The organism is bacterium, from assembly GCA_035307765.1.
GTDB lineage: Bacteria > Sysuimicrobiota > Sysuimicrobiia > Sysuimicrobiales > Segetimicrobiaceae > Segetimicrobium.
The window spans coordinates 1-42,237 of sequence record DATGHU010000003.1 but is presented as its reverse complement, the minus strand read 5'-3'; the positions used below and the strand labels follow the sequence as shown (position 1 = coordinate 42,237).

The 42,237-nt window shown below is 65.7% G+C and carries 41 protein-coding genes; 18 read left to right on the top strand and 23 right to left on the bottom strand.

Annotated elements, in window-relative coordinates:
- Positions 1-662 precede the first annotated feature (662 nt).
- Positions 663-2,918, top strand: coding sequence for a DEAD/DEAH box helicase (locus VKV57_00370; protein HLW58359.1), 2,256 nt, complete (start codon positions 663-665; stop codon positions 2,916-2,918).
- Positions 2,919-2,949: 31 nt separating this feature from the next.
- A complete protein-coding gene (locus VKV57_00365; protein ID HLW58358.1) occupies positions 2,950-4,119 on the top strand; it encodes a ribonuclease H-like domain-containing protein in 1,170 nt (389 codons plus the stop codon).
- Between the two features lie 46 nt (positions 4,120-4,165).
- Here VKV57_00365 and VKV57_00360 read toward each other — a convergent pair whose 3' ends face one another.
- The 14 genes from VKV57_00360 to VKV57_00295 all read right to left on the bottom strand — a co-directional run bounded on the left by VKV57_00360 (position 4,166) and on the right by VKV57_00295 (position 18,357).
- Complete coding sequence (locus VKV57_00360) at positions 4,166-4,699, bottom strand: hypothetical protein (GenBank protein ID HLW58357.1); 534 nt, start codon at positions 4,697-4,699, stop codon at positions 4,166-4,168.
- On the bottom strand, positions 4,696-6,186 hold the full coding sequence (locus tag VKV57_00355) for a hypothetical protein (protein HLW58356.1): 1,491 nt from the start codon (positions 6,184-6,186) through the stop codon (positions 4,696-4,698). The genes VKV57_00360 and VKV57_00355 overlap by 4 nt, the downstream gene beginning before the upstream one ends.
- The gene (locus VKV57_00350) at positions 6,161-6,574 is read right to left on the bottom strand and encodes a type II secretion system protein (protein HLW58355.1); all 414 of its coding nucleotides are present in this window, start codon (positions 6,572-6,574) and stop codon (positions 6,161-6,163) included. The genes VKV57_00355 and VKV57_00350 overlap by 26 nt, the downstream gene beginning before the upstream one ends.
- Entirely contained in the window at positions 6,571-7,017 is a 447-nt protein-coding gene (locus VKV57_00345; GenBank protein HLW58354.1) for a GspH/FimT family pseudopilin, read from the bottom strand. The genes VKV57_00350 and VKV57_00345 overlap by 4 nt, the downstream gene beginning before the upstream one ends.
- An 87-nt stretch (positions 7,018-7,104) precedes the next feature.
- Entirely contained in the window at positions 7,105-7,455 is a 351-nt protein-coding gene (locus VKV57_00340; GenBank protein HLW58353.1) for a type II secretion system protein, read from the bottom strand.
- Between the two features lie 45 nt (positions 7,456-7,500).
- Complete coding sequence (locus tag VKV57_00335; protein ID HLW58352.1) at positions 7,501-7,851, bottom strand: type II secretion system protein; 351 nt, start codon at positions 7,849-7,851, stop codon at positions 7,501-7,503.
- Between the two features lie 50 nt (positions 7,852-7,901).
- Entirely contained in the window at positions 7,902-9,104 is a 1,203-nt protein-coding gene (locus VKV57_00330; GenBank protein HLW58351.1) for a type II secretion system F family protein, read from the bottom strand.
- Between the two features lie 4 nt (positions 9,105-9,108).
- The gene (locus VKV57_00325; protein HLW58350.1) at positions 9,109-11,007 is read right to left on the bottom strand and encodes a GspE/PulE family protein; all 1,899 of its coding nucleotides are present in this window, start codon (positions 11,005-11,007) and stop codon (positions 9,109-9,111) included.
- A gap of 342 nt (positions 11,008-11,349) precedes the next feature.
- Complete coding sequence (gene nagZ, locus VKV57_00320; GenBank protein ID HLW58349.1) at positions 11,350-12,870, bottom strand: beta-N-acetylhexosaminidase; 1,521 nt, start codon at positions 12,868-12,870, stop codon at positions 11,350-11,352.
- Positions 12,870-13,874, bottom strand: a complete 1,005-nt coding sequence (locus VKV57_00315; protein ID HLW58348.1) for a GNAT family N-acetyltransferase — start codon at positions 13,872-13,874, stop codon at positions 12,870-12,872. Before VKV57_00315 ends, nagZ begins: the two co-directional genes overlap by 1 nt.
- Entirely contained in the window at positions 13,871-15,349 is a 1,479-nt protein-coding gene (locus VKV57_00310) for a DUF4127 family protein (protein HLW58347.1), read from the bottom strand. Before VKV57_00310 ends, VKV57_00315 begins: the two co-directional genes overlap by 4 nt.
- An 8-nt stretch (positions 15,350-15,357) precedes the next feature.
- On the bottom strand, positions 15,358-16,170 hold the full coding sequence (locus VKV57_00305; protein ID HLW58346.1) for a carbohydrate ABC transporter permease: 813 nt from the start codon (positions 16,168-16,170) through the stop codon (positions 15,358-15,360).
- 52 nt (positions 16,171-16,222) lie between these two features.
- Entirely contained in the window at positions 16,223-17,134 is a 912-nt protein-coding gene (locus tag VKV57_00300; protein ID HLW58345.1) for a sugar ABC transporter permease, read from the bottom strand.
- Positions 17,116-18,357: a sugar ABC transporter substrate-binding protein gene (locus tag VKV57_00295; GenBank protein ID HLW58344.1), complete on the bottom strand. Its 1,242-nt coding sequence runs from the start codon at positions 18,355-18,357 to the stop codon at positions 17,116-17,118. Before VKV57_00295 ends, VKV57_00300 begins: the two co-directional genes overlap by 19 nt.
- 139 nt (positions 18,358-18,496) lie before the next feature.
- Between VKV57_00295 and VKV57_00290 the strand changes: the two genes are divergently transcribed.
- The 3 genes from VKV57_00290 (at position 18,497) to VKV57_00280 (ending at position 21,991) form a co-directional block, all read left to right on the top strand.
- On the top strand, positions 18,497-19,261 hold the full coding sequence (locus tag VKV57_00290) for a glucose 1-dehydrogenase (GenBank protein HLW58343.1): 765 nt from the start codon (positions 18,497-18,499) through the stop codon (positions 19,259-19,261).
- Positions 19,246-21,189 carry an O-antigen ligase family protein gene (locus VKV57_00285; GenBank protein HLW58342.1) on the top strand — a complete coding sequence of 648 codons (1,944 nt, stop codon included), beginning with the start codon at positions 19,246-19,248 and terminating at the stop codon, positions 21,187-21,189. Before VKV57_00290 ends, VKV57_00285 begins: the two co-directional genes overlap by 16 nt.
- A gap of 463 nt (positions 21,190-21,652) precedes the next feature.
- The gene (locus VKV57_00280) at positions 21,653-21,991 is read left to right on the top strand and encodes a cupin domain-containing protein (protein ID HLW58341.1); all 339 of its coding nucleotides are present in this window, start codon (positions 21,653-21,655) and stop codon (positions 21,989-21,991) included.
- A 153-nt stretch (positions 21,992-22,144) separates the two neighbouring features.
- On the opposite strand, the gene VKV57_00275 is transcribed toward VKV57_00280, so the two are convergent.
- Positions 22,145-24,448: a xanthine dehydrogenase family protein molybdopterin-binding subunit gene (locus tag VKV57_00275; GenBank protein ID HLW58340.1), complete on the bottom strand. Its 2,304-nt coding sequence runs from the start codon at positions 24,446-24,448 to the stop codon at positions 22,145-22,147.
- 39 nt (positions 24,449-24,487) lie between these two features.
- Positions 24,488-24,997, bottom strand: a complete 510-nt coding sequence (locus VKV57_00270; GenBank protein HLW58339.1) for a (2Fe-2S)-binding protein — start codon at positions 24,995-24,997, stop codon at positions 24,488-24,490.
- Between the two features lie 203 nt (positions 24,998-25,200).
- Between VKV57_00270 and VKV57_00265 the strand changes: the two genes are divergently transcribed.
- Both VKV57_00265 and VKV57_00260 read left to right on the top strand, forming a co-directional pair.
- Complete coding sequence (locus tag VKV57_00265; protein ID HLW58338.1) at positions 25,201-25,413, top strand: CDGSH iron-sulfur domain-containing protein; 213 nt, start codon at positions 25,201-25,203, stop codon at positions 25,411-25,413.
- Positions 25,414-25,470: 57 nt separating this feature from the next.
- Positions 25,471-25,806, top strand: coding sequence for a DUF971 domain-containing protein (locus VKV57_00260; GenBank protein HLW58337.1), 336 nt, complete (start codon positions 25,471-25,473; stop codon positions 25,804-25,806).
- Positions 25,807-25,845: 39 nt separating this feature from the next.
- Here the strand turns inward: VKV57_00260 and VKV57_00255 are convergent, their stop codons facing one another.
- Positions 25,846-27,003 (bottom strand): mandelate racemase/muconate lactonizing enzyme family protein, encoded by a 1,158-nt coding sequence (locus tag VKV57_00255; protein HLW58336.1) that lies wholly within the window; start codon positions 27,001-27,003, stop codon positions 25,846-25,848.
- 128 nt (positions 27,004-27,131) lie between these two features.
- On the opposite strand from VKV57_00255, the gene VKV57_00250 reads away from it, so the two are divergent.
- The 6 genes from VKV57_00250 to VKV57_00225 all read left to right on the top strand — a co-directional run bounded on the left by VKV57_00250 (position 27,132) and on the right by VKV57_00225 (position 31,033).
- Complete coding sequence (locus VKV57_00250; protein ID HLW58335.1) at positions 27,132-27,692, top strand: thioredoxin family protein; 561 nt, start codon at positions 27,132-27,134, stop codon at positions 27,690-27,692.
- Positions 27,693-27,798: 106 nt separating this feature from the next.
- Entirely contained in the window at positions 27,799-28,740 is a 942-nt protein-coding gene (gene paaA, locus VKV57_00245) for a 1,2-phenylacetyl-CoA epoxidase subunit PaaA (protein HLW58334.1), read from the top strand.
- Positions 28,737-29,111: a hypothetical protein gene (locus VKV57_00240; GenBank protein ID HLW58333.1), complete on the top strand. Its 375-nt coding sequence runs from the start codon at positions 28,737-28,739 to the stop codon at positions 29,109-29,111. The genes paaA and VKV57_00240 overlap by 4 nt, the downstream gene beginning before the upstream one ends.
- Positions 29,112-29,894: a 1,2-phenylacetyl-CoA epoxidase subunit PaaC gene (gene paaC / locus VKV57_00235; GenBank protein HLW58332.1), complete on the top strand. Its 783-nt coding sequence runs from the start codon at positions 29,112-29,114 to the stop codon at positions 29,892-29,894.
- Entirely contained in the window at positions 29,891-30,379 is a 489-nt protein-coding gene (paaD, locus tag VKV57_00230; protein HLW58331.1) for a 1,2-phenylacetyl-CoA epoxidase subunit PaaD, read from the top strand. The genes paaC and paaD overlap by 4 nt, the downstream gene beginning before the upstream one ends.
- 426 nt (positions 30,380-30,805) lie before the next feature.
- The gene (locus VKV57_00225; GenBank protein ID HLW58330.1) at positions 30,806-31,033 is read left to right on the top strand and encodes a hypothetical protein; all 228 of its coding nucleotides are present in this window, start codon (positions 30,806-30,808) and stop codon (positions 31,031-31,033) included.
- A gap of 102 nt (positions 31,034-31,135) precedes the next feature.
- Here the strand turns inward: VKV57_00225 and VKV57_00220 are convergent, their stop codons facing one another.
- From VKV57_00220 to VKV57_00205, 4 genes are all read right to left on the bottom strand, one after another.
- A complete protein-coding gene (locus VKV57_00220; GenBank protein HLW58329.1) occupies positions 31,136-32,707 on the bottom strand; it encodes a hypothetical protein in 1,572 nt (523 codons plus the stop codon).
- A gap of 64 nt (positions 32,708-32,771) precedes the next feature.
- Positions 32,772-33,413, bottom strand: coding sequence for a hypothetical protein (locus tag VKV57_00215; protein HLW58328.1), 642 nt, complete (start codon positions 33,411-33,413; stop codon positions 32,772-32,774).
- Positions 33,410-33,919 carry a hypothetical protein gene (locus VKV57_00210; GenBank protein ID HLW58327.1) on the bottom strand — a complete coding sequence of 170 codons (510 nt, stop codon included), beginning with the start codon at positions 33,917-33,919 and terminating at the stop codon, positions 33,410-33,412. Before VKV57_00210 ends, VKV57_00215 begins: the two co-directional genes overlap by 4 nt.
- 47 nt (positions 33,920-33,966) lie before the next feature.
- Positions 33,967-34,347, bottom strand: a complete 381-nt coding sequence (locus VKV57_00205; GenBank protein HLW58326.1) for a hypothetical protein — start codon at positions 34,345-34,347, stop codon at positions 33,967-33,969.
- A 1,808-nt stretch (positions 34,348-36,155) separates the two neighbouring features.
- On the opposite strand from VKV57_00205, the gene VKV57_00200 reads away from it, so the two are divergent.
- From VKV57_00200 to VKV57_00185, 4 genes are read left to right on the top strand one after another with little or no spacing between them, the layout of a single operon-like run.
- Positions 36,156-37,484, top strand: a complete 1,329-nt coding sequence (locus VKV57_00200) for an IS1380 family transposase (GenBank protein ID HLW58325.1) — start codon at positions 36,156-36,158, stop codon at positions 37,482-37,484.
- 50 nt (positions 37,485-37,534) lie between these two features.
- Positions 37,535-37,828: a hypothetical protein gene (locus VKV57_00195; GenBank protein ID HLW58324.1), complete on the top strand. Its 294-nt coding sequence runs from the start codon at positions 37,535-37,537 to the stop codon at positions 37,826-37,828.
- Positions 37,829-37,830: 2 nt separating this feature from the next.
- Positions 37,831-38,505, top strand: a complete 675-nt coding sequence (locus VKV57_00190; GenBank protein HLW58323.1) for an NAD(P)-binding domain-containing protein — start codon at positions 37,831-37,833, stop codon at positions 38,503-38,505.
- On the top strand, positions 38,502-39,341 hold the full coding sequence (locus tag VKV57_00185; GenBank protein HLW58322.1) for an SDR family NAD(P)-dependent oxidoreductase: 840 nt from the start codon (positions 38,502-38,504) through the stop codon (positions 39,339-39,341). Before VKV57_00190 ends, VKV57_00185 begins: the two co-directional genes overlap by 4 nt.
- A 903-nt stretch (positions 39,342-40,244) precedes the next feature.
- On the opposite strand, the gene VKV57_00180 is transcribed toward VKV57_00185, so the two are convergent.
- Both VKV57_00180 and VKV57_00175 read right to left on the bottom strand, forming a co-directional pair.
- Positions 40,245-40,592 carry a DUF5667 domain-containing protein gene (locus VKV57_00180; GenBank protein HLW58321.1) on the bottom strand — a complete coding sequence of 116 codons (348 nt, stop codon included), beginning with the start codon at positions 40,590-40,592 and terminating at the stop codon, positions 40,245-40,247.
- A 247-nt stretch (positions 40,593-40,839) separates the two neighbouring features.
- The gene (locus VKV57_00175) at positions 40,840-41,361 is read right to left on the bottom strand and encodes a sigma-70 family RNA polymerase sigma factor (GenBank protein ID HLW58320.1); all 522 of its coding nucleotides are present in this window, start codon (positions 41,359-41,361) and stop codon (positions 40,840-40,842) included.
- A gap of 601 nt (positions 41,362-41,962) precedes the next feature.
- On the opposite strand from VKV57_00175, the gene VKV57_00170 reads away from it, so the two are divergent.
- Positions 41,963-42,237: hypothetical protein (locus tag VKV57_00170; GenBank protein HLW58319.1), on the top strand; the 275-nt coding region annotated here is incomplete at its 3' end.

Sequence of the window (42,237 nt, the reverse complement as noted above, 5' to 3'; positions counted from 1 at the left end):
TCTGACCTACAATCTGGATCGAATGGTGACGATCGGTGCGACGCGGTAGTTTCGGGCGAAAGGACCCGCTCATCCCTTCAGCCCGCTACCGGATCTGTACCAGATCCGTTGTTCGAGCTGCATTTTTCATGGCGAACTAGTTAGTCCCCCCGCAATCGCCGCCACCTTTGTCGTTCCCACCGCGCCGCGCGTCTTCGACCCTTTATGACAGTTGCTGTGAATGTCACCGTTGGAATCGTCCGCGTACACGGTGCTGCCGCTGTTCCTCCCGAATCAGAGGGTTCCCTGCAAAAAGCCAAGCCCCGGTAACGCTGCGATCGCGATCACGCCCGCGAGCCGTGCCACCCACATCCGACCACCCATCTCCTTGCCTCCTTATCGCGCGCACGGCCGCCCGGGGAAGGCTGTCCAGGTTCGTCGGCTTCGGCCTCGTCTAGGGAGCCCCTGGATCTCTCTGGGTGTGCGTCTTCGAGCGCGCTCGCCTGTATTGCCCCTTAGAGTGCCCCAAGAGCCGGAGTGACGGCGGGTGCGCCTTTGCGGCGGCGCCCAAAATGACGCCGCGTCGATTCTCGCATGCCCCTCGGGAAATGACGCACACTGCGGCAGGATCATCCGTGGATGGGCGCGAACATATGTTCGAACTCGGAGGACGGAGGCAGACGATGAACCTGGAGCAAACCCTCACAGCCCTTCAAACGCGGCCCCGATTTGCCCCCCAGTTCACGGCGTGGCACACCTTCCCGGCGGTTGCGGCCCGCCTGGCGGAGTTTCCCCAGGATCTCGATCCCCGCCTCAGGCAAGGCCTTCACCAGCGGGGGATCCAGCAGCTGTACTCCCATCAAGCCGAGGCGTACCAGGCGGTGGTTCAGGGTGCCGACATCGTCGTGGTCACCCCGACGGCTTCGGGCAAGACGCTCTGCTACAATCTCCCGGTCGTCGATGCGATGCTCAAACGCGAAGACACCCGAGCGCTCTACCTGTTCCCGACCAAGGCGTTGTCGGGCGATCAGGTGGATGATCTCCATGAGATCATCGCCGCCCTCGGCGTGGACCTCCGGACGTACACCTACGACGGGGACACGCCGCCGGACGCTCGCCGAACGATCCGGGCGGCCGGCCACATCGTGGTCACGAACCCGGACATGCTGCACACGGCGATCCTGCCGCACCACACGAAGTGGCTCCGCCTTTTCGAGAACCTGCGGTACGTCGTCCTGGACGAACTGCACCACTACCGGGGCGTGTTCGGATCGCATCTCGCCAACGTCATCCGTCGGCTCCTGCGGATTTGCCAGTTCTACGGGAGCACCCCTCAGTTCATCTGCTGCTCGGCGACCATCGGCAATCCGCGGGAGCACGCCGAACGCCTGATCGGCCGGTCGGTCACGCTGATCGACAAAAGCGGGGCCCCGGTCGGGCCTCGAGCGATCGGCCTCTACAACCCGCCGGTCGTGAACCAGGCCCTGGGCATCCGGCGGGACGCCGTCCGGGAGGCGGTGGCGCTGGCCGGGGACCTCCTGGCCGGCCGGGTCCAGACCATCTTCTTCGGTCGGACTCGGCTCAGCGTGGAGCTGCTGACGACCTACCTGCAAACGGACGCCGCCCGGCGCGGCCTGGATCCCGGGACGATCTGTGGATACCGCGGCGGGTACTTGCCGAGCGAACGCCGCCGGATCGAGGCGGGATTGCGTGAGGGCACGGTGCGCGCCGTCGCCGCGACCAACGCGCTCGAACTGGGGATCGACATCGGCCAACTGAGCGCGGCCATCCTGGTGGGGTACCCGGGCACGATCGCCAGCACCTGGCAGCAGATGGGACGGGCCGGACGACGGGGCGACCTCGCCCTCGCCATCCTCGTGGGGTCAAGCGCCGCGCTGGATCAGTTTATCGTCACCCACCCCGACTATCTCTTCGCGCACCCCGTGGAGGAGGCCCGCACGAACCCCGACAACCTGCTCATCCTCACCAGCCACCTCAAGTGTGCCGCGTTCGAACTGCCGGTCCGCGATGGGGAAGCGTTTGGCCCGAGCACGCTCCCCGAGATTCTCGCCTACCTCGAGGACGAGCGCGTCCTGCACCACGATGAAGACGCCTGGCACTATGTCGCAGAAGCGTATCCGGCCGAGGAGGTCAGCCTGCGGAGCGCGTCCACCGAGAATGTCGTGATCATCGACGTGACCGATCCGGCACCGCGGGTCATCGGGGAGGTCGATCTCGCAGCGGCGCCGGCGTTCGTGCACGAGGACGCCATCTATCTTCACCTCGGGCAGCAACATCACGTCGACCGTCTGGACTGGGAGGAACGCAAGGCCTACGTCCGGCGGGTGAACGTCGACTACTACACCGACGCCCAGACCGCCGTGGACATCCGGGTGCTGGAAGAGTTCGCCGAAGCCCCGGGGGCGGCCCACGGCGAGGTGGTCGTGACATTCCGCCCGACGATCTACAAGAAGCTCAAGCTCACCACGCACGAAAACGTCGGCTTCGGCACAATCCACCTGCCGGAAACCACGCTGCATACCACCGGGGCCTGGTGGACGTTCGCGCCCGCGCGCACCCCGGGACTCCAGCCGGATGAGGTTCAGAGCGCCCTGTTGGGCCTCGCCCACGCGCTCTCCAACGTCGCACCGCTGTACCTCATGTCCGACCCCCGCGATCTCGGCTCGGTCGTCGAAATCCGGTCCCCGCACACCGGCGAGCCGACGGTGACGTTGTTCGAACGGGTGCCAGGCGGCGTCGGCCAAGCGGAGCGCCTGTTCGCGTTGCGCACCGACCTCATCGCCGCGGCGACCTCGCTGGTCACGGCCTGCGGATGCGGCGAAGGATGCCCCTCGTGCGTCGGGCCGGTGCTCGAGATCGGACCCCGCGGAAAGCAGCACACGCTGCACCTGCTCAAAAACGCCTGTGTGCCCGCCTGACCCTGCCGCTTCCTCGGGAGCGGGTTCCGGCGTGCGGGAAAAGCTCAGGCGCCTGAGCGCCCTCGGGCCGACCCGGCCGGCGACGCGGCCCCGCGTTCCGCCGCCGTCGGGGGAGGGGGAGGGGGTCGAGGTCATCCGGGCGCGGTTTTCGCTCGCCCACCGCCACGGGTCCGGCGCCCTCGGGGAATACTTTGGCGCCATCGACGAGCACGACGGCTGCGACCCCGCGCAGACCCTCTGGCTGGACACCGAAACCACCGGCCTCGCCGGCGGCACGGGGACCTATGTCTTCCTGGTCGGGCTGGCGTCGCTCCAGGGGGCCTCGCTCGTGGTCGAGCAGATCCTCCTCCGCCGACTGAGTGCGGAGGGGCGCTTCCTCACCGGACTGCAGGAGCGGCTCGCCCGCACCCGACACCTCGTCACCTTCAACGGCCAGCGATTCGACTGGCCGATGCTCGAAGCCCGGTTCATCCTCAACCGCCTCCGTGGGGTCACCGTCGATGTCCACACCGATCTCATCCACACCGCCCGACGGTTGTGGCACCGGGTCTTGGGGACGCACCGCCTCGGCGCGCTGGAGACCGAAATTCTGGGTGCGCCCCGAGAAGGCGATATCCCGGGATGGGAGATCCCCGGCCTGTACGTCCACTACCTCCGGACCGCCGAGCGCGGCGCGCTCGAGCCGGTCCTCGCACACAACCGGGCGGATCTGCTTGCCCTCATCGGCCTCCACGCGGCGGTGGCGCAGGTCTTGCGCGATCCCTCGGGATCTCACCGCCCGATCGACTGGGAGGGTGCGGGGGTCCTCCTCGCCCGGCGGGGAAAGCCCCGGCAAGCGGTGTCCTGCTTCGAGCGGGCGCTGGGAACGCCCCAAGACTTCCGCGACCGGTGGCGGATCCTTAGGCGGTGTGTGCGGCAGTATCGCCTGCTCGGTGAGACCGAGCGGGTTCACGAGCGGTGGGAGCAGGAACGCCTCGCGTGGAGGGCGCCGGACCGTTACCGAGCGCGTCTCCTGCTTGAGGTGACCCGAGCCCGAGAGCGCGCCGGTGACCGGGCGGGAGCGCTCGCCGCTGCGGCGGAAGCCCTGCACGCCACGCTCGAGAGTCAGGGGCATGGCATCTCACGGCCCCCCGACCTCGTCGCGCTCCTCCGGCGGAAGATCGAGCGGCTCGCCGGCCGCCCCATTCACCAGGAGGCCTGATCGTCGCGGGCCGCGTGACCCTCGCGGCCGCGATCGATCGAAGTCGTTACGGGTAGACCTCTTCCCAGCGGAGGATCAGCACCCCCCCGGGGTTCGGAAACTGGTACAACGACCCGCCGCTGCCGCCGTAATGAATCTCCACCACGGCACGAACGGCCCGATCCTGCAGGACGGTTGCGGATCCCGGCGCGTGAATCTCCCCGGTCGCCACGATCTGCCAGCGCCGGGTCTCGAAGTTCGTCGCGCAGTTCAGGAGGCAGGTGAGGGTGGTGCGGTACCAGGTCTCCTGCCCCGCCGTGACCGGATAGTTCGTGGGGGGGATAGCCCCCGCATCCTTGTTTGCCTTCAACCGGTAGAGCTGATCCTCGAGCGCGGCCTGCGCCAGATAGTTCGCCCGCACATCTCGATCGGTGGGGAGCGCGGTGTTGATCTCGGAGAGCGTCGTTTGCGCAAGCCCCAGCATGAGGGCGGACAGGATCAGCACCACGACCATCGCCAGAGGGAGCGCGAGCCCGTCTTCCCGCCCGGCCGAGGCGGCCCACGCAGACAGCCGGGAGGTGTGAGCCGCGGAAGGGATCATGGGCTTCTCCGAAAGGCCTGGCCGGTCAGCGTGAGATCGGGCACCTGCCCGGTCGGATCCATCACCACGAGCGTCGCCTGGACGGTCCGGACGGGCGTCGTTGGGGCGCAGGGGATAGAGAGATCCTTCGCGTCGAAGCACGCCACCGCCAGCGACCGGAAGGGCCCCGCCAGCGGGACCAGGGCGTCGGGGCGGGTGCCCGAGGTTTCCGGGCCGAGCGTCGTGGTCGGGTCGACCGGGACCCGCGGCCGGATGATCACGGTGGAGTGCGTGTGGTTCTCCGGGGCCTTATTGCCATCCAGCAGACCGTAGTGGTTTCCGTTGGCCCTGCGCCCGTCGATCGCCGCGAGGGTCCACCCCGGCGGCTCGGGGAGCCCCGCCGCCCAGAACTTCGCCTGCAGGGTGGATCCAACCAGGTAGAATCGCCCGAAATAGCGCCCCCCGGGAACGAGCGGCGCCACGACACTCTTGATGGTCCCCCCGCCGCCGCTCCAACCGGCCCAGTAGTCGATGCGCAGCCTGGTATTGTTCTGATCGCCCACGGTCAGGCGATACCCGTGCCCATCGTCGGCAAGGCGGGCGCTCACCCCGGCGTCGAGACCGTCGCGTGCGTCGGTCACTGCGCTCGAGAACCCCCAGAAGATCTCCACGTCGCCGTGGGGGACGTTCTTGGTGAGTTCTCGAAAGCCCGTCCCGGCCGCCGTCTGAAAGATGAACCCGTTCGCCGCGGACGTCGAATACGCCCCGGGATTCGCATCGCGCCGGGTCCACCCGTCGAGCGTGGTCCCATCCTGGTAGTCGAGAAAGATGTTCGCGCCGTTTGCGGGCGGGTTCGCATCGGCAAGATTGCCGTAGTAGAGGTAGTAGTTGCCGTCGGTTTTGCCGCTCGCGATGGGGGCCTGCAGCGCAAACCACACCGTCGTCGTGGCGCTGTTCCAGGCCGAGGTCGGATCGACCAGCCGGTCCAACTCGACCATCGTGCTGCCATTCCAATACCGCACGCGGACGTCGTCTCCGCTGGCCAAACTCTTGCCCGCCAGGACCAGGGCCGCATGGTTGAAGGTGACCGAGGCCGCATACGGGGTCGTCACCGTGCTCGCTGCGTGCACGGTGATCTGCGCGCGGTAATCGTAGTCCGCGCGCCACCGATACTCGAGGTTATGCGTCGCGCCGTTGAGCGCATATTCCACCGTCGGCGCGGCGTCCGAGCCGTCGCCCCAGTTCAGGGTGAAACTGATGTCTCCGGGGGTCAGCGTACGGAAGGACTCCGCCGCGCGCAGCTCGCGGAGGAGCTTGTCGAGGGCGACCCGACCACTCTGGATCAGCTCCTGGCGGCGGCCGGCGTAGCCCTGGGCCTGCTGGCCGCTATAGAGCAGCGGGTAGAGGGCCCCCACGATCAGCGCCAGGAGCATAACCACAACGAGCAGCTCGGCGAGGGTGGCGCCGGCGTCTCGGGGGAGGCTACGGCCGCGAGGTAATCTTGGCATCGTACTCGACTTGGCGTTCGCCGGGGTCGCAGGTATTGTTGCCGTTCGCATCCGCGCAGGCAATGACCCGGACGTCGACCAACTGTCCGACCCCCGGCGTGGCGCTCGAGGCCTCGCTCGTGATCGTCGACTGCACAAGGCACTGCGGGAGATCGGCGCAAGCGGCGGAGCTCGTCCCGAAGCCCAAGCTTGTGATGTTGGCGTGCAGGCTGGTCGTGACCGCCTCCATTTGCCTCGCGGCCACGGTGCCGAGCCGCGTCGTGATCTCGTCATCCTGAGCGGTGTTCACGAGTCCCGGAAACAGCTGCATCAACGGGACGATCGACAACCCGAGTATCAGGGTGGCGACGAGCACCTCGATCAGGCTGAACCCCGCCTCGCGGTTCACGGACCGGTCTCCTGGACGAATCCGGTCGCGGAGGCGACCTGCACTTGGGCGGCGGCGGCGCCTTTGGCGAAGGCAAGCGCAGCGGGTGCCGTGGCGGCGCCGGATGGGGCAAAGGTGACCTGCTGGGTGCCGGTGATCACCACCCCGGCGGGGAGGGGCTTGGGGAAGTCCGGATCGGGGGGGCCGCCCTGAGGCGCCACGGTGTACGAAGAGTAGGGGCCAGCCGCCGGGGCGAACGTGACGAGGTAGTTCACGTGGTCGGCGATCGCCAGACGTCGGGCCAGTCCCATGTCGGCGGCCACTTGGCGGGCGGCCTGCGCGGTCGGGACGGCGTCCGGGACGGCGAGATTGGGGAGCGTGGCCAAGAGCAGGACCGCGAGCAGGCCCGTCACAACCAGGATTTCGGTGAGCGTGAATCCCCGCACACCGGATCGAGCCGCCATGAGGGTGGGACCCCCTGGCGTCACGCCGATGCCATCAACCCGGCATGGGACCCCTCCGCACCGCCTCTGCTGCACTCGCCGTGGGCCTCACTTCGTCCTGCACGTCACGTTGTTGTAGTTGGTGTTGAACGGTGCGCTGGACGGCGGGCTCGCGGTGGGATCGAGCGGCTGCCCGTCCGGGAAGTACACCACATTGGACATAAAGGCGTTGAAGTTCGGCTGGCCGGCTTGCCCCGGGCACGCCCCGCTGTTGTTGTACTGGTACAGCGCCAGCGCCGTGTTGATCGCCTCGACGTTGGACTGCCGCACCGCCTGCTGGGCCCCCGCCTGGGTGCCGAAGTAGTTCGGCAGCGCCACCAGCGCCAGGATCCCCAGCAGCATCACGACCGCCAGCACCTCCATGAACGTAAACCCGCCTTCCCCTGACACGCGCTTCATATCTGTCACCTCCCTCATCCCCTCACCGGTCCGGCTTCCGCGGACCTACTTGGTGCGGCACGTCACGCTGCTGTAGTTGGTGTTGAACGACGCGCTGGACGGCGGGCTCGCGGTGGGATCGAGTGGCTGCCCGTCCGGGAAGTACACCACATTGCCCATGAAGGCGTTGAACGCCGGCTGGCCGGCTTGCCCGGGGCACGCCCCGCTGTTGTTGTACTGGTAGAGGGCGATCGCCGTGTTGATCGCCTCGACGTTCGACTTGCGCACCGCCTGCTGGGCCCCCGCCTGGGTGCCGAAGTAGTTCGGCAGCGCCACCAGCGCCAGGATCCCCAGCAACATCACGACCGCCAGCACTTCCATGAACGTAAAGCCGTTTTCGCTCCGCACCGTCCGCATACGACCCATCCTTTCGGGCTCTCCCATAGATCGGTGATATGCCCAAAATCTCAATGCATGAGCGCCTTCCCCAACCCGAAGATCGGCAGATACAGGGCCAGCAGGATCACCCCGACCACGGCGCCGACCACCAGGGTCAGGGCCGGCTCCAGCAGGGCGAGGAACCGCCGCATGCGCACGTCGAATTCCCGGTCCAGCACGGTTGCCGCGCGTGTCATCATGACGTCCAACTGGCCCGTTTCTTCCCCGATGCTGGTCATCCGAATGAACATCGGCGTAAACCACTGGGTCTTCCGCATCGCGGTGGTCAGGCGCTGGCCCTCGACCACCGTCTCCCTCAGCGTCCTCAGCACCGGGCGAAACTCTCCGGCCCCAACGGCCTCGCCCGCGACGTCCAGCGCCGACAGGAGCGGGACGCCGCTGGCCAGCATCATGGACATGGCGTGCGCAAATCGGCCCAGCATCGCGGTGTGGGCGAGCCGCCCGGCATGAGGCACCCGGAGCACCAGCCGCTGCAGGGGGCCGGCCAGGGCCGTCCAGACCACCTGGCGGACCGGGGGCACCGCCAGCACCACGATCGCCGTCGGCACCAGCACGGGGAGGCTGGCCCGGACCACCGAGCTCCAGGCGAGCAGCGCTCTCGTCAGCGGGGGCAACGAACTCCCGGCGTGCCGGTAGACACGGTCGAACGCCGGGATGATGTAGACGATGAACACGGTCAGGACAACTCCCGCCATCGCGAGCACGAGCCCCGGGTAGATGAGGGAGTCCCGCACCTTCTGCCGGAAGATGAGATCCCGTTCCAGGAACCCCGCCAACCGCTCCAGCGCGATGCCCATTCTCCCGCCCATCTCGCCGTTGCTGACGAGTCCCACGTACATGGGGGAGAACAGATCGGGATGCCGCGCCAGCGCCGTCGAGAATTTCTTCCCCTCGCGGATGTCGACGGTGAGCTGCTGCAGGACGTCCTCCATCCGCCGGTCCGCGGAGTGCTCGCCCATGACCTCGATGGCCTGGAGGAGGGGCAGCCCGGCCTCGAGCAGCATCGCCAGGTCGTGCGTGAACATCGCCACTTCGGCCCGATTGCGCACGCCCGTCCCGTGCCGCGGGGCCCAGACCGACTCGCGCAGCGCGGTGACGAAGTATCCGTCCCGACGAAGTTGCGCCCGAGCCTGCAAATCGTCGTCCGCCTCGACCCGTCCCCGGACGAGGCCGCCCCGCACGTCGCGACCGGCATATTCGAAGGTCGGCATCGGGTCAGTGCATCTCGGACGATATCAGCCGCTGCATCTCCTCGACGGTCGTGACACCGTCGAGGACCTTTCGCACCCCCACCTCCCACAGCATTTGCGTCCCGTCGGCCCGGGCGGCGTTCATCAACTCGACTTCGGGCTTCCGCTGCTGCACGAGGTCGCGGACGGTGTCGGTCAGCCGAATGATCTCGTACACGCCGGTCCGCCCCTTGTAGCCCAACCCGCCGCATTCCGGGCACCCCACGCGCTCGTACAGGGCCACGTCGGCATCGGTCGCGAACCCGAGCGTCAAGAGATCCTCCTCTCGGGCGCGATATTGGCGCTTGCAGGCCTTACACAGGATCCGCACCAGCCGCTGCCCGATCACCGCCATCAGCGATGAGGTCAGGAGGTACGGCTCGATACCCATGTCCAAGAGCCGCACCATAGCGCCGGCCGCGCTATTGGTGTGCAGGGTGCTCAAGACCAGGTGCCCGGTCAGGGCGGCGTGCACGGCAATCGATGCCGTCTCCGAGTCCCGGACTTCCCCCACCATCACCACGTCGGGATCATGCCGCAACATGGCCCGGAGGCCCATCCCAAAAGTCACCCCCGCTTTCTCGCGGACCTGGATCTGGGTGATCCCCCGCAACCGATACTCCACCGGGTCCTCGATCGTCATGATGTTTCTCGACGGTTGATTGATGTGGCTCAGCGACGCGTAGAGGGTCGTCGTCTTCCCGCTGCCCGTGGGGCCGGTCACCAGGACCATCCCGTAGCGCGCCGCCATGAATTCCACCAGCAACTCCTGCTGCTCCGGGAACAATCCGAGCCGATCGAGGCCGACCAGGACGTTTCGGGTGCTGAGCAACCGGATCGCCGTGCGCTCCCCGAACGTCGTCCCCAGGGTGGCGATCCGCATGTCGTACTCGCGATCCTCAACCCGAAACTGCATCCGTCCGTCCTGGGGTCGGACGCGCTCGGCGATGTCCATGCCGGCGAGCACCTTCAGCCGGGAGGCCACCGCGTCCCCGATGGAACGGGGAAGGCTCGCTTTGTCCATCAGCATCCCATCCACACGGACCCGAATCCGGGTGTCATCGGCTTCCGGTTCGATGTGGATGTCGGTGGCCCCGATCCGGACGGCGTCGTTGAGCACCGTATTGACGACCCTGACGACCGGGGGATCGTTGTAGGTATCCGCGACCGAGACCGTCAGCGTTTCGGTCTCCTCGCGATCGGGCGCGGAAAATTCGACGAGGCTCTCGCCGACTTTCCGGCTCACGTCGAAGAACTTGCTCACCGCCCAGGCGAAGTCGTCTTCCGTGATCAGAAACGTCCGCACGTGCCCCTTCAGGTACCGTCCCACGGCATCGCTCGCCAGGATGTCCGTGGGGTCGAGCATCGCCAGGTCGATCTCGTCGCCGCGGCGGGCAAACGGCACGACCTTGTGATCCATCAGCAACCGTTCCGGCAGGCTTCGCACCAACTGCTCGTCGATGGCTTGGGCGGAGAGATTGACATAGGGGATGCCGTGCTGCAGCTCCAGCGTCCTGCCGAGGTCCTGCTTGGCGACGTATCGCCGCGCCAGCAGAATGGCACCGAGCCGTTCGCCCGTTCGGGCCTGCTCGGCCAGCGCCTCCTGCAGCTGCGCGGCGGTCAACAGCCCCAGTTCGACCAGGAGCTCCCCGAGAAACCGGCGCCTGGGGGCGACGGCGTAGTGCGCCTCGCCGTTTTCGCTCGGGACCTGAATGACGTTTCCCAGCGCCACCAGCGCCTTGAGGTCCGCTTCCACTTCCGCCAGCGGGGCCGAGAGCAAGCCGGCCAGCCACGCGGCGGTGACATCGCCGCCCTTCTTGGAATTCTCGTTGATGATCCCCAACAATCGGTGATGCAGGGGGGTGCCCGTGGGAGACATCTTCATCCCCGGAGACCCCATCCGCACCGGCGGACCTGAAATGAGCGGGCCCGGCGTGTCATCCCCCAGAGGATGCGGACGCTCGGCAGGGGATTTCGCACGCTGGAACTACCTATCATTTGCACCACGTGGCCCACGATCGCTGTCTCGCATGACTCTCCCCGCTCCGCGCGATATCGCCCGCGCCGTGGAGGATCCTCACCACCATACCCCTCCCAAATCGCCGCCGTGCGCAAAGCGGCCTATCCGTGCTCGTCTTAAATCGGCAAGGTTCACCTAGGATAGTGCACAATTTGGGGGAATTTCAGACCTCGCCCGATAGGCCCGATCGGGCGCCGCCGCTCCGCTCTAAGTGTGGTCCGCCACGGTCACCGGGAGATTCCCCCCGGCGGAGCCGGCTCCGACCAGCACGGCGGCCGCCGCTCTGAGGGAAGAAGGGTCCGCGCCGTACACAGCCAGACAGGCCGCCTGCGCCGGGAATCCGCCGAGCGGATAGGGGACCCCGGTGGCAACCGCCACCGTCGGATGCGGTCCGAGGGCCCTGTGGTGGATCGCCGCCACGGCGGCGGGCGAATACCGGTCACCGGGAAGGTCACCCAAGGGGACCACCAAGGGGCCCGTCCACGCGGAGATATCCGGCTCGTCGAGGATAGCGATGGGGGCCGTCCGGCCGGTGGCGCGGATGGCCTCCGCCAGCTGCTCGATGGTGCTGCGCGGCGCCGCCCCCGCGGCGACCGCGACCGGCCCCGCGGGAAGGGGCAGGAGCCCCCGATGATCCCGGACGAGCGTCGCCGCAGCCCGCGCGACGCGGTCGGCGAGGAGCCGATCCTCGGGAAGGCCCACCCGGAAGCGCACGTCGGCGGCCCCGACCAGCGCGCGCTCGGGAAGTCTGAGGCGCTGTTTTGCGGCGAGCACCCGCTGGGCGGCCGCGGCGATCCGCGTCGCCGGGATGCGTCCTGCAGCGGCCGCGGCGCGGACAGCCTCCAGCGCCTCCCACTGGGCTTCCGCGGGGCCGCAGGCGAGGATCAGATCGACCCCGGCGAGCACGGCCCGCACCGCCGCTTCTCCCGGGGACAGGTGATCGGCGATCGCGCGCATCCGCATCGAATCGCTTACCACCAGCCCGGCAAATCCCAGGTCATCTCTCAGCACAGCGATCACTGCCGGAGACAGGGTGGCCGGGCGCTCGGGGTCGACCGCCGGGTACACGATATGCGCCGTCATCACGGCCGCCACCCCCGCGCGAATCGCCTCGCGAAACGGCCGCAGTTCCACCGCCTCGAGGCGCGCGCGCGAGTGCGTGACCGCGGGCAATGCCAGATGGGAGTCCAGGGCCGTGTCTCCGTGGCCGGGGAAATGCTTTCCCGCCGCCAGCACCCCGCCGGCCTGCATCGCCGTCGCCGCCCGAACCCCCAATCGCCCCACCAGGGCCGGATCCTCTCCGTACGAACGCACGCCGATCACCGGGTTGGCGGGGTTGCTGTTGACATCCAGGACGGGGGCGAAGTTCAGGTGAATCCCGACCGCCCTCAACTCTCGGGCCGTGACCTCGGCGGCGGCGGCCACCAGTGCTTCGCTCCCCGCGGCTCCGAAGGCCATCGCGCTCGGAAAGTGGGTCCCGCGCAGCCGGACGACCGGACCGCCTTCCTGATCGACGCCCACCAGCAGGGGGGAGCACCCGGCCGCCGCCGCCACCCCCTGAAGTGCATTGGTGAGCGCTGCGACCTGCTCGGCGTCCTGGACGTTCTTGTCAAACAGGATGACGCCGCCAACCCCCCCCACCGTCACCAGCCGCTCGATCCCTTCGGAGGGGGCAAATCCGTCGAAGTCGACCATGAAGAGCTGCCCCACCAAGTCGCGGTCAGCCATCACGCCTCCTCCACCTGCAAGGTCTTCTCCCCATGTCGGTAGTGCCGCAGCGGGACGAATCCCAGCCGCCCGTAGAATTCGGTGAGGCCCGTCCAGTCGATGATCATCTCCTCGATGCCGAGCGCCCGAAGGTGCAGGATCGCCCGATCGACGAGCGCGAGCCCCAGCCCGCGGCCCCGGAGGGCGGGAGCCAGCCCCATCGGGCCGAGCCCGCCGGCCCGGGCCGCCCGGTCGAGCGGCCAGGCGATGCTGGGCCCGATCCACCGGGACGCGGGGTGGAAGAGCTGAGCGAATCCGGAGACCGCGCCCGCGCGCACGACTCCCATCACGTCTCGGATCGGCATCCCCGCCGTGAGCGCGCGGTCCATCGTATACCGCCAGCGGCCGGGGAAGGCGTCGCCCAAAAACGCCAGCAGCCGGGACTCCTCCCCGGCCCGGAGCGGTCGGATCTCCAGCTGCGGGTGAGCGGCCACCGCCGCGGCCACCGCGAGGGGCGTGGTGTACTCGCCGATCCGCCTGTGTAGATCATAGGCATCCCCCTCAAGCCGGTACCCGGCCCCGGCAAAGAAGGCGAGCGCCGGGCCCGTGCCGGGAACCCCGGGAAAGAAATGCCCAGGATCGCTTCCGAGCAAGACGCGCCGCCGGCCGTGGGCAGCGAGGTAGGACTCGGCGGCCGCCAGCAAACGCCGTCCGATCCGGCGGCGCTGCCAGGCGGGATGTACGACGAGCGCGCTGACCCAACCGCGATCCGGCAGGAGGCCGTCGGCCCCCAGCGGCTCGCGGGCGACCTTCGCCAGCCCCACCCCGATCACCGCGCCCTCGACCGGAGCCCGGGCCACCCAGCACCCGGCGGGATCGAAGTGGGGATCGCGGAGCGTATTCTGCACGAAGAGGGCCTCGCGGAGTCGGAACGACTCGCCGAGCGCGGCGTTCCACACCGCGATCACCTGGGGAAGTGCCTCCGCGCGGTAGGGGATGACCTCGAAGCGTTCCCCGGCGCTCACGTGACGATGACATCGAGCGAGACTTCGAATAAACGGTCCCAGGGAAACCCCACCGCCGCCACGGCGATCCGGCGCCCGAAACACCTCGCGAGCGCCGGGACGTACTCGCGTTCCAGCCAGGCGCGCGCCGCCTCCGCGCACGCCTCGGCCGCCGGGCCCAGGTGCGTCGGGGCGGCCCCGGGATAGCGGGGGACCACCTCCGCGGCAAGGCGCTGGCGGACTCCGGCCTGGTAGGCCCAATCGTCCAGGAACCGTTCGATGGTGAACGCCTGGCACGCCGGCCCCTCGGGCAGGAGCGCTTGGGCGAGCACCATCCCCAGCGTATTGCTCGCGGTGTTCCACCCGCCGTAGGCCAGGGTCCCGTAGGCGCGAGGGGCGTCGAGCACGCGCTGCACAAATGTCCGGTCCGCGCCGTTGCTGTACCGGACGTCGGCGATGGCCAGGGGGTCCCCGCGCGCCGACGCGGCGGCCAGCGCGTCCACGAACGGCGCGAGGGCCGCCCCGTCATACGGTTGCTGGAGCGGGGCCTCCTCCTGCGCCTGCGGCGGATTGTTGACAAAAAGGGTCAACTCCTCCCCCTCGCCCACCCGGCGCGCGCCGATGGTGGCGATGTGCGAGGTCACGGTGCGATCGAGCGCCTGACCCTCGTAGCGCGGAATCGCGTCGCGGTTTTCTCGGTACGCATAGATCACCCGCACGCCGGGGGTCCGCCGGTGGGCGGCGAGCCACGTCCGCGCCAGGAGCCGGACCGCCAACTCATCGGTCCCGTACGTCACCCACGCCCTCGACCCGGCTCCCCGCTCGGCGATCGAGGTCTCGACCGCTCGGAGATCCCGGCGGGTCAGCCCGAACTCCGCGGCATCATCCTGACCGATGAGCAGGGCGTCCAACTCTCCCCGCGCCGCCTGATCGACGAGGGCGAGGAGGATCGTGAGGTTCCTGGCGCGGCGGGCGAGCACGTCCCCCAGAATCTGCGGGGGAACGGTAGCTTGGGCGGCTCGGGCCAGCTCCTGCGAGGATCGATCCTCGGTCTGCGCAAACCGGTCGGCGTGATAGCTGTACGCGAAGATCTGGGGGCCATACTCCTCCCAGTACGTCGGCTCCTCGGTGGCATCCGGCGTGGACGGGAGCCGCAGGAGACTGGCGCCCAGCAGGAGGCGCCGATGCGGCGCTCGGTGCCGCGCGTCCGCGAACCGAGCGGCCAGCCCAAGGCACCGGTCGAGCGTCTCGTGTCCGATCCGCGACGGGACGAGCCCGCCATAGATCAGGAGCTCCGCCGAGCCGATTAACACATCCGCGTCCACGGCCTCGGTCTGGACCCAGCGCCAGAGGGCTTCGACGTCGGCGGGCTGCCGGCGGGCGCCGAGCAGGGCGGGCGGCGGGGTGGTGACCTCAACCCCAGCGATCCCGGCGAGGGCAAGGAACGCCCTGCGGGTGATCGGCCGCTCGTCGATCGGCAGAAACGCGATCCGCATCGCGGGGCTCACTTCAGCGCCCCCACCGTAATGCCGCGCAGGAAGTACCGCTGGAGCAGCAGGAACACCACGATCATCGGCAGGGTCATGATGACCGCGCCCGCCGCGATGTACCGGGTATTGGTGGCGAACAAGCCGGAGAGGTAGAGGAGCCCAACGGCGAGCGGGTACTTGTCGGGGGACTTCAGCACGATCAGGGGCCAGAGGAACGAGTTCCAGTAGCCCGAGAATTCGATGATCGCCAGCGTGGCGAGCGCCGGCGCGACGAGGGGGAGCATGATCTGTCCCCACAGCCGGAGCTCGCCCGCGCCGTCGATCCGCGCGGCATCTTCGATCTCCGCCGGGATCGTCAGGTACGCCTGCCGGAGCAGGAAGATCCCGAACACGCTCGCCGCGCTCGGCAGGTAGACGGCCGCATAGGTGTCCACCAGGTGGAGCCGGATCAAGGTCACGAAGTTCAGGATGAGGCCCACATGCTGCGGCAGCATCAGGCTCCCCACGATGGCGTAGAAGATGAGGTCCCGCCCGGGGAACCGCATCCGCGCCAACGGGTACCCGGCCAGCGCGCTCACGGCGAGCGTCAGCAAGATGCCCACCCCGGTGATGTAGACGGTGTTGGCGAAGAATCGGGCGAGCGGCATCGTCGCCCATACGCCGGCGAAGTTGGCAAGGGTGGGGGGGCGCGGGATCAGCACCGGCGGGAAGGCGAAGACCGTCCCCGTGCTGCGCAGCGACGTTGCCAGAAGCCAGAGGAACGGGAACGTCGTCGCCACGGCGAGCAAGCCCAGCGCCAGGGCCTGGGCGAGCGCCCCGACCCGCATCCGGCGGCCCCGCGGATGCGGCCGAACGCCCGCCCTGAGCGCGGCTCCAGGATCAGTAATACGAGAGCCCTCCTTCGCGCAGCAGGCGGAAGTTGACGACGGAGAGGGCCACCGTCACCACGGCCAGGACCACCCCCAGCGCGGCCGCGTAGCCAAGGTGGAGGGCGCCAAACGCCTGATCGAACATGTAGTAGAACATCGTATACGTCGAGTAAATCGGCCCGCCGCCGGTCATGACGTACACCTCCTCAAACACGCGGAGGGCGGAGATTCCCGAAAGCGTGGTCGCGAGCAGAATGCTCGGCCGGAGCAGCGGCAGCGTCACGCGCCGCAGTTGTTGCAGGGCGGTGGCTCCGTCGATCGCGGCGGCTTCGGCGTACCCCGGTGGGATGGCCTCGAGCCCGGCGAGGTAGATGACCATGTAGTAGCCCAACCCCTTCCAGAGCGTGACGAACATCACGGCGTAGAGGGCGATCGCGGGATCCGACAGCCAGTGGATCGGGGAGGCCACCAGCCGCAGGCGGAGGAGCACGAAGTTCACGAGCCCCGCGTCGTCGTACATCCACCGCCAGAGAATTCCGACCACCACGATCGAGGTGACCACCGGCAGGTAGTAGGCGGCGCGCAGCCAGGCAATTCCCCGAGCCGAGCGGTGCACCCACAGCGCGAGCAGGATCGCGCACCCTTGGAGCACCGGGACCACCGCGAGATACTTGATGCTGTTCCACAGGGCGATCCAGAAGTACCGATCGGTTGCGAGCTGGTGGAAATTGGCGAGCCCCACGAACCGGGGCGGGCTGATGATGTTGTAGTCGAAGAGGCTCAACCCGGTGCCAAAGATCACCGGATAGAACGTGAACGTCCCCAGCAGCAGGAGCGCCGGCAGAAGGAACAGATACGCCGTGAGGGTGCGTCGGCCGCCCGCACGAGCCGGGAGCGCCGGCCCTAGAGTCGGCCGTTCCACTCCATGACCGCCCAGTCCAGCGCCTGCCGCGGCGTCATCCGGCCATAGAACGCCTGCTCCACCGCCTCCCGGAACACCCGAAACAATTCGTCGCTGTGCGGCACGACCACCGTGAGATCCCTGGCGAAGCCCAGCTCGCTCGCCGCGATCACCCGGGCGCGATCCTCCGGGCTGGCGCCGGCATGCGTGAAAAATGGGTCCGCGGCCGCCGCCCGGGTGGAGGGGAAGATCACGACGAGGTGGCTGAAGGCGAGCTGGTTGCGATCGTTCGTCGCGTACAGCCCGAACTCCACCGCCTCTCGCCGGTGCCGGCTGGCCAGGGGTACCGTCAGTTCCATCGTGGGGAGGTCCAGGACATGGGCGCGGCCCAGCGGATAGGGCGCCACCGCGGTATCGCGGTAAACGTCCGGGCTGTCGCTGCGCACGCGCAGAAGAAACTGCGGGCCCGTCGTGAGCATGGCGAGCTGCCCGGCCGCGTAGCGCTCGGTCGCCCCCACGTAGCCGCGCTGCAGGGTGTCCGTGGGGAAGAGGTCCCGCTTGAACAGGGCGACGTACGTCGCGAGCAGCTGCGCGTGCGCCGGGCTGTCAAAGACGGCGCGCCGACGGTCGGGGCTGAGGATCGGCAGGCCGTCCTCCTGAAAGATCTTCAGGAACCGAATCCCGTCGACGTTGGGCATGAACCCGTAGATGCCCGTGCGTTCCTTGATCGTCGTCGCCGCTTGAATGAACGCGTCCTCGGATCCCGGCGGGTGTGCCGGATCCAGTCCGGCCCGATGAAACAGGCTGCGGTTGTAGGCGAGGACGTTGGGGACGACGTACCACGGAATCCCGTAGACCTTCCCTTCGTACCGCGTAGAGTCCCAGATGTTCGGGAAGTAGAGGGCGCGCGCGGCCGCGGGCACGGCGGCGTCGACGTCCACGAGCGCATGCGCCTCGGCCATCCGAAGCGTGCCTTCGGTGTTGAGGTTCACGACGTCGGGGCTGACCCCCCCGGCGACGGCGGCGAGGAGTTTTTGCTCGATCGCCTGGGCGGGGACATCGATCCAGTGAACGGAGATCTCAGGATGGGCTCGCTCGTAGACGTCGATCAACCCTTGGATATAATTCGTGAAGTACGGCTGGAGGGAAATCGTCCAGAACTCGATCCGGGCCTGGGGGCCCGCGGCCCGGACACCGGAGGTGAGCAGGAGGACCATCACGAGGGCGACGAGGCTGCGTTTCATGGTCCGACTCCTCTGCGACAGTGCTGTGCCCGTTCGCCACGCGCGCACCGCCCTCCTGCGCACCGGGGGCCGCGGCGGAGGGATCGGCCGTCGATCGCTTCGAAGAGAAGGAACGAGAACGTGGAAAGGGGAGGGAACGATGGCCGACACCAGCAAGGCATTTTCCCTCGAAGGACAGGTCGCGGTGGTCACGGGAGCCAGCCGCGGGATCGGCCGCGGCATCGCCGCAGCGCTGGGAGGCGCCGGCGCGGACATCGTCGCGGTAAACCGCGAGCCCGCCGAGGCGCTCGCTCATGATCTGGAACGGATGGGGCGGCGGTGTCACCAAGTTCCCGCCGACCTCGCCGACCCGGCGCAAGTCGAAACGGTCATTCCCCGCGCGCTCGCCGCCGCGGGGCGGCTCGACATCCTGGTCAACAACGCCGGCATCGCCGCGCGCGGGCCCGCGATCGACGTCGCCCCCAACGACTGGCACCGAGTAATCCAGGTGAACCTCAGTGCGGTATTCCGCCTCTGCCAGGCGGCGGCGAGGGAGATGCTGCCCCGCGGACGCGGGAAAATCATCAACGTGGCCTCATTGATGAGCTTCGAGGGCGGGATTCTGGTCAGCCCGTACACGGCCACCAAGGGCGCGGTCGGACAACTGACCAAAGCGCTCGCCAATGAGTGGGCGGCGCACGGCATCAATGTGAACGCGATCGCGCCGGGATATATCGCCACCGATCTGACCCGCCTCCTTCGTGAGGACACCACTCGAAACCCGGCGATCCTCGCGCGGATCCCGGCGGGGCGGTGGGGGCGGCCCGAAGACCTGGGAGGCGCGGCGGTGTTCCTCGCATCCGCCGCCTCCGACTACGTGCACGGCACCCTCCTCGCCGTCGACGGTGGATGGCTGGGTCGATAGCCCTTCCCCGGACCTGGGACAGGATCGGCCGGGCCCTCGACTGGGCGATCCTGGTGGCGGTGTTGGTCCTGTGCGCGAAGATCGCACTCGAGGGGCTCACCTTGATGCCGGCGGCGGGCTTCGGTGGGCACCGCCGCCTCCTGGCGGATGACGAGCGGGCCGCGCTCCTCATCGGCGCCGCCGCGCTCGCGCGGTGGCTTCTCGGCGGCAGGGCGCTGCCGGCCCCGCTGATCGGGGGGCTCGCGGCCGTTACCGCCGTGTGCTTGGTCTCGCTGGCGCGGACGACCGATATCTACGCTACCCGCGATGAGATCTTCTTTCTCGTTCCGGCCGTCGTCCTCGCCCTCGCGATCACCATCAGCCTCACCGACCGCGCCAAAACGCGGGCCCTCCTCGTGGGGCTCGCGCTGATCGCGACGGCGGAGGCGGGAATCGGCCTCGGGCAGTTCGTGAGCGGCGAGCAGACTCCGGCCTACTGGCTCAGCCGAGCCTTCGCCGCGGTGATCCACACCCGCATCCACGGCACGCTCGCAAATCCCAACGTCCTGGGGGAATTCCTCCTCATCGGCATCGGGGTGTCGGCGCTGCTCGCCATGGACCTTCCCGGCCGGGCCCGCCTGCTCCCGGGCCTGACGCTGGCCCTTGCGGTCGGCGCGCTCCCGCTCACCTACTCGCGCGGCGCGTACGCCGGCCTGGTGGTGTTCGTCCTCAGCGCCGGCTGGCTGCTGTGGCCGGTCCGGCGGCGCGCGTGGCCGGTGCTGATCGTCATCGTGGCCGTGGCCGGTTTGATGACGCTGCGGTTCCCCGCGGTGGGGCTGCGGGCCGAGAGCGTCACGCTCGACCCGCAGGACACGGCGACGAGCCGCCTCTTCATCTGGCGCACGGCCGTGCGGGTCTGGGAGGCGCACAGGGTCTGGGGGACGGGCATCGGCACATTCAATTCGGTCTATTCGCGGTACCGGCCGCCGGGGGTAATGACGACCTACGCCGCGCTGCGGGTTCCTGGGTCGGCGCACAACGATTACCTCGAGCTCCTCGCTGAAACGGGCGTGATCGGGCTCCTCATCCTGTGGTGCGCGATCCTGTGGGGTCTTGGGCGGATGGCTTCCCGGTTCCGCCGGGGCGACGCCGAGGCGCGCATCTGGCTTGGGACCTGGACTGCCACGGCCGCGGCGGTCGGGACGACGAGCATGGTGGACTCGACGCTCTTTGTCATCTCGAACAGCGTCATGCTGATCGCTTTCACCGCCGCGGTGGCCGCCCACGAATCGCACGACCGCCCCCCTCTGCGATTCTGGCAGCGGTTACTCGCGCTCCCCCTGCTGATCGTCCTTGTCGAACTGCCTCCGCTCCTTCCCTCGATCGAACAGGCCACGCGCCTGCACGCGGAGGCGACCGCGCAGGTGCAAGCCGGGGGGTACGCGGAGGCGGTACGCCTCTTCAGCGCCGCGATGACCGCCGATCCGCTCAACGGAATCATCCCACCGTACTGCGGCGATCTCCTGGCCGATCTCTACCTGCGCCGCATCGATTCGGCGATGGGACCGTGGTGGACAGGGAGGGAGCAGGCGGCCGACCTCTACGAGCGGGCCGCACGCTTGGATCCCTGGGAGGCCTACCCGCGGGCCGCCCTCGGCCGCCTGCGGCAGGCCGAAGGGCGCTACGCCGAAGCCGCTGCCGCCCTCCGACAGGCGATCGTCCTCGACCCCTACGCCCCCGCTTACCGGATGTGGCTGGGGGAGGCGCTCGTCGGCGGAGGCGACCGCCAGGAGGCCATCCCGCCGCTGCGGGAGGCGATTCGGCTGTATCCGCTCGAGTTGCGGTCGATCGAGAGTCACGAAGGGCACGACGCCCGGTACCTGGAGACCCAAGCGGAGATGGTGGGGGCCGGCCGTCTTCTCCACAAGCTTGAGACGGGGCTCCCCTGACGCTCGTGCAGCCCTGAGGCTTTCCAGGATCGCGATCGAGGATGCCGTTGGGAGACGATCGCCACCACCGCCGCAAGCAATGACGTCCGGAGGGAAATTATCGACATAGGCTGCGCAACCGCGAGTTCAGGTCCAGAAGGAGCCGTCGCGGATCGTCTCTCCACATTTGAGAAACGGGCTTTCATGGGGACCCAACATGCACACCACGGGAACTTTCACGACAAGCCCCCCAAGTACTGAGCCTCCCAGACGGTGAAGAATGTAAGCACCATGGCTACAGGAAAGTGCCCCCCCTGCTGGGCACAGAACAGGAAATCCTCCCGCGGCGAAAGATCGAAGGCGAAAGGAAGAAAGGTAACCTCTTACCTTCCCTCGAAAGCCCCGTGGGCTTCCTCCGGCGGTGTTTTTGCAGGAGTCAGCTTGGCGCCAAAAGACCAGCCCGGCAGGGAAGCGGGGGGATCGCATGAACGGGAAGCACGTGTTTACATCAGTCAGGACGCTGCCCGGCAAGGAAATCATGAAGGGTGTGACCATCAAACCCCTCGCCGGTCAACAGGCGATGCTCATGCACGCGGAGTTGGCCCCGACCATCGAGGTCCCGACCCATTCCCACCCTCACGAACAACTCGGCTTGGTCGTTGAGGGCGAGCTTGAGTTCTGGATCGCGGACGAAAAGCGCACGCTGAGGCCGGGAGACATGTACGCGATCCCCGGCGGCACCGCCCACGGATTGCGCACCGGTAAGGACCGCGTGATACTGGCGGAAGTTTTCTACCCAGTTCGAGAGGAGTACCTCAAGTAAATCTTCCATTCCAAGGCCGCGCTGAGGACGATCGTGGGATGCGCCCCGGGGGGAGAGCGATATACACCCGAGGACCCCAGGGTTTCCATGCCGATTCCGCCGGCGCGAGTGGTGCCTCCGCAACCGCCCTCTGTCAGGGATGAGGCATGGGGGTTACCCGACTCGCCCGAGCGCACGCAGAACCTTCATCGGGGTAATCGGCAGGTCCGTGATCCGGACCCCCAGGGCGTTGGCGACGGCGTTGGCGATCGCGGCCGCGGTGGGAATGATCGGCGGCTCACCAACCCCCTTCACCCCCAGATTGTTCGCCACGGGGTCAGGAATATTGACCGCCAGTGATTCGATTTCCGGAATCATCGAGACCCGAGGCACCGCATAGCCGTCGAACCCCACGTCCAGCACGGTACCGGTCTCGGGGTCGGTGGCGTGATCCTCACTGAGAGCGAACCCCAACCCCTGAATCACGCCCCCCTGGATCTGGCTCTCGAATTGCAAAGGGTTGATCACCCGACCGACGTCGTGGCAGGCGGCGATTTTGAGGACGGTCACTTCCCCCGTCTCGGTGTCCACCTCGACCTCGGCAAATTGGGCACCCCAGGTGCGGATCGTCACGTCACTTGGGTTGGCGCCCCGGAACCCGCGCCCGGCGATGGTAAAGTTCCCCATGCGGCCGGTCAGCTCGGAGATCGAGATCTTTCGATCGGGAACCCCCGCGACGTGCAGCTCCCCGGCCTGCAGCCGGATATCGTTGGGGGCCGCCTCGAGCACCGAAGCCGCGGCATCGAGCAGATGCCTGCGCACCTCATCCGCCGCCATGCGCACGGCGGGACCACACGACGCGATCGTTTGGCTGCCCGCGGACAGCGGGCTGTAGGGAAGGTCCGTATCCCCGAGGATGAGACGCACCCGACCAACCGGCAAACTAAGCACTTCGGCGGCGATCTGGGTGAGGGCCGTTTTGGCGCCCGTTCCGATATCCTGGGTTCCAATCCGAATCTCCGCCGTCCCATCGACGTTCAGCCGGATCTCCGCGTACGCCGGCGGCGAGCCCGCCCCCCCCCAAAGCTGACCGGCCATGCCGATTCCCCGGCGCTTCGTCCCGTCGAGGGTCGGTCCGGCCGGGGTCGGCCTCCGGCGCTCCCACCCGATCGACCGCGCGCCGAGCCGATAGGCCTCCCGCAGAAACTTGCTCGAATACGGACGTCGCTGCACCTGATCCTCGTCGGCATGGTTCCGCACGCGCACCTCCACCGGATCCAGCCCGAGTTGGTCCGCGAGCGCCTCCACCGCGCACTCGAGCGCGACGGTAGCCTCCACGTACCCTGGAGCCCGGAACGCCGCCGCGGGCCCGGTGTGGGTGAACACGGAGGCGGTGTCCGTCCGGACGTTGGGGCAGGCGTACAGTTCCTTAGCCGGGCCGCTGAGCGGCGTCGTGACCGCGCGGTAGGCCCCGACGTTCGATAGCCCCCAGTAATCGATTGCCGTGAGCGTCCCATCGCGGCGAGCGCCCAACCGGATCTTTTGAATGCTGCGGGGGCGCTTTCCCGCGGCTTCGCTCTCCTCGATTCGCGTGTAGAAGAGGCGGGCCGGCCGCCCGGCCAGGCGCGCCGCTAGCGCCGCGATCACCGTGTACTTCCCGGCGCCGTTCTTGCTGCCGAACCCTCCACCCATGAACGGACTGACCACACGGACCGTGTCCATGGGGATCTTCAGGGCGCCGGCGAGCTGCCGACGGACCCCGAAGATATGCTGCGTGGAATCCCAGATCGTCAGGCGATCGCCGGACCACTCGACCAGGGAGCCGTGGGTCTCCATGCTGTGATGCAGCTGATCCGGGGTATGAACGGTGAGGTCGACCGTGGCGTCGGCGCGATCGAGAGCCTGCGCGACGTTCCCGCGCTCATAGCGCTCCGGGGCGCCGTCAAGGATGTTCCCGCTGGGGTGCACGAGCACCGCCCCCGGCCGGATCGCCGCCTCGGCGTCGATCACGTGCGGGAGCACTTCGTAGTCGATCTCGATCAGATCCAGCGCGTCACGCGCGGCCTCCGCGTCATCGGCAAAGACGGCGGCGATCTCGTCGCCGACATACCGCAGCTCGGGATCAAAGAGCCAGCTCGCCCCATTGTACCAGCGAATCTTGGGGGCGTTGAGGTGGGAGAGCACCGCGCGCACTCCAGGGAACCGCTCGGCCTTCGCGGTGTCCAGCCGCACCACGCGCGCGTGCGCGTGGGGACTGCGCAGAACGGCTCCATGGAGCATCCCCGGAGGATAGAGATCCACGGTATATCGGGCGGCGCCGCTCACCCGTTCCTGGCCGTCGACCCGCGTGACCGGCGTGCCCACAACGGTGAACGGCTCATCCGCCGTCCAGATGGGAAGGTCATCCCCCTCGATAACGACCTCGCGCTCTTCGACCCGTCCCTCAAATTCGATCTTTTGCTTGATGATCCGCGGCATTTACCCCTCCACGTGCTCTTCTGCGATAACCGCCATACCTCACCCGCTTTTGCCGGCACCGACCCGCCCGGCCACCTCCAGCGCCGCAGCCTGGACCCGCAGGTGGGCCCCGCAGCGGCAGACATTGCCTTCCACCGCCCGCCGGATCTCCTCTGCCGAGGCCTTGGGCCGTTGGCGAAACAGCCCCCGCAGCGCCATGATCTGACCCGGCGTGCAGAACCCACACTGAAACGCATCGTGCGCGATAAAGGCGGCCAGGAGCGGATCCGCCTCCTCTTGCTGAGCCACGCCCTCCACAGTCTCCACGGACCGGCCGTGCGCTTGAACGGCCAGGAGCATGCAGGAGAGCATCGCCTTCCCATCAACCAGCACCGTGCACGCCCCACACGTCCCGACCGAACATCCCTCTTTGGTGCCGGTCAAGTGTAGGTCTTCGCGCAACAGATGCAACAAGGTGCGGCGCGGGGCCACGACGGCGTCGTGCGATCGACCGTTCACGCTCAGGTGAATGCGATGCGTCCCTGCTGTGGGCGGCGCTTCTGGATTCACGGTATCCTCCAATCTGACTGTCACGTGGAACGACGTGCAGGATTCGGCTCCTCGGGGCTCCGGTCCTGCGGGCAACCAGTGGGAGCGGGCGGTCGTGCACGCACAGAGATTTGGAATTGATGCACCCCAGCGAGCGTTTCGCCAGAAGAACGAGACAAACCGCATCGCGTGATCTGTCCAAGATCGAAGGGAGGGTACTGCCAATGGCAGAGGCAACGATTACCCCGCTCGACAACGGACCGTACCTCGTTAAGGGCCCGGCGAAGATCATCGACCCAGACGGGAAGACCTGGGAGATTCTGAAAGAAACGGTCGCCCTGTGCCGGTGTGGCGGGTCCATCAACAAGCCCTTCTGCGACGGCACGCATAGTAAAGTCGGCTTCAAGGCCGCCAATCGCGCGGTCAAAGGAGCGTAGCGGCCGGTGAGGCCGCCCGCCCACCCCTCGTTCCTTCACGGACCCGCGGTGATGTGAGTGGCGCGCACACCGGTCCCGCTGGAGATCGCCCAAGAGCCTCCCGGCGTGCTCGTCATGGCCTGGGACGACGGGCACCGCAGCCGACACGCCTTCCGTTTGCTGCGGGAGCGGTGCCCGTGTGCGCTGTGTGTCGATGAGTGGACCGGGGAACAGCGCCTCGATCCCTCCAAGGTCTCCGATGGCATCCACCCCAAAGAGATCGGGCGGGTCGGGGCGTACGCCCTCAAATTCACGTGGTCGGATGGTCACCTCACGGGCATCTACACTTTCAAGTTTCTGCGCGAGATCTGCGAGTGCGATACGTGCGCGCGGAGCCGTGCCGGCGCGCGGTGATGCACGCGGGCGTCGCTCCACGTCGAACCATCGTATTGGTTAGCGCATCGCGTAGCGTCGAATCGCCTCGCGGTCGACGTCCAACCCCAGCCCGGGTGCCTGAGGGAGGGCAATAAGCCCGTCTTGCGGGGCGGGGAAGGGGACCGTAAAGATGTCCCGGAGCGGATTCTGAATGTAAGCGGTACCCATGTACTCATAGGTATAGAAGTTGGGGGCGGCCGCGGCGAGGTGGAGGGAAGCGAGATGGGCGACGCCGCCGCTGAACCCCGTGTGGGGCGCATACAACAGGTTGTGGGCGTGGGCGAGCGCCCACAACCGCCGCGCGGCGGTCACGCCGCCGATTCGCGCGACCTCGGGTTGGAGGACGTCCACGCACCCGCGCGCGATGAGATCGCGGAATCCGTACAGACCGAACTCCGTCTCCCCCGCAGCGAGCGGAATCCGCACCGAGCGCCGAAGGTGGGCGTACCCCTCTAGATCGTCCGCCGGCACCGGCTCCTCCAACCAGGCGACGTTGAACTCTTCCAATTGGCGCCCCACGCGGACGGCGGTGCCGACGTCATACGCGCCGTTGGCGTCGAGCATGATCTCCACCCGGGGGCCGACCGCCTCGCGGATCGCGCGCACGGTCTGCACGTCGGCGTGGTGACCGCCGCGGGCCGACGGCCATCCCAGCTGCACCTTGATCGCGGTGTGTCCCGCGGCGACGAGTTTCCGGGCTTCGTCCGCCATCCTGGGGATTTCGTCAAAATACACCTTGGAGACGTAACACCGCACCCGGTCGCGCCCCGCCCCCCCGAGGAACTTGTAGAGGGGCTTGTCCACGGATCGGGCGAGCAGGTCCCACAGCGCGATGTCGATCCCGCTCATCGCTTCGACCACGAACCCGCGTGAATGCCCCCACCGTCGAAGCAGGGTGAGCATGTCATCCCAGAGGCCCTCCACGTCCCAGGGGTCACGACCGATGAGCGGAGGCGCCAGCAGACGGTCCACGATCGTGGTCACGACCTCCGGAGCGCGGCGGACGATGCACTCTCCGACACCCACCAGCCCACCATCGGTGCGGACTTCCACAAGCGCCGCATAGAACGTCGAGAAGGTGCCGATGGAAAACTGCACCGGCCGAGGCGGGGTCGCCGCCAGCGGCGTGCAGACGATCGAGGCGATTTTCATGCGAAAGGGATTCGGGGCACGCACCACCCTCTCCTCGACCAGGCGCCCTCGCCCAGCTCCGCTCACCGGCGAGGGCGGGCAGGGGAAATTGGGCAACGATCGTCGGCGTTCGACCATATCAGATCACGCCCGGTGGAGAGGGGGCTCAACTGATGGAATGGGGCAAGGTCTTTGCCGAAGGTCTGAGCTACCGCGATTTCCTCGCGAAGCATGCCACCCCGGATCAGCAGAAGCGCTGGCAGGCCGTCTACGACAGCGTCAGCCTGACCGGCGAGCACCGAGAGCTGCTTGCCGGTTTCGTCCGTGAGATGCGCGTGCTGTGCGTCGCCGGCGCTTGGTGCGGCGACTGCGTGAACCAGTGCCCCATCCTGGCGCGCATCGCCGAGCAGAATCCCAAGATCGGCCTGCGATTCGTCGATCGGGACGTTCAGCCCGCCGCGCAGGATGCCTTGTCGATGAACGCCGGCCGGCGCGTCCCGGCAGTGATCTTCCTGAGCGAAGACGACCACGAGTGCGGCCGGTACGGCGACCGCACCCTGGCAACCTACCGGCAGATGGCCGCCGACCGGCTCGGCCCGGCGTGCCCCACGGGGATCGTCCCGCCGGGCCCCGCGCTGCTCTCGGCGGTGACGGCGGAATGGGCCGGCCAGTTCGAACGGATGCAGTTGATGCTCCGCCTTTCCAAGCGGCTCCGGGAAAAGTACGGCGATTGACCTACCCTGACATTTTGTCGATTGACAGATCCCTCAGTGGCGCGGATACTATATGTGACGAGAATTGACCGATCGCACAAAAACTGTCACATGTAGGTGACCCACCGTGGACACGCGCCCAGACACCCAAGACGATCCGGTGCTCCTCGCCCGCTTCACCGAACGGATTGCGGCGGGAGATCAAATCGAAGCCGGGGAGTGGATACCGGAGGAATACCGGTTCGAAGCCAGGCGCCTGATCCAGATGCACGCGAACTCCGAGATCATGGGGGCGCTCCCCGAGCGGGAATGGATCCCGCGGGCTCCGACCTTGGCCCGGAAAATGGCGCTCACGGCGAAGGTGCAGGACGAAGTCGGCCACGGGATGCTCCTGTATCGGGTCGCGGAAACCCTGGGAGGCACCCGCGAGGAGATGATCGCGGAGCTGGTCGCCGGTCGTGCCCGCTTCCACAACGTCTTCCATTATCCCGCGGAGACCTGGGCGGATGTCGCGATCATCCAGGTTTTCGTAGACGGCGCGGCGATGCAGACGCAGGGGGCGTTGCGGTCCTGCTCCTACGCGCCGTATTCGCGGGTGCTGAAACGGATCTGCTATGAGGAAGATTTCCACATCCAGCTCGGCCTCGACGTATGGCGATCGCTTGCGGAGGGCACCCCCCGGCAGCGGGCAATGTTGCAGGACGCGTTGCGGCGGTGGTGGACCCCGATCATGCATTTCTTCGGGATGCCCGATCGGGTCTCACCCCACACCGCGAAGATGCTGGCCTGGCGGATCAAGGTTAAGTCCAACGAAGAACTCCGCCAGCAGTTCCTGCGTCGCTTTATTCCGATCATCCTCGAGTACGGGCTCGAAGTCCCCGACCCCCACCTGCGTTGGGTAGAGGCGGAGGAGCGGTACGTCTACACCGAGCCCGACTGGGAGGAACTGAAACGGGTGGGCCGCAACGGCGGGCCGAAGAGCGCGGAACGCCTCGGGCTCCGGCAACAATTCTATCGCCAGCACGCCTGGATCCGGGAAGCAGTCAGCCGATGGGCGGCCGCGGCATGACCACGGAGCGAAGGGCGGAAACCGCGGCCGAGCGAGATGCGATCTGGGAGCGACGCCTGGACGCGCCGCACGACGTGTGGGCGGTGTTCCTCCAAGCGCGCACGCGGGACCCCCACGTCCACGTCGGCGATGTGCACGCCCCCGATGCGGAGATGGCCCTCGTCGTCGCCAAGGAGAACTACACGCGCCGGGATCCGTGCGTGAACCTCTGGGTGGTGCGGGCAGACGAGATCCACGCAACAACCGCCTCGGCCGTCCATATGTTCGACTCGGCGACCGACAAGAGCTACCGTTTCGGCGGCTCCTACCGCAAACAGCAGCAGGTCTACGGAAGCGCCTGGCGCCTGTCGCACCGCGACGAGGATCAGTAGGTGGGCGGCACCCTGGCCGCGATCGCCGATCCCGCGATTCGGGCGGCATTTCGCGAGTCGCTTCTGAGGGCGGCCGATGATGAGCTGGTCATCGGCCACCGGCACTCCGAATGGACGGGCTTCGGCCCTGACATCGAGAGCGACGTGGCGATGAGCAGCATCGCCCAGGAGGAAATCGGGCACGCGCGAGCCTTCTACGGACAGATCAGTGACGGCGAGGAGGGCGGAGGAGACCACCTTGCCTTCGGGCGGGCTCCCGCACAGTACCTCAATGCGATCCTCACCGAGCGGGAGAACGGCGGCTGGGAGTCCAGCATCCTCCGCCTCGTCCTCTACGAACGATACGAGGCTGCGCGGCTCCAGTGGGTCAGCGTATCGGGCCAAGAGCCCGTGGCGGGCCTGGCGAAGGCGCTGCTGCGCGAGGAGCAGTATCACGCCCTATTCGCCGACGCCTGGCTCACCCGCATGAGCCGCGGCAGCGACGAAGGTCACACCCGGGTGCAGACGGCCCTCGAAGCCCTGTGGCCGGACGCCCTCGGCCTCTTCGAAGCCACTGAGATCGATGCGCAGCTTCTCGCCACGGGAATCCTCAAGGCGGGGCCGGATGCCCAGCGGCAGCGCTGGGAAGCCGAGGTGTGCCCCGTGATCGAGGCGTGCGGCTTAATCGTCCCCGCCTCGCCGCCGAGGACGGGAGGGCGGCAGGGGAGGCACACCCCCGACTTCGACCGGCTTCATGCGCACCTGACGGAAGTACGGCGGTCCGACCCGGAGGCACGCTGGTGACCACGATACTGGAAGATGCGGTCTGGGGAATCCTCGGTAGCATCGAGGATCCCGAGCTGCCGATCGCGATCACAGACTTGGGGCTCGTCCAAGAGGTCCGGGTGACAGGCGATCGCGTCGCCGTACGGCTCGTGCCGACCTGGACGGGGTGCCCGGCGCTTGATGTGATCCGCGCGCGGGTTCGTGGGGCGCTCGGCGCCCTCCCCGGCGTGCGGGAGGCGACCGTCGAGTATACCTACGATGAACCGTGGTCGTTGGACCGAATGACTTCCCGCGGGCGGGAGCGTCTGGCGGCGTACGGTCTTGCCGTGCCGAGGTGCTGGTTCAGCGAGCCTCCGACCTGCCCATACTGCGGGTCAGCAGACGTGGCGCTCGACAGCTTGTTCGGCCCGACGCTGTGCCGGGCCACCTATCTCTGCCGGTCCTGCCGCAATCCCTTCGAACGGTTCAAGCCCCCCACAGGACAACCCGTCACCGCATCATAGGATTATCCGAGCGGCGAGCGACAGGTGTAAACGTGAGCTTCTGATCTCACGGCCCGCCCAAGATAGAACGCGGGCGGTGTTCGTCCACGCAGATCCCAGCGTTGCTTATCCAGCGCTCCACAGGCCCCCGCAGCAGGAAATCTGCCATCAGGAGGGTGCAGGGGGGCAAATGCCCTCCCATTGTGGCGTCGAACAACTGTTCAAGATCGGGAAGGATGTTTTTGCGAGGTTCAATCGCGCTCCGGGACAGCAAGGTGTGAGCATCAGGGGGATCTGTGTTGGAAGTTCTCGGGGCATAGATTAAGGAGCCACACACATTGGCGCGCCCATCGTGGCGCCGGCGCAATCCAGCGACGCATGACGGCAGAGCGGGATCAGCGACGGTGGGTCAACCCGATTCGTAGGGCGCGGCGCGGGAGGTATGCGATGCGGAGAGTTTGGTTGGCACGGATGTTGGGGGTCATGGCAGTAGTGGCGATGCCGGCAATTGGCTTCTCCTACGGCAGTTTCTCGTTCGGTGGCAAGGGGATCGGCATCGTCCAGGCCGATGATTCCAACGGAGATGAGCACAGCAACTGCCACACGGGCGAGATGTTTTTGGGGGCCGGCGGAAACGATAAGATCGACTCCGGAGACTGTCCAATCATTGAGTAGTCGGTAACCGGAAGGAGATTCTCCCTACGGGCGCCCCCAGAGGAGCGCCCGTAGGTTTTTCCTGGCTTGATTACTCCCCTGACGGTCGACGCGTCGCAGCCCTTATTCTTGCGGCGTAAGTTCGTGCCAGCGCACGATCGTAACGGGCTGGGCACCCGTAGCCGAAAGCACTTGCAACATCGGTGTGGGAAGAGCCTGCTGCAACCCGGGCACCTGCCAAAAGTCCGGGTTTTGCGTAGTGTCTAACTGCTCTGTCACGACCATACCGAAAATCTGTACGTTCTTCGTTGATGTAAACATATTGGTGCTGGGTGTTTCCCCTACCACAAGGGCGACATCCTGTTCCTGATTGCACTTTGTGCTATTTCCCTGCATCGTGGCGCTACCACCAACGATGAACCCCAAGAGGTCTGTCGTCGGCATGCTGCTCGAATTTGTATATCCGCAGCCGAGAATATCGCCCGTGCCGCTGGCGGGATTTTGGGCCAGGATCTGTCCCCCGTTGCTTGTATCCAGGGCATTGGTTTGGCCGTTGATATTTGCGGCGACCAAGGTGCCCTTCCCGGTGTAAGTGACCGCCTGCTGAGTGGTGATCACCCCAGGCACGAGAAGCGGCGTCCCCGCCTGGCTGCTATTCAGCGTCAACGGGACGGTTTTAGAGGGATCCCAAAGCAGCATGTACGCCGACACCGTCGGTGGAGCGGCAGCGCAGTTGGCATTCCCCTGTGTTGGGACGTAGAAATAGGTTCCGCTGAAGGTCAGGTCGGTAGTGGTCGAGGGCTGACTTACCCCGGTGCAGATCACCATTGGCCCGGTTGTGGTCGACAAAGCATTCCCGGGAGATGTCGCGGTCACGCCCGCAGGACACCCTGGCTGACCCGTCAGGCAGGCGATGTAGCCGGCGACGTTCGGGTACGAGATCACTGGGACCACATTGTCCAGCTCGTCGGTGTAGACGTTCTTGGACATGTTGTTGATGTGCGTCGCATGGACTCCCCACATTGGCTGCGAGGAAGTCCCGATGGACGCGTTGCCTTTGGACATGTCGAGCGTTCCTCTTACAAAGAGCTGGTTTGTGTACGGCGCGGGGTCGCCAATATTGATCGCCCGGTCGTTGTAGAACCCGGTTTGAACGGCTTTAATCAGGAGGTCCGAGTAGAAATACGCTGACCCGTGAATCGTGACATTGCCGCCTCCTCCCTTCAGGGCGGAGTACGTACCTGCGGAGTACGTAGAAAAATCCGCGGGGGTCAATCGATGGAGCTCCACCTCAAGTGACCGAGATACCCCACCATATGTGCCCAACGTGCGGACCCAAATGTTGTTGGTGGGGTCTACCGCGGCTTCCCGAACCTCGATGCTGTAGGTTCCGATGGGGTTCCCCGCCGGAAACCCCTGCCCCACAGCGTTTCCGCCCCCGGGTTGAAACTGATCCACGAGCGGCTTGAAATTTACCCCATTCGTATCGATATTTTGGGTCGCACCGACCTTGACGCTCCAATCCTTGTCAAGACGAAGCACGGCGACCGCCCGCTCCACCGCACCGTCGGCAATCGTGAACGCCTGGGTTCCCTTATCGAGGGTTCGGGAAGCGCCCAATTCGGAGATCGTGAGGTTTGAAATCGCCACGACGATAAGCGCCGTAATGAGCATGAAGGCGATCGCCAAGAGCATGGCTATGCCAGACTCAGAGTGGAACCGCTCCCATTTCGGCGAACGCCGCGGTTGGGACAAGGACCTACCCACCTTGCCGCACGACGGTTTGGGTCGTGATCGTAACTGGGTTTTCACTGGTCGACAGCCCCTTTACCCGCACCGTAATCGCGACCCGGCGGATCAGACTGCGGTCATTGATCGTCAGCGGGTTGTCGGTCAATTGCCCACCTCCAAGATCCGCGGCGCTCCAATATGAAAAGTCGAGTTCGGTGAAGGTCAGCACCTTGGCTTCGCTCGCTGCGGTCAACGGCTGTCCAACTGCGGACGTAATCGTGGCATTGCATCCGGACCCGGTGACCTTTGCCTGGTAGACGATGCCACCGTTCAAATAGAACCGGTAGCACTGCGGGGTTCCGGTATTATCGAGGTCCGCGAAGAAGTCCACTTCGTTGGGCCCCCCATAGATGACGGCCGGGCTTGTGGCCGATGGGGTGTAATTGTAGCCGAGCATTCGGAGACCGCGCGCCAGCCTGTTCACGACAACACGGCCGTTCTGTTGTTCTTCGGCATATTGCTGGATGGTCAGCCAGGTTGTCAGATTGGCCCGAAACGCCAAGAAAACCCCCAAAGCCATAACGCCCAAAAGCATCAGCGCCGCCAAAACATCCATCAGCGTTGTCCCTTGTTGCCCATCCCGCATGGCGTTGACTGGGCCGCGGATCATCGGATGCTCACCGATGTGTACCCGGTCATGAACGATGTCTGAGCCTGACAGTCTGCTTGGGACCGATAAAGGTCCACTTCAATAAGTTGCAGATAGTTCGTCGCCGGATTGGTGCTGGAATCGACCGGGGTGTTTGGATCCCAGGTCACGACAATTCGAGCATAGGGCAGTTCAGGCGGTTGAGCCGGGCCCTCCGATAGTGGTGGGCTTTGAGGCGTTGCTCCGGAACAATCCGTGAAGGGAGTGTAAAAAGTGCAGTTGGACGATGCGCACAACCCTTCGTACCCCAATTGCCGAGCGTACTCCATTTGAGCTTGAATCCACTCGCTGCCTACCGTACGCAGTCGCGCAGCCATTTGCTGGCCCGCCGGGGAATGCTCTCCGATCAGTCCCAGTGCCACGGTGCTGAATGTCCGCACGCTCGATGTATAGGCCAGCGACACCAGCGATACCACGGCCATCAGGGAGAGCGCAACGAGCACTTCCAGCGTCGAGAACCCGCCCACACGCATGCGCACCGCCCGGAACTGGTATCCGCGGTCTCCACGCGGTGTCATTGGGCGCTCACCGTCGCCAGGCCCGTATATGGTTGAATGGTAATCAGGTACGACCGCCCTCGAAGGGTCAGGGTAATCGCGTGGGAGTTCGTATCGGCGAAGAGGGGCTGCCCCGAGGACAGGAAGGCAATGGCCACGCGGGTGGGGTCGATGGTGCAGGGAATCGTCCCCTGGCTCGGCGGAGTGATCTGGATCCCAAGCGCATACTCTTGTCCGCTATTGACACTTTTGAATCGCGACCCGGCAGTAGCCGTGTAGCTGGCCGGGTTGATGTTCAGAACATCTCCTCCCCCATATACGGTCGAATACAGGTCGTATCCGTCTGCCCGAAAACATAGTTCGACCTGCGGACCGTTCCCGGCATTTGAAACTGCCATCTGCTGGGCCCAGCGGAGATCTCCTTCCAGCAGGTATGTAGCATTCTGTAAGCGGCGTGTGATCAATGAACCTTGCCACCCCCACGCGGCTGTGATGACGACCGCCACTATCACAAGGGCAATGGTGACTTCAAGGATTGAGAATCCGCGTTGGGTGCGCATGGGACGACGGAACGCAAGATATCCCCTGCGGTACCTTCGGTGAATCGGACGCACCTGGTCCTCCTGGGCTGCGACGAAACGTCCCCCTGATGCCGAAATTCCATGCAAGGCCTCAGCGCGGACATAGCGGAGATCGAACGGCTAATCGCGCCCAGCCGTCCGTCTCTCCGGCCCCTCTACTCCCCCCAAGTGATGCCCCGCTTCCCGCCGCCCTAGACGTCAGCATTCCCCTGCGCAGCGAATTGCAATAGATCAGCCCAGCTGAGTGTTGAGATTCTGGTACGGGCAACACAGCTACGCTTTGCGGCATCGCACGGGGAGAGCCAGCAGTGAAAATTTTTGTGCTCCGCCTTCTTTGGAATTGGACACGTCATATGCTGAGCAGGGCGACCGCTAGAACACGCATACGTTCAGTTAAACCTTGCCGTGTCGACCAAAAGTAAGAGGAGATAGGACCCCTCCTCCTATCCCCTCTTCCCGTACTCGAAATGTTCCGATCCCTACGGCTTGCCGTGATCGCTCCCCCCGCCGTTCCCGTTACCCCCGCCGTTCCCGTTACCTCCGCTGTTTCCGCTACCCCCGTGGTTTCCATGTCCATCGTCGTCGCTGCCGCCGTTCGTGTTCCCGATGGCGTTGTCACTGTCGTTGGTTTTCCCCTTGTCCTCGTCCTGCCCCTTGGCTTGACTCCGCCCATGAGCTGGATCAGTTTTTCCAGAAGCAAGAGGCCCTTCAATCTTGGCCGCGCCGGAGACCACCCGACCCCGCTGGACGGCAGGCAGATTTGCGTTCGCCCAGTGGGAGACAGAAGAAACCCACGCCCCATGGTTCGAAAACGCACTTGCGGTGGCGAGTCCAGTGACCGTCAAAGATGAGTGATGCAACGACGACGTAGACGAAGTGAGGCTCATGCCGCTAACGCTCTTCCCTGCTATCGTTCCAGTGAAGGTGCATGCGGAGGCACATGAATACGTGCCTGAGGCAAATAGCTTCCCGTCTGTATACAGGTTGAACGAACCCGCGGTAGAAGTCCCGGTGATGGTCCCCGTGACCGGGACCCCACCGAATGAGCTACCCGACAGCACGTGCGCTTTTCCCGGGAGCAGTCCGAGTGGCCCGGATAGTTTAAGATCGTAGGGCAAAGCCGCATTTGAGACCGCCAGACTAGGACCTGCGAGGCTCAAAACCAATGTGGCGATTACCAGAAGCTGTCGCATGGAACCCCTCCGTCATCCAAGTCGAACGATAAACAAAACCTTCAAGATGTAAATACCCCGAGTGCATGGCTCAAGGCTCATTCGTTTGGATGATTTTGCGACGAACAATCTTCTGAGAAAGCTCTATGGATGGGAAGAAAATAGGTCGTCATACTGCCACCACCTCTTGCGTCAGGAGGCGCCCAGAGGAGATACTCTCTTCCGCAGAACGTCGTCGCGACGCATTGTGGCTTATCGGCTTCCTTTTTCGACAATCCCGCCCGGCAGATCGTCTGTAGCGTCACGCTAACAAACATCTTCGGCAAGGCAGCGACCCTCTGTATTAACCCGGATTTCCGATTTGGCTGCGCACTGAGAACCTCGCGGACACGTCGAATGTCTTTATTGATACGGGTTTGAGCGCGATGCTTGCGCTGGAGAGGTGCATACCCAATGGGTGAAGCCCAACACCAGCCCTTTCAGCTCTCGTTCAACACCGCGTTGAAGATCGAGTTCCAGGGGTCGCGGGTCACCTCCGATGGTGGCCTGATCCTCGTCCGCGAACTGGACGAGCGGTTGGGCTTCAGCACCCTCATCACACAGCACTTGACCGATCCGCGAGGCTCGAACACCCAGTTCCCGCTCGCTGACCTGGTCCGGCAATCGGTCTCCCGCCGATTGGCGGGGTACGAGGACGTGAATGATGCTGAACGCCTCTCCCGGGATCCGACCTTCCGGCTGATCGGGTCGGAGCAGCGTTGGGAGCGCGGGGCCGCCCTAACGTCCCGGGCGCACTCCTTCGAGACGGAGTTGTTGACCCAAGATGAGAATCTGGCCGGGCTGGCCGCGCTCAATCGGGAGCTGATCGCACGGGTAGACCCCGTGGACACCCCGCAGCGGGTGGTGCTCGATCTCGATAGTACGGAGATCCCTGTTTACGGCCAGCAGGAGCAGAGCGCCTACAACGGGCACTTTGCGTCGACCTGCTACCATCCGCTGCTGCTGTTCAATCGGGAGGGCGACTGTCTGGCGGCAAAGCTGCGACCGGGCAACGTCCACAGCGCCGAGGAGTGGGACCAGGTGCTGCTGCCCGAGCTCGAGCGGCAGCAGCGGCCGGGCAAGGACGTAGTCGTCCGGGCCGATGCCGGTTTTGCCAAGCCGGAGCTCTACGAAGCCCTGGAGACGCGGAACGCAACGTACGCCATCCGCATCTCCTCCAACGACATCTTGGAGCGGGCCATCGCGGAACTGCTCACGCGGCCGGTCGGGCGCCCCAGTCACAAGCCGGTGGTGCGGTTCACGAGCTTTCGGTACCAGGCCGCTAGTTGGAAGATCGCGCGGCGCGTAGTGGCGAAGATCGAGTTCCACTGCGGGGAACTGTTTCCTCGAGTGGGCTTCATCGTGACGACCTTGGCGACAGACAGCCGGGCGGTGGTGCGGTTCCACAATAAACGCGGGACGGCGGAGCAGTGGATCAAGGAGGGCAAACAGGCAGTGAAGATGACGCGATTGAGTTGCCACCGGTTCCGGGCGAATGAGGTGCGGTTGTGGCTGAGCATCATTGCGTACAATCTGGGGAACCTCTGGCGGCGGCTCGGGTTGCTGAAGCGGATCGACAGTTGGTCGCTGACGAGTCTGCAGCAGCGGCTGATGCAGACGGGTGGCCGGCTCGTGAAACACGCCCGATACTACTGGCTGCTGCTGGCGGAAGGGCACCTCACGCGACGACTGTTCGGGGCGATCGTGCAGCGGCTTACGACACTGTCGGTGCCGGCGGGATAGCAGCGCCTTTGTTGCTACCAATCGAACGGCCAGGACCGGAGGTCGGAGTGGTGACCGGTAAATCGGCCGTCAGTGCGGCTGTGCCGAGTGTGGAGGGTCTCAGGATAGCACAAACCGGCTTTCGTGGGACCGCCGGAGAGGGCTCCGGTGGCAAAGAACGAACCGGGTTCCACCGACGAAGGAATGCAAGTGCCAAACCGGAAATCCCAGTTGATGAGAGTGCGCTCGACGTTCAGCTGACGCCTGAGGATCTGAGCGACCTCGAAGCCGAGTTCTCCAAACTCAAGGTTCACGGCGGCCGCATGAATGAAATGCAGATGCAGATCGTTGAACGGGCAGGTTGAAGATGCGCATTGGCATCCTTGGTTCGGGGTTGATGGGCGGCAAGCTCGGAACGATCTTCGCGCGCGCCGGACATGACGTCGTATTCAGCTACGCTCGGAGCGGGCGAAAGCTGAAACGGCTAGCGCGCGAAGCACAAGGAAATGCACGCGCCGGGACGCCGGCTGACGCCGCCAGCGACGCTGACTTACTGTTGCTGGCCGTGCATTGGTCGCGGGTCAACGACGTGTTGAAGCGGGCCGGCGATCTCTCCGGCAAAGTGATCGTCAGCTGCTCGCTCCCGATGAACGCGGACGACACCGGGCTGGCCGTCACTCGCACGTCATCAGGTGCGGAGGTGTTGGCCCGGAAGGTTCGAAAAGCCCACGTCGTGTCGGCGTTCAGCACCGTCCCGAGTGAGGTCTTGTTCGGCGTGTTCGCCGCAAAGCGACGGACGCGGCGCCGGCCGAGCCTCATGTACTGCGGCAATGACCAGGCCGCGAAAGACATCGCAGCGACGTTGATTCGTGACGTCGGCTTTGAACCCGTGGATGCTGGATCGCTGCGAATCGCGAGATACCTGGAGCCGTTCGCCCTGGCGATGGCGCAACTCGCGTACGAGGGGGACAACGGACCCGAGATCGCGTACCGCATCGAGCGTTTCAAGTCTCGCGCCTCAGAGAGGATGGAGATGTCGTGAATAACAAGAAGGTCTGGTTCATCACCGGAGCGAGCCGGGGCATGGGTGCCGATTTCGCCAAGGCGGCCCTGGCGGTCGGGTATGCCGTCGTGGCCACTGGCCGGGACACCGCCCTCGTATCGAAGGCCCTGGGACAGTCGAACGACTTGTTGCCCGTCAAGCTAGACGTCACGAGCCGTGCCGATGCCAAAACGGCTGTAAAGGCCGCAGTCGACCGGTTTGGTCGCATCGACGTGCTGGTAAACAACGCGGCGAGCTTCTACGCCGGCTACTTCGAGGAGTTGACGCCGGAGCAGTTCGATCGGCAATTGGCGACGAGCCTCATTGGCCCGATGAACGTCACGCGCGCGGTCCTTCCGGTGATGCGCAAGCAGCGCTCGGGGCACATCATCTCGATCTCTTCGGCAGCGGGCCTCGCCGCCGGTTACGACTTCGTGACGGCTTACGCCGCGTCGAAGTTCGGCCTTGAGGGGTGGATGGAGTCGCTGCATGCCGAGGTCGCACCGTTTGGCATCAATACGACGATCGTCAATCCGGGATTCTTCCGCACGGAACTCCTCACGCAGCAATCGACGAACTATGCCGAGCCGTCCATCGCCGACTACGACGAACGCAGAGGGCCCCTCGTCGAGTACTGGAAAGCCCAGAACGGCCAGCAATCCGGGGACCCTGCGAAGCTCGCGCGCGCGCTCATCACGATTGCGAGCCAGGAGCCGCCTCCGAGCCGCTTCATCGCTGGCGCCGATGCCATTGCCACCGCGGAGCAGAAGATCGCGGACCTGAAGGCGCAGATCGACGCGAACCGGGAGCTCTCGACGTCCCTCGCTTTCGACTGAGAGCCCGGACTTAATTTAGACGCCATGACGCCGGCCCGTTCGGGTCGGCGCGCCGATCTCCGCTTATATATGTCGGGGCAGCGACTAACGCGGAAGACTTCAATTAATGCCCTCGACCTCCGCCACCCCCGTTCCCGTTGCCACTCCCGTTCCCGTTGCCACTCCCATTCCCGTTGCCACTCCCGTTCCCGTTGCCACTCCCGCTCCCGTTGCCACTCCCGCTCCCGTTGCCGGGGCCAGAATTGCCCTTCCCATTACCTTTGCTGCCTCCGCTTTGACCCTGCTGTTGAGACGTTTGCTGCAATTCCTTCTCATTTTGAGCAGCCTGGCTCACAAGATCCCCCACCGTAAGCCCGGCCGGAAGTTGCCCCTCCGCCTTGAGCACCGCTGCTGCCCGCGCGACTGTTGACACCCAAGCGCCGTGGTTGATGATCGACGTGCTCAGCAACCCATTGGAGCGACCCGTGGAACTCAAAGTAAATTCACTGGCATCCACTTTGCTAAAAACCCCGGTGCCGCCGGTGAGCGTCATGGCGCACTCACCGCTGCCACAGGCAAACGTCCCTCGCAACTGCCCAAACTGTCCGCTCGGCGAAGTCCCAAGTCCCGCGACTGACACGGCAAAAGATCCACACCCGGCGCCCCCTGAACACCCAGGCAGGACGCTACCGGTCAGCGAAAGGACGGAATGCAGTCCCCCCACACTCCCGGCGTTTTGCGTTATGGCACCCGGACTTGCCGGAGGCTGCACCTCAGAAAACTGATAATTGAGCGAGTAGTCTGGTTGAGCCGTCCATCCGGGGGCAACCCCGCTAAGGACCAACACCGAAACCCACACCAAGCCCAGCATCCAACGCATCCCTGTTCCTCCTAGCCTTGCCATGTTCGGCAGGCGACCGGGCATCAAATGTGCTTGAGATCCCGCGTGAAACGGTCTCGGTCCGTCGCGGAAAGGGTGGTCATGATCGCGTGCAGCCACCCGGCTTCACTGTCCAGGGCGTTGGCGGCACGGCGCAGCCCCAGTGAATCTCCCGCCTCCGCCATCGCTTGCACTTCCGCGATTCTCGCCCGCGTGGTCTTGAGCAACATCTCCCCCTTGTCCAGCCGATCCGGGATCAGCGCCACTTCGAGCTCTTCAAGCGCCACCCGTGCGCCGTACCACGGGCTTGCGGGGGAACGCCCGCCCCACGTCAGACCAGCCCCGATCCCCCACATCCCCAATACCACCGCCGCAGCGACTCCCACCCACACCTGCCATCCGCGTGTTTGGCGAAGAGGAGCGGGACCCCGGCGGTCTCGCTGCACCGTGGTTAGAAGAGCTCTCCGCACAGCGTTTCGTCCTGCCGGGAGCGGCACCCACTGAACAGCCGCCCGCAACCGCCGAGCTGTATCCCGCAGCTCGAGCACCTCAAGTGACTCGGCGTCTGCGCCGGACGTCTCGAATTGCTCGTCGGTGACTTCTCCGAGCAACTTCTTTAACAAAAGCTCTAAATGCCTTTCATGGGCGCGTTGTTCGTGATCGTCCATCGTCCCGCTCCGCCTCCATCCAGCTCTTCCGAAGTGCTTTCAGTGCCCGGAACTGCAGCACTCGAATCGCCCCTTCGGTTTTGCGCATGCTTTCCGCGACCTCTCGCGCACTCAACCCGGCCACGACCCGCAGGAGCAGGATTCGCCGGTACTCCGGACTCAGGGTATCGAAGCACTGCCAGAGCGCCTGGCTGTCCAATTGACCGAGCGCAAGTTCCTCGGGATCCTCCTCTTCGCCGAGCGACGTCTCGGCGTGTTCGACCTCTGTCATCCGTTCCCGGAAGAACCGCGACGCCAGGTGATCCGCGATCCCTACAATCCAGCTGCCGATCTGTCGAGGCTCGGCTCCACGCTCCAGCGACTCCAGGGCGGTGGCGAAAACGTCAGCGGCGAGCTCTTCGGCATCGTGCGGATTGCGTGTCCGCCCTAGAAGGTATCGAAATACCCGAGAGTAGTGGGTATCGTAAATACGCGCAAACTGCTCTGCGTCCACTCGCGCTCTCACTTCCGCCAGTATTCTCCTTGCCGGGCTAACGGACTCTGGCCCTCCCGTTCTCGGCGCGCAACAGGTTGGTAATGCGCTCGAGGAGCGCAGAGCTCGGTTGAGCTCTACAGCCAATGACTCGATTAAGATGCGACGCGCTCACCTGAAGCCTCATAGCTAGAAACGATTGGCTCAGTTTTCGCTCCTCGCACAAACGCTTGAGCTCCTCTACTATCGGGTGCGGAGGACCGTCCCGCTGCGCTTGAGGCAATGAGTCTCTCCCTCCTTCTCTAGACAATTACTTGCCCTCACTTTCTGTTATCCCGTATGTACCGCAACTTCGCATCCTTTGTTCAGGCATCCGCCTCGACATCAATATGTGCCCAAATCTCGGTTTTCGTTACACGGAACTCATCGGAAACCGGTCATTCGGAAGAACGAATTTGAATATCGATTGAAGGATCTTGCGTAACGAACTCCTGATAGAACCACACATTAGGGTAACGCCGCAACTGGACGGGTGGAAAGTGGGGTGGAGCACGCGGGAGAGCGGGAGAGTCGAAGGCACCAATGGGTACAGATGCCTATCTTTCGTAAGGAGGAACGCAAAATGAGTCGGATTTGGCTTGTAAAGATCGCAAGTGCAATTGCTGTTTTAGCCTTGCCCACGCTCTTCTTCTCATACAATGGATTTTTGAGTATCAAGGGCGCTGAAATTGTTTACGCAAGTTCAGGAGAGGGTCACGGCGCCCAGGGCAACGGAGGGCAAGGCAACGGTGGTCAGGGCAACGGAGGGCAAGGCAACGGTGGTCAGGGCAACGGTGGTCAGGGCAACGGTGGTCAGGGCAACGGTGGTCAGGGCAACGGTGGTCAGGGCAACGGTGG

Bases quoted from the DNA above. Each gene is read 5' to 3' on its own strand.
- VKV57_00340 (HLW58353.1), bottom strand. From the start codon at position 7,455: ATGAAGCGCGTGTCAGGGGAAGGCGGGTTTACGTTCATGGAGGTGCTG.
- VKV57_00370 (HLW58359.1), top strand. From the start codon at position 663: ATGAACCTGGAGCAAACCCTCACAGCCCTTCAAACGCGGCCCCGATTT.
- VKV57_00265 (HLW58338.1), top strand. From the start codon at position 25,201: ATGGCAGAGGCAACGATTACCCCGCTCGACAACGGACCGTACCTCGTT.
- VKV57_00190 (HLW58323.1), top strand. From the start codon at position 37,831: ATGCGCATTGGCATCCTTGGTTCGGGGTTGATGGGCGGCAAGCTCGGA.
- VKV57_00250 (HLW58335.1), top strand. From the start codon at position 27,132: ATGGAATGGGGCAAGGTCTTTGCCGAAGGTCTGAGCTACCGCGATTTC.
- VKV57_00220 (HLW58329.1), bottom strand. From the start codon at position 32,707: ATGCTCTTGGCGATCGCCTTCATGCTCATTACGGCGCTTATCGTCGTG.
- VKV57_00360 (HLW58357.1), bottom strand. From the start codon at position 4,699: ATGATCCCTTCCGCGGCTCACACCTCCCGGCTGTCTGCGTGGGCCGCC.
- VKV57_00275 (HLW58340.1), bottom strand. From the start codon at position 24,448: ATGCCGCGGATCATCAAGCAAAAGATCGAATTTGAGGGACGGGTCGAA.
- VKV57_00215 (HLW58328.1), bottom strand. From the start codon at position 33,413: ATGATCCGCGGCCCAGTCAACGCCATGCGGGATGGGCAACAAGGGACA.
- VKV57_00240 (HLW58333.1), top strand. From the start codon at position 28,737: ATGACCACGGAGCGAAGGGCGGAAACCGCGGCCGAGCGAGATGCGATC.
- VKV57_00280 (HLW58341.1), top strand. From the start codon at position 21,653: ATGAACGGGAAGCACGTGTTTACATCAGTCAGGACGCTGCCCGGCAAG.
- VKV57_00345 (HLW58354.1), bottom strand. From the start codon at position 7,017: ATGGCGGCTCGATCCGGTGTGCGGGGATTCACGCTCACCGAAATCCTG.
- VKV57_00285 (HLW58342.1), top strand. From the start codon at position 19,246: ATGGCTGGGTCGATAGCCCTTCCCCGGACCTGGGACAGGATCGGCCGG.
- VKV57_00335 (HLW58352.1), bottom strand. From the start codon at position 7,851: ATGCGGACGGTGCGGAGCGAAAACGGCTTTACGTTCATGGAAGTGCTG.
- VKV57_00305 (HLW58346.1), bottom strand. From the start codon at position 16,170: ATGCGGGTCGGGGCGCTCGCCCAGGCCCTGGCGCTGGGCTTGCTCGCC.
- VKV57_00325 (HLW58350.1), bottom strand. From the start codon at position 11,007: ATGAAGATGTCTCCCACGGGCACCCCCCTGCATCACCGATTGTTGGGG.
- VKV57_00225 (HLW58330.1), top strand. From the start codon at position 30,806: ATGCGGAGAGTTTGGTTGGCACGGATGTTGGGGGTCATGGCAGTAGTG.
- VKV57_00205 (HLW58326.1), bottom strand. From the start codon at position 34,347: ATGGCAGTTTCAAATGCCGGGAACGGTCCGCAGGTCGAACTATGTTTT.
- VKV57_00295 (HLW58344.1), bottom strand. From the start codon at position 18,357: ATGAAACGCAGCCTCGTCGCCCTCGTGATGGTCCTCCTGCTCACCTCC.
- VKV57_00330 (HLW58351.1), bottom strand. From the start codon at position 9,104: ATGCCGACCTTCGAATATGCCGGTCGCGACGTGCGGGGCGGCCTCGTC.
- nagZ (HLW58349.1), bottom strand. From the start codon at position 12,870: ATGGCTGACCGCGACTTGGTGGGGCAGCTCTTCATGGTCGACTTCGAC.
- VKV57_00355 (HLW58356.1), bottom strand. From the start codon at position 6,186: ATGCCAAGATTACCTCGCGGCCGTAGCCTCCCCCGAGACGCCGGCGCC.
- VKV57_00290 (HLW58343.1), top strand. From the start codon at position 18,497: ATGGCCGACACCAGCAAGGCATTTTCCCTCGAAGGACAGGTCGCGGTG.
- VKV57_00310 (HLW58347.1), bottom strand. From the start codon at position 15,349: ATGCGGATCGCGTTTCTGCCGATCGACGAGCGGCCGATCACCCGCAGG.
- VKV57_00200 (HLW58325.1), top strand. From the start codon at position 36,156: ATGGGTGAAGCCCAACACCAGCCCTTTCAGCTCTCGTTCAACACCGCG.